This is a genomic window from Streptomyces sp. KL109B (assembly GCF_030766935.1).
In the GTDB taxonomy this organism is placed as follows: Bacteria; Actinomycetota; Actinomycetes; order Streptomycetales; family Streptomycetaceae; genus Streptomyces.
In genome coordinates this window covers 676,345-732,266 of sequence record NZ_JASERL010000001.1, presented here as the reverse complement: position 1 = coordinate 732,266, position 55,922 = coordinate 676,345, and the positions used below count along the sequence as shown (strand labels likewise).

Below are 55,922 nucleotides of genomic sequence, written 5' to 3'. Positions count from 1 at the left end.
TGGCAGGGCGCGACGGCGTACAACCGCGGTCAGGTGCTGTACCGCGTCGCCGAGATGCTGGAGGGCCGCCGCGAGCAGTTCGTACGCGAGGTCTCCGAGGCGGAGGGCATCGGGAAGTCGAAGGCGACCGCCGTCGTGGACGCGGCGATCGACCGCTGGGTCTGGTACGCGGGCTGGACCGACAAGGTCGCCCAGGTCGCCGGCGGGGCGAACCCCGTCGCGGGCCCCTTCTTCAACCTCTCGACCCCCGAACCGACCGGCGTCGTCGCGGTCCTGGCCCCCCAGGACTCGTCCTTCCTCGGCCTGATCTCGGTCGTCGCCCCCGTCGTCGCGACCGGCAACACGGTCGTCGTGATCGCGAGCGAGAAGTCCCCGCTGCCCGCCCTCTCCCTCGGCGAGGTCCTCGCGACCTCGGACGTTCCCGGCGGCGTCGTCAACATCCTGACCGGCAGGGCGGCGGAGATCGCGCCGTCCCTGGCCGCGCACCAGGACGTCAACGGCATCGACCTCACGGGCGCGGACGCCGAGCTGGCGAAGCAGTTGGAGATCGCCGCGGCCGACAACCTCAAGCGCGTCCGCCGTCCACACCCTGTGGACGACTTCGCCGCCACCCCCGACACCTCCCGCCTGACCCACTTCCTGGAAACGAAAACGGTCTGGCACCCCACGGGCTCCCTGGGCGCGTCCGGCTCCTCGTACTGACCCCAAACCCCCAAGAGCCCCGCTCCTCAGACCACTCGAGCCCCTCCGGCGCTTGAGGAGCGGGGTCCGGGGCAGGGCCCCGCGACGTAGGACTCAGCCCGGCAGCACACCTGTCGCGGGCCCCACCACCGGCAACTCCTCCAACGACGCCCCCGACGCCACAGGCCCGGTCACCGCCGCCGTACTCACCGGCGCGAAATCCGCCACCTGCGTCGCCACCGCGTTGTCCAACGGATCCGTCCCCGTCCCGGCCAACGGATCCAACTGCAACCGCTTCAGCGTCCCGACCCCGTTCGCCGTGGCCGAATGCAGCGCCGTGGACACGCCCCCGGCCGCCGCTTCCAGATTCGTGTCACCCGCCGACGACTGCGAGGGCGACGGATCCGGCGCCGCACTCGCCGCCGCACCCCCCGCCCCGACAGCCGCACCGGCCGCCGTCACAGTGAGCCCAACGCGCAGCAGGGCGCGCCGCACGGCGGTCGATGAGGTGGAGTCCGTGTGTCGTGCCATGACGTTCCGCCCGAGCCTTTCGTTTGCGTAATCACGTGTACGCACACGGTAGTTGCGGTGGTGCGCGCCACAACGGCACCACGCGGGGGACTCACCACGCCCGCCATGCCGCACACTGGTGTCTCGTGAGTTCGCATCCTCCGATACCGACACGGGTCGTCCTGCTCTCCGGCCCCTCGGGCTCCGGCAAATCGTCGTTCGCCGCCCGCTCCGGGCTGCCCGTCCTGTGCCTCGACGACTTCTACAAGGAGACGGGGGACCCCACGCTGCCGCTGGTGCCCGGTACTTCGGACATCGACTGGGACTCGCCGCTGTCCTGGGACGCCGAGGCCGCGCTCGCCGCGATCGGCGCGCTGTGCGCGAAGGGGCGGACGAGCGTTCCCGTGTACGACATCGCGTCCAGCTCGCGGGTGGGCGAGGAGACGTTGGACATCGAGCGGACGCCGCTGTTCGTCGCGGAGGGGATCTTCGCGGCGGACATCGTGGAGCGGTGCCGGGAGTTGGGGGTGCTGGCCGACGCGCTGTGCCTGCGCGGCCGGCCGTCCACGACGTTCCGGCGGCGGCTGCTCCGCGACCTCAAGGAGGGCCGCAAGTCGGTGCCGTTCCTGCTGCGGCGCGGCTGGCGTCTGATGCGTACGGAACGGTCGATCGTGGCGCGCCACGTGGCGCTCGGCGCGCACGCCTGCGGCAAGGAGGAAGCGCTGGGCCGCGTCGCGGCTGCGGCGGCGGGCCGCTGCGTGAAGGCTCGCGCCGCGTAACGGGAATTCGTGCGCCGTAACGGGGTTGACGTCTCGGGGCTCCGCCCCGGACCCCGCTGCTCAATCGCCGCAGGGGCTTGATGTGCGGACCTCGCTGCTCAAAACGCCGCAAGGGATTGATGTGCCGAGCCCGCGGCTCAAGCGCCGCAAGAGATTGATGTGCCGAGCCCGCGCATGCGGAACGGGACCGGAAAGACCCCCCGGCCTTCCGATCCCGCCCACTCCCCCGTACTCGTTCCCCCGTGACTTGCTCCCCCGTAACTTGCTCCCCCTGTACTGATCCCCCGTACACAGAACCCCGCTCCCCCGAACAGGGCCCCGTTCCCCCCTGCCTTCAGGCGACGAGTTCGCCGAAGGACTCCTCCTGGTCACGGCCGAAGCTCAGCACCTCGTCGTCGCGCAGTCGCCGCAGCGAGCGCCAGATGCTGGACTTCACCGTGCCCACGCTGATGTCGAGGATCTCCGCGATCTCCGGGTCCGTACGGCCCTCGTAGTAACGAAGGACCAGCATGGTGCGCTGGAGTTCGGGGAGCCGGGCCAGGGCCTGCCACAGGACCGCGCGCAGCTCGGTGCCGCGCATCGCGTCCGTGTCGCCGACCGTCTCCGGCAGCTCCTCGGTCGGGTACTCGTTCAGCTTGCGGCGGCGCCACGCGCTGATGTGCAGATTCGTCATGGTGCGGCGCAGGTAACCACCCACGGCCGCCTTGTCGCTGATCCGGTCCCAGGCCCGGTACGTCGAGAAGAGGGCGCTCTGCAGCAGGTCCTCGGCCTCGAAACGGTCACCGGTGAGGTGGTAGGCGGTTGCGTACAGGGAGGCGCGGCGCTCCTGGACGTAGGCCGTGAACTCGGCCTCCGACAAGGACGTCCGACGCTGCTCCCCCGAGTCCTCCCTGTACGCGGCTCCCCCGTGACCCCCCTCGGCCACCGTCTCCCGCGCGTCAACCACCGTCATGAAACCGGTGTGCTGACGCCCGGCGCCGCGAGCGCACCCCCGCCCGCTCACGGCACCGGACTTCTCGTGACGCTCGGAAACCACTCGGCCCATGTCGTGCAGACGCGTGACAACCGCGCTTGAGGTGGTGCTGTGCAGCGTGTTCATCTCGCGCCCCCCGTCGTGGAGTACCGAATACTTCCTGCGTGTTTTCGTCGTCGCGGTCGTTCTTCGCGATGACCAAAAGCTTGCCTGGCCGACTTCATGGCGGTGTCCGTCGACTGTCACAGGCCTGTCACAGCGGTCGTCATCATGGGGAGCACATGTGGAGGAAGGCTCCCTGGACGCCGCTTCCGCGCACCTGACGCGCACACTCGGTCGAACTGAAGGCCCCTGATGGGCCAGAATGGCGCCTGTGCCTTCCCTGTTGCTGATCGAGGACGACGACGCCATCCGTACGGCCCTGGAGCTGTCTCTTACGCGCCAGGGCCATCGGGTTGCCACCGCTGCCACCGGAGAGGACGGTCTGAAGCTGCTGCGCGAGCAGCGGCCCGATCTGATCGTGCTCGATGTGATGCTGCCCGGCATCGACGGTTTCGAGGTCTGCCGCCGCATCCGGCGCACCGACCAACTGCCGATCATCCTGCTGACCGCGCGCAGCGACGACATCGACGTCGTGGTGGGCCTCGAATCCGGTGCGGACGACTACGTCGTGAAGCCGGTGCAGGGGCGCGTCCTCGACGCGCGGATCCGCGCGGTGCTGCGACGCGGCGAGCGGGAGGCCAACGACGCCGCCGCGTTCGGCTCGTTGGTGATCGACCGGGCCGCGATGACCGTGACGAAGAACGGCGAGGACCTGCAACTGACGCCCACCGAGCTGCGCCTGCTGCTCGAACTGAGCCGGCGGCCCGGACAGGCCCTGTCCCGGCAGCAGTTGCTGCGCCTCGTCTGGGAGCACGACTACCTGGGCGACTCGCGGCTCGTCGACGCGTGCGTACAGCGGCTGCGCGCGAAGGTCGAGGACGTACCGTCGTCACCGACCCTGATCCGTACGGTGCGTGGCGTGGGCTACCGGCTGGACACGCCTCAGTGACGAAACCGCACGACAAGCTCCGGGCCGCGGGTGCGGCGAAGAAGGCGCTCCTCGCCGGCCTGCGCTTCACCAGCCTGCGCCTGCGCCTGGTCGTCGTGTTCGCGCTCGTGGCCCTGACGGCCGCGGTGTCCGCGTCGGGGATCGCGTACTGGCTGAATCGTGAGGCCGTCCTTACGCGCACGCAGGACGCGGCGCTCAGCGACTTCAAGCAGGAGATGCAGAACCGGGCGGCGGTGCTGCCCGAGGAGCCCACGCAGGGCGAGTTGCAGCACGCGGCGAACCTGATGGCGGGCAGCAGCCAGCACTTCAGTGTGCTGCTGATGGCGGAGGACGAGAACGGCCGCGAGGTCGTGGGCAATTCGGATCTCGACGCCTTCACCATCGGTGATGTGCCGAAGTCGCTGCGGGACGCGGTGACCAAGAAGCAGCCCGTCGACGACGGCAACAAGCACGCGTACCACCTGTACTGGCAGCGGATCACGCAGGACGACACCCCGTACCTGGTCGGCGGCGCCACCGTGGACGACGGCCCGACCGGCTACATGCTCAAGTCCCTCGAACCGGAGGCCAAGGATCTGAGTTCCCTCGCCTGGTCGCTCGGCATCGCGACCGCTCTCGCGCTCGTCGGCTCCGCGCTGCTCGCGCAGGCCGCGGCCACGACCGTGCTCAAGCCGGTGCACCGGCTCGGGGTCGCGGCGCGCCGCCTCGGCGAGGGCAAGCTGAACACGCGGCTGCGCGTGTCCGGCACGGACGAACTCGCCGAGCTCTCCCGTACGTTCAACAAGACGGCGGAGAACCTGGAGAAGCAGGTCGCGGACATGCGCGCCCGCGACGAGTCCTCGCGCCGCTTCGTCGCCGACATGTCGCACGAGCTGCGTACGCCGCTGACCGCGATCACGGCGGTGACGGAGGTCCTGGAGGAGGAACTGGACGCCGAGACCGGCTCCGTCGACCCCATGATCGAACCGGCCGTACGTCTCGTCGTCAGCGAGACCCGCCGCCTCAACGACCTCGTAGAGAACCTCATGGAGGTCACCCGCTTCGACGCGGGCAGCGCGAAACTCGTCCTCGACGATGTCGACCTCGCCGACCAGATCACCGCCTGCATCGACGCGCGTGCCTGGCTGGACGCCGTGGAGTTGGACGCCGAACGCGGCATCACGGCCCGCCTCGACCCGCGCCGCCTCGACGTGATCCTCGCGAACCTGATCGGCAACGCGCTGAAGCACGGCGGCTCCCCGGTGCGGGTCTCGGTGCGTGTGGAGGGCGAGGACATCGTCATCTCCGTACGCGACCACGGCCCCGGCATCCCGGAGGAGGTCCTGCCGCACGTCTTCGACCGCTTCTACAAGGCGAGCGCCTCGCGGCCCCGCTCGGAGGGCAGCGGCCTCGGCCTGTCCATCGCCATGGAGAACGCGCGGATCCACGGAGGCAGGATCGGCGCCGCGAACTCCCCCGAAGGGGGCGCCGTGTTCACGCTGCACCTGCCGCGCGACGCGAGCCCGCTCACCTCCGCGACGGACGAGGACACCACGGACACGGACTCCGACACGGATTCGGAGTCGGAGTCGGGCACGGACTCGGGCACGGACTCGGGCACCGGTGCGCGGGAAGGCGGTGCCACCAAGTGAGGCGGAACGTACGCCTGCTGGGCCTGCTCGGTCTCCTGGCCATGTCCTCGCCCCTGCTCGCCGGGTGCGGGATCCGGCCCACGGAGGTACCGACCGACTTCGGTGCCGCGCCCACGCGCGTGGGGTGCGCCCTCTCGGGGTCGGACGAGGTGGGGGCGCAGGCCGGCGGCGAGTTCCCGGTGCAGGTGTATCTGGTCTGTACGTCGCAGCTGGTGACGGTCGACCGGACCATCACGCTGGAGCGCGGCCAGTCCTCCGACCGGGTCGTGGTCGCGCGGGAGCTCCTGGACCAGCTGGAGGCGGCTCCCTCGGGCGAGGAGAAGTCGGCGGGCTACACGACGGACGTCCGCTCCGGGCTCAAGGTCTCGGGCCCACTGACGGACGACCCCACGGACGCACTCCGCCTGAGCACCGCGCCCGACGACCTCTCCCCTTACGCCCTGGCTCAGATCGTCTGCACCTTCGCCAACAGCGAGGCCACGGCCGAGGACGACGACCACGTCGTCCTCGGCGGCCCCACCGCCGCCGCCCCACTCCGCGAATACACCTGCACCGACGCCCTGAAGGCCCGCCCCGGCCTCCTCCCCGCCCCTTCCAAAACCCTCCCCTGACAGCGGGACCCGGTCACCGTGCGGGGGCGGCCTCGATGACGTCGTCGAGCGCGGACCGGGAGATCTCCAGGTCGGTGATGGCCTTGTCGATCCGCTCGCGCTCCTTGAGCAGATCGGCGAGGAGGTCGGAGCAGGTCGGCACCAGACGCTCGCCCTCGTCGCGCAGGCAGGGCAGGATCGTGGCGATGGTGGCGGTGTTCAGACCGGCGGCGAGCAGACTGCGGACGCGGCGCACGGTGTCCACGTCCGCCTCCTCGTACTCGCGGTAGCCGCTGGGACGCCGCGCGGGCCGCAGCAGTTGCTGCTCCTCGTAGTAGCGCAGCAGCCGTTCGTGTACGCCGGTCCTGCGGGACAGCTCCCCGATCCGCACGCGACCCTCCCCAATGCCACTTGACTCTCACACCGATGTGAGACTTTACCTTTCCCGGCATGACAACCGGCATGACAAAGAGTGTTGCTTCGCTCGCGGCCTTGTGCGCGAGCGTCTTCGTTATCGGTACGTCGGAGTACCTGGTCGCGGGCGTGCTGCCCGAAGTGGGCGCGGACCTTCAGGTCTCGCAGGGCACCGCGGGGCAGGCGGTGACCGCCTACGCGCTCGGCGTGGTCATCGGCGGCCCCGTGGTGACCGTGGCGACCGCGCGGCTGCCGCGCAAGGGCCTGGCGATCGGGCTGATGCTGCTGTTTGCCGTGGGCAGCGCGCTGAGCGCGCTGGCACCCTCGTTCGGACTGCTGCTGGCCGGGCGGCTGGTTTCCTCGCTCAGCCACGCCGCGTTCCTGGCGCTGGCGCTGGTGATGGCCACCGGCGTGGTTCCCGAGAACAGGACCGGATCGGCGATTGCCACCGTGGCCTCCGGGTTCACCGTGGCCACTTTGCTCGGCGTGCCACTGGGTTCGCTGCTGGGGCATGCCGCTGGTTGGCGTGCGCCCTTCGCGGTGCTCACCGCGCTCACCCTGGCCGCCGTCGCGTTGCTGGCGCTGGTGCTGCCCAGGCAGCAGGCTCCCGCCACGAGCTTGCGCGACGAGTTGCGGGTGGTGACCCGCAGGCCGGTGCTGTTGGCCATCGCCACCACCGCGGTCGGCTTCTCCGGGGTCTCCGTCGTGTTCACCTACATCGCGCCGCTGCTCACCCGCGTCGCCGGTTTCTCCCCGGCCGCCGTCTCCGCCCTGCTGCTCGCCTACGGCGCCGGCAGCTTCCTGGGCAACCTGGCCGCGGGCAAGCTGACCGACAAGTCCATGTCCGCGACCGTACGCGGTGTGTTCGGCGGCCTGACCGGTGTGCTGGCGACCATGCCGTTCGCCGCCGCCTGGCAGCCCACCGCCGTCCTCGCCGTCCTCGTCCTGGGCCTGCTCGCCACCGCCACCATCGCTCCCCTGCAGGGCCTGATCCTGCACCATGCCGGGGCGGCCCCGAACCTGGCGACGTCCGTCAACGTCGGCGCGTTCAACCTTGGCGCAGCCACCGGATCCGCCCTCGGCGGACTCCTCGTGGCCGCGGGTGCGCTCCGCTGGACCGGACTGGCCGGGGCCACGCTGAGCCTGACCGGCCTGACCCTGACCTACCTCCTCCTGCCCCGCACCGACAACACCACGGTCTCCTCTGCCGCTTGAACCTACCGGGCGCACCCAGACAGCCGGGCCCCTCGGGGGGGGGCACGAGGACGACATGACACACCTGCCTCCGAACCACCCCAACTCCCCGACGAAGAACCCCCGCCCGCCCCCTGCAAGACGGCCACCTCTCGACGACACACGCCCCCCATTTCGACCACCATGCCGCCCCCAACGCCCTGCCCTCCGACAACTGACGTCCAACGCGACTCACTTGCCCCCCCCCTCCGCCACCACCCCGACTCCCCACCCGAGACGCCCCCTCGGGCAATCTGCCACCAGCCCGGCTCCCCACCCGAAACGGCCAACCCCACCCGCCCTGGGCAACCTGCCGCCGCCCCGACTCCCCACCCGAGGCGATCAACCCCACACGCCTGCGCCAACCCACCGCAGCCCGGCTCCCCACCCGAGACGGTCAACGCCACACGCCTTGGGCAATCTGCCGCCTGGGGCGGCAGGGTGGGCAAGGCGGCCCCGGTACGGGCTGCACGGACGACGGGCGCCGACCCCGAGGAGACGGCTGAACGGGGGCCGAAGCCCCCGGAGGGGGCGGGCGGGTGGGAGATGACCGGGAAGCGGGGCAGGCCCAACACTCCGGCGCCGGGCGACGAAACCACGGGCGCGGGGGCGGCACCGGCCCGCAGCCCCAGCACCGGGCAACAGAGACCACGGGCACCGAGCGCGGCGCCGGCCCGAAGCCACAGTGCCGTACACCGGAAACGACAGGCGTCAGCCACGAGAAGGCGCCAAGACGGGGGCCGAAGCCCCCGGAGGGGGCGGGCGGGTGGGAGATGACCGGGGAGCGGCGCAGGCCGAAGACCCCGGTGCCGGGCAGCGGAGACGGAGGGCGCCCGGGTCGGTACCGGGCCGAAGCCACGGTGCCGGGCGCCCGGGCGGTGCCGGTAGGAAGTCACGGTGCCGGGCCGCGGAGGCGGAGGGCGGAAAATCCGGTCACCCCGGGCACGGGAGTCGCGGAACCGATCCTCCCGCGCCCTGCGTCTAGGGGGGCGTGCAGCGCCATCGCTCGGGCGGCCACAGGGCCGCCGTCCGTTTCCGTGCGGCAGGGTTCATCCTTCTCGCCGCGCATCTCCTTTTCGTCGGTTGGTTCACGCTGCGCCCCCTGGACGTCCCCTGGGTGAGCGCCGCGAACCTGCACCCCTTTGCCGGCATCCGCTCCGACCTCGCCCTCGGCTGGCGCGAGGCGACCCTGCGGATCGGCGAGGGCCTGGCGCTGCTCGCCCCGCTGGGCGTTCTGCTGCCCGTCGCCGACGGCCGCGTCTACGTATCGCTGTGGGGTTCACTACTGCGTACGGTCGCCGTGGCCGCCCTGATCTCGCTCGGCATCGAACTGCTGCAGACCGGCGTGCCGGGCCAGGTCGTGGACATCGACTCGCTGTTCCTGAACACGGCCGGCGTCGCCCTCGCCCACCTCCTCGTGGTGCCCGCCCTGCGGTCCCGGCTCCGCCACCGGGCCGAGCGCCCGCCCCTGCCCCCGAAGGAACCGGCTCAGGGTCCGACCCCGACGATTTCCAGGGTCGGCATCGCCCCGTGAGCTGACGCTTTGCCCCGTTCGTCGCCGTACCTTCGAAGACGTAAGCAAGAAGCACCGCCAAGAAGCACCACGACGAAGCACCCACATCGAAGACCTACGGTTCGCGAAGGAGCCCACCATGACCGCCCTTGCCCGCCCCACCAACGGCCGGATGATCGGCGGAGTGTGCGCAGCCCTCGCCCGGCGCTTCGGCACCTCCGCGACCACGATGCGCGTGATCTTCGTGCTGTCCTGCCTGCTGCCGGGGCCGCAGTTCCTGCTCTACATCGCGCTGTGGATCCTGTTCCCGAGCGAGAACAAGACCCGTCAGGCCTGGTGACGGCCTCCGTCCCAGAAGCCAGTACTCCACACGTCGAAGGGGCGCACCCGCGATATCGCGGGTGCGCCCCTTCGACGTAAGCCCGGGCCGTAGCCCGTAAGCCGTGGATCAGCCGCCGAGCCCACCGGCGACCGGCAGGCCGCCGAGCAGCCCGGAGACGGGGTCGCCGCCGTCGTCACCGGGCAGGGCGCCCTGCGTGACCTGGTCGACGACGGGCGAGGCCGTGGTCAGGCCGTTGGCCACCGCGTTCTGCCCGGCGGCCAGGGACTCGGCGCCACCCGCGGGCAGCGTCGACGCCACATCCTGGAGCGGCAGGGCGGAGGTCACGGAACCTACGGTGTCGGCGGCGTCGGGGACGGCCGGGGCAGCGTTCGCGGCGCCGGCACCGGCGGCGGCGAAAGCGGCTCCGAGAGCGGCGACACCGAGGGTCTTGGCAGCAGACTGCTTCATTGTGAAATGCGTCCTCTTGACGATGACGGGGGGATGAGCGGTCCACGACCGTAAACATTCCTGAGCTGCGCCCGCAAACAGCGAACCGCCGAGAAAAGCGGCCGGGAACAAACGTTCCCGACCGCCCCAACCTCCCCCCAAAAGGCCCTACTCGGCGGCAGAACCGCTGGTGGAAGCGGTCTGCCGGAACAGCCATTCGGATTTCAACTCGGCATATCCGGGCTTGATGACGTCATTGATCATTGCGAGTCGTTCGTCGAAAAGAATGAAAGCTGACTTCATCGCATTGACGGAAAACCATTGCATGTCGTCGAGCGTGTAACCGAAGGCGTCGACCAGGTGATCGAACTCCCGGCTCATCGAAGTGCCCGACATGAGACGGTTGTCCGTATTGACAGTGGCGCGGAAGTGCAGCTTGCGCAGCAGGCCGATGGGGTGCTCCCCGTAGGAGCTCGCGGCGCCGGTCTGCAGGTTGGACGAGGGGCACAGCTCCAGCGGGATCCGCTTGTCCCGAACGTAGGAGGCGAGGCGACCCAGTTGGACGCCGCCGTCGGCCTCCACCTTGATGTCGTCGATGATGCGCACGCCGTGCCCGAGCCGGTCCGCGCCGCACCACTGGAGGGCCTGCCAGATCGACGGGAGCCCGAAGGCCTCGCCCGCGTGGATCGTGAAGTGGTTGTTCTCGCGCTTGAGGTACTCGAAGGCGTCGAGGTGCCGGGTGGGCGGGAAGCCGGCCTCCGCGCCCGCGATGTCGAAGCCGACAACGCCCAGATCCCGGTAGGAATTGGCGAGTTCGGCGATCTCCAGGGCGCGGGCCGCGTGCCGCATCGCGGTGAGCAGGGCGCCGACGCGGATGCGGTGGCCGTTCGCCCTCGCGCGGCGCTCGCCCTCCCGGAAGCCCTCGTTGACCGCCTCGACGACCTGCTCGAGGGTGAGCCCCTGCTCCAGGTGCTGCTCGGGGGCGTAGCGGACCTCCGCGTAGACGACGCCGTCCTCGGCGAGGTCCTCGGCGCACTCGGCGGCGACCCGGAACAGCGCCTCGCGGGTCTGCATGACGGCGCAGGTGTGACTGAACGTCTCCAAGTACCGCTCCAGCGAACCGGAGTCGGCCGCCTCGCGGAACCAGACGCCGAGCTTGTCGGGGTCGGTCTCCGGCAGATTCTCGTACCCCTGCTCGCGGGCGAGGTCGACGATCGTGCCGGGACGCAGGCCGCCGTCGAGGTGGTCGTGCAGGAGGACCTTCGGAGCGCGGCGGATCTGCTCCGAGGTAGGCACCTGGGGGCTGTTGGGGTTCGCGGTGATCGGGCTCGTCATTTCCGCACTCTAACGCCTACGCGCGTAGATCGCTGCGGTTCGTTGTCTGTTCGTTGTCGTTGTCCATACGGCGACGTGGAGCCTTCTGACACTGTGCTGTCATGCAGCAGCGAGCGACGCAGGGCCGCGAGGCGCGGCTTGCCAGGGCGGCCGGGCCGGTGCCGGGAGCGGTGGGCGGTGTGGTGCTGCTGCTCCCCGCGGGCGAGGAGACGTCGACCCGCAGAGCGTCACCCCTGTCACAGGCCGCCGTGCGGCCGCTCGCCCGTCGCCTCACGCGCGCGGGGCGGGAAGCGGGGCTCGTCACGCATGTCGTGCAGTACCGGTGCCGCGGCTGGAACGGGACGCAGGCCGAGCTCGCGCGCGACGCCCGGTGGGCCGCCGACGAGGTCGTGCGCCGCTACGGCGACGTACCGATCTGCCTCGCCGGCATCGACATGGGTGGGCGCGCGGCGCTGCGCGCGGGCGACCACGAAGCGGTCAACTCCGTTCTGGCGCTTGCCCCTTGGCTGCCGGAGGACGATGTCGCCGCGCCGCTCGAACCGGTGAAACAGCTCGCGGGGCGGCGCGTCCTCATCGTGCACGGCACCGATGACCGGCGTACGGACCCGGAGCTGTCGTTCCGGCTCGCGGGACGGGCGAAGAAGGCGAATCGTGATGTGTGCCGGTTCGAGGTGCACTCGGACGGGCACGGGTTCGCGCAGCATCGGTACGAAGTGGCTTCGCTGGCCGTGGACTTCGCGCTGGGGGCGTTGTTCGGGCGGCCGTTTTCGCGGCCGCTTCAGGATGCGCTTGCGGCGCCGCCGCCGTTGGGGTTGCGGATGCCGTTGGCGACCGGGTTCGGGCGCACACTCTGAATGTGTCACCGGCGCCGGTGTTGCGGTCGCGGGGCTCTGCCCCGGACCCCGCGGGCTATCGTCCGACGGCGGGGCTTGATTTGACCCCGCCTGGTGTGTTCTGCCTCAAGCGCCCGCAGGGCTTGAGGTGGTGTGTTCTGGGAGGAGGTGTCCTCGGCGGGACAGCAGGAATTTCTTGAAGGCGGCTACGGGGGGTGTGTCCGGGTGGCCGTCGAGCCAGGCGACGCCGATCTCGCGCACCGCTCGCTGCCCGGTCACCGTCAGCTCCACGACTCCGGGGCGCGGCACGGTCGGTGGCGGGAGCAGGGCGACGCCGAGGCCCGCCGCGACGAAGCCGCGCAGCGTCTCCGCCTCTTCGCCCTCGAAGGCGATACGCGGCGTGAACCCGGCCTCGGCGCACAGGTCGTCGCAGATGCGGCGCAGTCCGTAGCCGGGTTCGAGGGTGACGAAGGTTTCCTCGGCGGCCTCCGTGAGGCGGATGCGCTTGCGGGCGGCGAGGCGGTGCTGCTCCGGGACGACGAGGCGCAGCCGCTGCTCGTCGAGGCGGCGGGCGACGAGGCCGGGGGCGTCGGGGATCGGTGAGGTGAGGCAGAGGTCGAGTTCGCCCGCGCGCAGCCGCTCCAGCATCGCCTCTCCGTAGTTCTGGACGAGGCTGAAGCGGATGCGGGGGTGTTCGGCGCGGAAGGCGCGGATCAGGCCGGGCACCGTTTCCGTACCCATGGTGTGCAGAAAGCCGAAGGCGACCTTGCCGGACTCGGGGTCGGCGTCGGCGCGCACCGACTCGACCGCCTTCTCGACCTCGCCGAGCGCGCGCTCCACCGAGCCCAGGAACGTACGGCCCGCCGGGGTCAGCGAGACCGTACGGCCGTGGCGGGCGAACAGGTCGACGCCCAGGTCGCGTTCGAGGCGGGCGAGGGCGCGGGAGAGCGTGGACTGCGGCACGTTCATCTCCTGCGCCGCGCGCGTGACGTGTTCGGCGCGGGCGGCCCCGGCGAAGTGGGCGAGGCGCGGGGCGAGCAGGGTGACGATGTCTTCCGCGTCACTGTTCGGTGACTGGTGCGCCTGTGACCTCTGCTCATGCTCCATGGGATCGATTATGGGGTGTTCATGCATTGGACGCATGAGTGCGGGTGGTTCTACGTTCGTGGGCATGTCACCTGCCAGTAGCCGGGCGGCCGCCTCCACCGACGCGGTCGCCATCCCTGCCGCCCCCTCCCCTTCTGATGCCGACGACACTCGGATGACGCCAGGCGGGCCCGGCTACCGCCGCATGAGCTTCGCCCTGTTCCTGGCCGGAGTCGCCACCTTCGCGCTCCTCTACTCGACGCAGGCCCTGCTCCCCCTCATCTCCGACGACTACGGCGCGAGCGCGAGCGCGGCGGCGTGGACGGTGTCCGCGTCGACCTTCGCGCTCGCGGTGTGCGTGCTGCCGCTGAGCGCGCTGTCCGAGCGGTTCGGGCGGCGCACGGTGATGACCGCCTCGCTGACGGTGGCGGTGCTCCTCGGGCTCCTTGTTCCGTTCGCGCCGAACCTGGGGGTGCTGATCGCGCTGCGTGCCCTTCAGGGCGCGGCGCTCGCCGGTCTGCCGGCCTCCGCGATGGCGTATCTCGCGGAGGAGGTACGGCCGAAGGCGCTGGTCGCGGCCATCGGACTGTTCGTCGCAGGAAACTCCATCGGCGGCATGAGCGGCCGGATCATCGGCGGCTGGCTCGCGCAGGCCTGGGGCTGGCGGGTGGCCGTCGGCGTGATCGGGGTGATCGCGGTGGCGTGCGCCGTCGCGTTCCGGATGCTGCTGCCGACACCGCGCAACTTCACGCCGGGGTCGCTGCGCCCGCGCGCCCTCGCCGCCACGGTGGGCAGCCACCTCGCGAACCCGCTGCTGCGCCGCCTGTATCTGATCGGCGCGCTGTTCATGATGGTCTTCGGCGGCGTCTACACGGTGATCGGCTACCGGCTGTCGGCCGCGCCGTTCTCCCTCCCGCAGGGCATCGTCGGCTCGATCTTCATCGTCTACCTGGTGGGGACCGTCTCCTCGGCCGCGGCGGGACGCCTCGTCACGCGGCTGGGGCGGCGCGGCACGCTGTACCTCGCGGCGGGCACGACCATGGCGGGCCTGCTGCTGGCCCTCGTCCCGAACATCGTCCTCGTACTGCTGGGCCTCGTGCTGATCACGGCGGGCTTCTTCGCGGGGCACGCGACGGCGTCCTCGTCCGTCAGCCACACCGCCACGCACGGTCGGGCGCAGGCGTCCGCGCTCTACCAGTCCATGTACTACATCGGCTCCAGCGTCGGCTCGGCCGTCGGCGCCGTCGCCTTCCACGCGGCGGGCTGGCCGGGGACGGTGGGCCTCGGCTTCCTCGCGGTGCTCGGCGTCGTGTCGATCACGGCGTGGGGGACGTACGCGGCGCGGGCTGCGCGGCACCGGACGGGTGGGGGCGGCACGGTCGCGGCGCACTGAGTCGCCGGGCGGCTCTCAGTAACGGGGGAACGACTGCCTCTCAGTAACGGGGAACGACTGTCTCTCCTGTTACCACTTCGGCCTTCCGACCTGGGCGTTTTCCCGGTCGGGAGGCCGTTGTCAGTGGGCTGCTGTAGCTTTCGGAGTGCTGGGGACGGCTTGCCGGTCATTCCTGGAACTCACAGCGGCAATGGGGGCGTTGGAATGAGTGACACCGCGACGAAGGCAGATCTCGACGACCTGGAGAAGCACCGGGTCGAGCTGACCGGGTACTGCTACCGGATGCTGGGCTCGGCCTTCGAGGCCGAGGACGCCGTGCAGGACACGATGGTGCGGGCCTGGCGCAGCTTCGACAAGTTCGAGGGCCGTTCCTCACTGCGCTCCTGGCTGTACCGCATCGCGACGAACGTATGCCTGGACTCGCTGAACGCGGGGAACAAGCGGGCCCGCCCGATGGACCTGACGGCGGCGGCCCCGCTCGCCCAGGCCGCGCTCAACCCCCGCCCGGACAATGTGTGGCTGGAGCCCGTCCCGGACGCCCGCGTGCTGCCGACGGTGCACGATCCGGCGGAGGCGGCGGTGGCGCGGGAGTCGGTGCGGCTCGCGTTCGTCGCGGCGCTGCAGCAACTGCCGCCGAAGCAGCGCGCGGTGCTGATCCTGCGCGAGGTCCTGGCGTGGAAGGCGCAGGAGGTCGCGGACCTGCTCGACACGTCGGTGGCGTCGGTGAACAGCGCGCTCCAGCGGGCGCGCGCGACGCTGGCCGAAGCCCCGCCCGCCGCCTCCGCGACGGCCGACCCCCTCGACGAGGAGCAGCGGAGACTCCTTGAGCGCTACGTCGCGGCGTTCGAGGGCTACGACATGAAGGCCCTCATCGAACTGCTCGCCGAGGACGCCATCATGACGATGCCGCCGTTCGACCTGTGGCTGCGCGGCCCGGAGGACATCACGGGCTTCATGACCACGATCGGCGCGTCCTGCGCCGGTTCGCGGCTGCTGCCGCTGGTGTCGAACGGGACGCCGGCGTTCGCCCACTACAAGCCGGATCCGGACAAGGGAGGCTTCGCGCCCTGGGCGATCCAGGTCATCGAGTTCTCGTCAGAGGGGAGGATCGCGGGGTTCCACTGCTTCCTGGACACGCAGCGCTGGTTCCCGCTGTTCGGCGTCCCGGACCACCTCGACGCCTGAGTCCTTCCGCTCCCGGCCCGGTGCGCCCAACACACCGTCAAGGCCGGCGAGTTCGAGGAGCACGGCGAGACCGGCGGGCGGGTCGCGGAGCACCATCCGTGACCCGGCGCGGCGGGCGGCGAGCTGCATTCGGGCGAGCGCGTCGAGGGTCGCGAGATCGGCGGTGGTCACGCCGGACACGTCGCAGGTCACGGTCTCGGCGCAGGTCACGGTCTCCGCGTCGGCGAGGGCGGCGCGCAGGCGCTCGCACAGCCGGGGCGCGTCACCGGGGCGGACCGGCCCGGCGAGCACCACGACGGGCGAGGAGTCGGGAGGGAGCGAGGAAGCAGCCACGTACGAATGACCGGGCGCCCGGCCGGAATTCATCGGTCCCGTCCCCATAGCGACACGCGATCGCGGCACGTGGGGTGGGTCACGTTGATGTGGATCAACGTTGACCTGCGCTTCGGCGGCGGCCGAGAGTGGAACCCGTGCAGGGGGTACTCAACGGTTTCGCGGTCATCGCGATCGTCATCGCGGTCGGCTACGTCATCGGCAGGCGCGGCTACTTGGGCGCCGAGGGCCGCGAGGTCCTCACGAAGCTGACCTTCCACGTGGCGACGCCCGCGCTGCTGTTCACGATGCTGGCCAAGGCGGACCTGGCGCTGATCCTCTCGCCGAGCCTGCTCGTCACGGCGCTCTCCACGGCGGCGATGGCCGGCCTCTTCATCGCGGCGGGTGTCGTACGCGGGTGGGGTGCGGGCCGCACGACGATCGGCGCGCTCTGCTCCTCGTACGTGAACTCGGGGAACCTGGGCATCCCGATCGCGGTGTACGTCCTCGGGGACGCCTCGCTGGTCGCGCCGGTGCTCCTCTTCCAGCAACTCGTGGTGACACCGGTGGCGTTGACGGTGCTCGACCTGACGGGGGCCTCGGCGCCCGGGGAGGGGCGGCTCTCGTGGGCGCAGCGCCTGCTGACGCCGTTCCGGAACCCGATCGCGATCGGTTCGCTGTGCGGAGTCCTGGTCTCGGCGACGGGCTGGACGGTGCCCTCGCCCGTCTTCGACCCGCTGGAACTCATCGCGAACATGTCGGTCCCGGCGATCCTCATCGCGTTCGGCATCTCGCTGTGCGGGAGTTCCTGGCCGGGCGGCCGGGGCGCGGACCGGGCGCCGGTGCTGCTGTCGACGGCGTTGAAGGCGGCGGGCCAGCCGCTGGCGGCGTGGGCCCTGGCCTCCTTCGCGTTCGGCCTGCACGGGGCGCGGCTCCTCGACGTGGTGGTGACGTCGGCCCTCCCGGCGGCCCAGAACATCTTCACGTACGCGAGCCACTACCGGGTGGGCGAGCGGCTGGCGCGGGAGTCGATCCTGCTGTCGACGATGGCGTCGGTGCCGGCGTTGGTGGTGGTGGCGGCGTTGCTGGGGTGACGTCGGTCGCGGGGCAGGGGGCCCGTGTCAGCCGATGCGTTCCAGCACGATCGGGCGCGCCGTGAAGTCCGTGCCCGCCGGGGCGATGTCGTACGAACCCTCCAGGGCCTGGACCGCGTACGGGATGCGCTCGGGGGTGTCCGTGTGGAGGGTCATGAGGACCTGGCCGGCGAAGACGGAGTCGCCGGGCTTGGCGTGCAGTTCGACGCCCGCCGCGGCCTGCACCGGGTCCTCCTTGCGGGAGCGGCCCGCGCCGAGGCGCCAGGCGGCGAGGCCCACGCCCATCGCGTCGAGGCGGGTGAGGACGCCGGACCCGGTAGCGGTCACGACGTGGGTCTCGCGGGCCGTGGGCAGCGCCGCGTCCGGGTCGCCGCCCTGGGCCGCGATCATGCGCCGCCAGGCGTCCATGGCGCGGCCGTCGGCGAGGGCCTTCGCCGGGTCGACGTCGCGCAGGCCCGCCGCGTCGAGCATCTCGCGGGCGAGGGCGAGGGTGAGTTCGACGACGTCGGAGGGGCCGCCGCCCGCCAACACCTCGACGGATTCCCGGACTTCGAGGGCGTTGCCCGCGGTGAGGCCGAGCGGGGTGTTCATGTCGGTGACGAGGGCGACGGTCGGCAGGCCGTGGTCGGCGCCCAACCCGACCATGGTGCGGGCGAGTTCGCGGGCCGGCCCGATCTCCTTCATGAAGGCGCCGGAGCCGACCTTGACGTCGAGGACGAGTGAACCCGTACCCTCCGCGATCTTCTTCGACATGATCGAGGACGCGATGAGCGGGATGCACTCGACGGTGGCCGTGACGTCGCGGAGCGCGTAGAGCTTCTTGTCGGCGGGGGCGAGGCCGCTGCCGGGCGCGCAGACGACCGCGCCGACGTCCTCCAGGGTGCGCATCATCTCGTCGTTGGTGATGTTCGCGCGCCAGCCGGGGATCGCCTCCAGCTTGTCGAGCGTGCCGCCGGTGTGGCCCAGGCCGCGCCCCGACAGCTGCGGGACGGCGGCGCCGCAGGCCGCGACGAGGGGCGCGAGCGGCAGCGTGATCTTGTCGCCGACGCCGCCCGTGGAGTGCTTGTCGGCGGCGGGCCGCGGCAGCACCGAGAAGTCCATCCGCTCCCCGGAGTTGATCATCGCGGCGGTCCAGCGGGCGATCTCGGAGCGGTCCATGCCGTTCAGGAAGATCGCCATGGCCAGGGCCGACATCTGCTCGTCCGCGACCTCGCCGCGCGTGTACGCGTCGACGACCCAGTCGATCTGCGCGTCCGTGAGGCGTCCGCGATCCCGCTTCGTACGGATGACGGAGATGACGTCCATGGCAAATCCTCCAACGTTTTCGGCGCAGCGCGGCGTCCCCCGCCACGCTCCCACGGCACGGCGACTCTACGCGCATAGACGGCTCGCGTGAAGTGCCTCGGCGAACCCTCCGGACGTACGGTGAGGGCTCACCCGTGACGACCTCACCAGGCAGATCAGGAGACCGCCGTGCCCGAGACGAAGCCGAAGCCGGCCTCGATGCCGACCGAGCCGACGGTCGCCGAACTGCTCGCCGAGTTGGCGGACCTGGAGGACCCCAAGGCCCGCGCCGTCAACGAGAGGCACGGCGACGACCACGGCGTGAACCTCGGCAAGCTGCGCGCCATCGCCAAGCGCCTCAAGACCCGGCAGGACCTCGCGGTCGGCCTGTGGGCGAGCGACGACACGGCGGCCCGCCTCCTCGCGCTCCTCGTCTGCCGCCCGAAGGCGTTCGAGGGGGCCGAGTTGGACACGATGCTGCGTGAGGCCCGCGCGCCGAAGGTGCGGGACTGGCTGATCGCCAACGTGGTGAAGAAGAGCCCGCACGCGGAGGCCCTCCGTGTCTCCTGGCTGACGGACGAGGACCCGGTCGTCGCGGCCGCCGGCTGGTCCCTGACGGCGGACCGCGTGACGAAGAAGCCGGCGGGCCTGGACCTGCCGGGGCTGCTCGACGTGGTGGAGGCGGAGATGAAGGACGCCCCCGAACCGTTGCAGTGGTCCATGAACACCTGCCTCGCCCACATCGGCATCACCCACCCCGCCCACCGCTCCCGCGCCCTCGCCATCGGCGAACGCCTCGGCGTCCTCAAGGACTACCCGACGTCACCGGGGTGCACATCCCCGTACGCGCCGACGTGGATCGCGGAGATGGTGCGCCGTCAGGAGGAGAAGCCGGACTGAGGGTTCGGTCCGGCAGTCGGTCGGGGCGGCGGCCCGAAGGCTCAACGTCCCGGGCTGACCACGGGCAGCCGCAGCGCCTCGGCGCACTCGACCAGCCTCTTGTCGTATGCGACGAAGTACCGCACCGCCTGGCCGAGGCTCAGCGCCGCCGCGCAGTGCAAGGCTTCGAGCGACCGCAGCCGGCCCGTGTACGGGAGTCGGCCCGCCCGGTCGAACACGGCGGGGCGCAGACGTACGAGGGCGCAGTCGTCGAGCCACTCGTCGGCCTCCCGCCTGATGTCCTCCGCCACCTCACAGGCCGCCAGCGCGCGGCGGAGTTCGGTGCGGGTGAGGTCGCTGGTGAGGACGGCGAACGAGCCCTGCCGTGTCAGCCAGTCCTCCAGGGCCGCGGTCTCGGCCTCGGCCTTGAAGAGCTTGATCACCGCCGACGTGTCCAGGTAGATCAGCGCCACTACCGGTCGCCCTCCAGCTCGCGCAAGGACCGCAGCGCCTCGCTCGCCACGTCGCCGTCGGGCGAGGCCGGAGCGCGGCGCACCCGGGCGGTCTGCCGCGCCGTACGGGCACGGCCGAGCTCGGCCGGGTCGATGATCCCTTCCGCCGCCGCCTGGTTGATGGCCTCCTCGGCGGGATCGGGAGGCAGTATCCGGGCCACGGTCTTCCCGTGCCGCGTCACGACGATGGTCTCGCCGTGCTCGAGGCGCTTGAGTACGGCGGCCGCGTTGCGCTGCAGATCGCGGACGGTGATGGTGATGGTGGTGGTGGTGTGCGGCACCTCATCGCTCATGACGTACATCGTAGGATGTATGTCGCACAATGGGCCACAGCGTGCGCCGCCGAGGTCTGTGGAGGACGGGGAGTCAGCCCCCGGCGGCGAGTCCCACGAGGCACCGGGCCGTGCCCGCGGGGTCGACGGTCTGGTGGAGGTGGGCGCCTGGGAGCTGTGCCACGCGCCAGCCGCGAGCGCGGGCCTCGGTGGCGAGGTCCTCGTACGGAGGGCCGAACAGCAGGTAGGAGCAGGGGTGGTCGTCCCAGCCCGCGGGAACCGGGATGTGCTGCTCGTAGTAGGACAGGGGCAGGCTGGGCTGTTCCTCGGTGATCGTCCGCCGGACGCGCGGGTCCGGGAGCATGGGCGCGAGGTCGGCCTCGTCCCACCAGTCGGTCCAGCGCGGAAGCCGGCCGTCCACAGCCATCGGGCGGAGCGTCTCCAGCAGCTCCGCCGGAACGACGGGGGTCCGACCGGACTCGGCCGGCAGGGCGGCGTCGACGAAGACCGAGCCGGTCACCCGGTGATCGAGGCCCGCGCGGATCACCGGGAGGAACAGCCCCGCGTTGCTGTGCGCCACCAACACGACGGGCCGGTCCCGCGGAACCTGCCGCAGATCGTCCCGGACGACGTCCACCACGCGGGGCCAGAACGGCGGCGCGCCGTCTCCTACATGCAACAGGGACGGCACCCGTACCTGGTACCCCGCCGCCGTCAGGTGCTCGGCCACGGGGTGCCAGGTCGAGGGCCCCACGGATGGGCTGTGGACGAGAACGAACGTCGGCCTCATGCGTCGATCGTGCCCCAACTCCCCGCGCCGCGCGCCGTCTTGGCCGACAGCAGAACACTCCCCCGCTGCCTCCCCGCTACCGCCCCAACTCCGCCTCCTCGTCGATCCGCGTCAGCTTGACCGGGTTGCGGACCACGTAGATGTGCGTGATCCGGGCGTCCGACCCCGCGTCCGACACCACGACGCTCACGGCCGACGGTTCGCCGTCGAATTCGAGGCGGGCCGCGGGGGCCGCGTTGAACCACACGGGCGTGGCGGCCAGTTCGGTCACCCTGGTCCGCGCGCCCGCCAGCAGGTTCGCCACCAGGTCCACGCCGTGCAGCGGGACCAGCGCCGCCGCCACGTGGCCGCCGCCGTCCGCGATCATCACCACGTCCGGGGACATGACTTCCATCAGGGCCTGGAGGTCGCCCGTGCGCAGTGCCGACAGGAAGCGGTCCACGACGGTCTGTTGTTCCGTGCGCGTCACCGTCACGCGCGGCTGCCGCGCCGCCACGTGGTCGCGGGAGCGGCGGGCGATCTGGCGGACCGTGGCCGGGGTCTTGCCGACGGCCTCGGCGATCTCCCCGTACGGGACGTCGAAGACCTCGCGCAGGACGAAGACCGCGCGCTCCGTGGGGCCGAGGGTTTCCAGGACGGTGAGGAGGGCGATGGAGACGCTCTCCGCAAGTTCCACGTCGTCCGCGACATCGGGGCTCGTCAGGAGGGGTTCCGGGAGCCATTGGCCGACGTAGTCCTCGCGGCGGCGGGACAGCGTGCGCAGCCGGTTCAGGGACTGGCGCGTGACGATCCGGACGAGGTAAGCGCGCGGGTCGCGCACCTCCGTCCGGTCCGCCTCGGCCCACCGCAGCCAGGACTCCTGCAGCACGTCCTCCGCGTCGGCCGCCGAGCCGAGCATCTCGTAGGCGACCGTGAAGAGCAGGCTGCGGTGGGTGAGGAAGGGGTCCGACGGCGCTGCCATCACGCGCGGGCCGCCAACGGGATCTCGCACGCCTCCGAGAAGCCCTGCGAGCTGATGCCGTGGGCCGTGTTGCCGCGCGTCGAGAAGTTCACGAAGGCTATGTACGTGGTGAGTTCGACCATCGCCGCCGGGCCGAGGCTGTTCAGCAGGCTCGCGTACAGGTCGTCCGTGACCGTCGGCGGGGTGTTCGTCATGGCCTCGGCGTACTCCATGACGTCCCGCTCCAGCGGCGCGAAGGCGTCGGACTCGCGCCAGCGCGGGACCTGGCTGGCCTTGGCGAGGTCGAGCTTCTCGTTGTTCGCCTGGAAGTAGCCGATGTCGAGGCACCAGCTGCACCCGACCTGCGCCGCCACCGCCATATGCGCGAAGGACTTCAGGGTCGCGTCCGCCGCGTCCCACTGCGCGACCTGGCGGCCGAGACCGAGGCCGTCCTGGGCGACCTTCGGGTTGTGCCAGAGCACTTCGGCGGGCTCCATGACCGCGCCGAGCTGGTGGACCATGCCCTGCTTCAGTTCCTCGGGGAGTGCTGCCTTCTCGATGCGGAGTGCCATGGTGGCCACCTTCCTTCAGTCCCTGGCCGGGCGCTTCCCGGCCGTTCGACATGAAGACACCGCAGGGCCCGCGCGTGTGACATCCGCACGGACCCTCAGGTCAGTGCAGGTCCTCGGGACCGAACGCCTCGGGCAGCATCTCCCCCAGCGTCCGCACCCCCGCCGCCGTCTCCATCCGCAGCTCCCTGCCCCCGAACTCGTACAGCAGCTGCCGGCAGCGACCGCACGGCATGAGCAGTTCGCCCTTGCCGTCCACGCACGTGAAGTGGGTGAGCCGGCCGCCGCCCGTCGCCACCAGCTGCGACACCAGTCCGCACTCCGCGCACAGGCCGAGGCCGTACGAGGCGTTCTCGACGTTGCAGCCGGTGACCGTGCGGCCGTCGTCGGCGAGGGCCGCCGCGCCGACCGGGAAGCCGGAGTACGGGGCGTAGGCGCGGGACATCGCGTCGCGTGCCGCCTGCCGCAGGGCCTCCCAGTCGACTGTCGGAGACGTAGACGTAGACGTCACGCGCCCTGGCCCTTCCGGTACGGCTGGCCGTTCGCCCTCGGCATCCGCAGGCGCTGTGCCGAGAAGGAGAGGACCAGCAGCGTGGCGATGTACGGGACAGCGGTCACGAGCTGCTGCGGGACATCGTCGGTGGTCGCGTACCAGGCTGCCGCACCGGCCGCCGCGACGGCGCAGACGACACCGGCGACGTACTTCTTCTTGACCAGCGTCCAGATCGCGGCGATCAGGAGCAGCATCGCGACCAGGAGGAGCAGCGCGTGCACGTTCTCCGTGCCGCCGCGCAGCCGGAGGCTGTCGGTGTAGCCGAACAGGCCCGCGCCGAGGGCGAGTCCGCCCGGCATCCAGTTGCCGAAGATCATCGCGGCGAGGCCGATGTAGCCCTTACCCGCGGTCTGGCCCTCCAGGTAGAAGGGGTTCGCGACGATCGACAGGAACGCGCCGCCGAGGCCCGCGAGGCCGCCGGAGACGATGACCGCGAGGTACTTGTACTTGAGGACGTTGACGCCGAGGGACTCGGCCGCGACCGGGTTCTCGCCGCAGGAGCGAAGCCGCAGGCCGAACGGCGTGCGCCACAGCACCCACCAGGTGAGGGGGATGAGGGCCACCGCGATGATCGTGAGCGGGGAGAGGTCCGTGACCAGGCCGCCGAGCAGGCCCGCCACGTCCGAGATCAGGAACCAGTGCTTCCCGTTCAGCGTCGACAGCCAGTCGGCCAGGCCGGGGACGGTGAACGTGCCGAGCGAGTCGACCGGCGGGGACTGCTTGGTGGTGCCGCCCTCGACGCCCTCGAACGTGAAGTTGGAGAGGTAGCGGGTGGCGCCGAGCGCGAGGATGTTGATGGCCACACCGGACACGATGTGGTTCACGTTGAAGGTGACCGTGACGGCCGCGTGCAGCAGCCCGCCGAGCGCGCCGCCGATGATGCCGGCGCACACGCCGACCCACGGGCCCCACTGGTAACCGGCCCAGGCGCCGAACCACGTGCCGAGGATCAGCATGCCTTCGAGGCCGATGTTGACCACGCCCGCCCGCTCGGACCACAGGCCGCCGAGGCCCGCGAGGCCGATGGGGACGGCGAGTTGGAGGGCGGTGGACATCTGGCTGACGTTCGTGATGCCGTCGGCGTCCGTGATCAGGCGGACCACGGAGGTCAGGATCAGGACGCCCGCGACGGCGAGCATCAAGGCGGGCAGGGAGAGCTTGCGGCGGCCGCCCGGTGCGGGCTGCGACGCGGCCTTCTTGTCGACGAGGACCGTGCTCATCGGGCAGCCACCTCCTTCTTCAGTTCGTTGGGGTTCTCGCCCGCTGCGACGGCGAGTTCGATGCCGACCCTGCGCTGCTGGCGCCGCTGGCCCCAGACGCGTACGGCCTCGTAGGAGACCACCACGGCGATCGTGATGATGCCCTGCATGATGACCGCGATCTCCTTGTCGTAGCCCTGGAGGTCGAGTTCCTGGGACGCCTTCTCCAGCCAGGAGATGAGGAGGGCCGCGAAGGCGATGCCGACGGGCGAGTTGCGGCCGAGCAGGGCGATCGTGATGCCCTGGAAGCCGATCGTCGTCGGGAAGGTCAGCGAGTACGTGTGGGTGTCGCCGAGGAGGAGCGGGAGGCCCGCCAGGCCCGCGAGCGCGCCGGACACCAGCATCGCCGTCAGGACCATGCGCTTGGCGTCCACGCCGCTCGCCGCGGCGGCCGACTCGGAGGCGCCGGTCGCGCGCAGGTCGAAGCCGAAGCGGGTGCGGCCGAGGACGAACCAGTACGCGACACCGAGCAGCGCGGCGATGACGACGAAACCGTAGATCTCGCCCGCCGCCCCCATGTCGATGCCGGGGAACCAGCCGGACTCGTGCATCACGCCGGTCGTCTTGTTGTTGCCGACCTGCACGCCGAAGACGCTGGGCAGGTAGAGGTAGCCGATGAGGCTGGACGCGATGGAGTTCAGCATGATCGTGGCGACCACTTCGCTGACGCCGCGCGTCACCTTCAACAGGCCCGCGATGCCCGCCCACATGGCGCCGGTGAGCATCGCGATCAGGATCAGCATCGGGACCTGTACGAAGCCGGGGAGCGCCACCTTCGCGCCGACGATCGCGGCGACCACGGCGGCGAGCCGGTACTGGCCGTCCACACCGATGTTGAAGAGGTTCATGCGGAAGCCGATGGCGACCGCGAGCGCGGCGAGGTAGTACATGCCGGCCTGGTTGATGATCAGGACCTGCACGTCCGAGAACGTCGCCTGCTCGAACATGATGCTGTACGGCTCGATCGGGGACTTGCCCGAGGCCAGCAGCACGACCGAGGTCAGGACGACGGCGGTCACCAGGGCGATGACCGGGCCCGCGACACCGAGGAGCAGCCGCTCCCTGTCGAACTTCTTGGTTACGGACTTGGTCATCGGGACTCGTCCTCCGGCTCGCGCGCTGCGGGGACCGCAGGCTGTTCTACGTGTTCCAGGTGACCGGATGCCGCGCCCGTCATGGCCGAACCGAGCTCCTCCGGCGTGATCGTCGCCGGGTCGGCGTCGGCGACGAGCCGTCCCCGGTACATCACGCGGAGGGTGTCGGAGAGGCCGATCAGCTCGTCGAGGTCGGCGGAGATCAGCAGCACCGCGAGGCCCTCGCGGCGGGCCTCGCGGATCTGGTCCCAGATCTGGGCCTGCGCGCCGACGTCGACGCCGCGCGTGGGGTGCGCGGCGATGAGGAAGCGCGGCTTGTGGCTCATCTCCCGTCCCACGATGAGCTTTTGCTGGTTGCCGCCGGACAGGGACGCCGCGGTGACGTCGATGCCGGGGGTGCGGACGTCGTACTCCTCGACGATGCGGCGGGTGTCGGCCTGCGCCGCCTTGATGTCGAGGAGGACACCCCTTTCAGAGCGAGTGTTCGGCTTCTCGGTGACGTGGCCGAGGATGCGGTTCTCCCAGAGCGGCGACTCCAGGAGCAGGCCGTGCCGGTGGCGGTCCTCGGGGATGTAGCCGATTCCCTGTTCGCGGCGCTTGCGGGTGGGCCAGGCCGTGATCTCGTCGGAATCCATGCGGATGGTGCCGGAGTCGGCGTGCTTGAGGCCGATGAGCGCGTCGATCAGCTCGGTCTGCCCGTTGCCCTCGACGCCCGCGAGGCCGAGGACCTCACCGGCGTGGATGGTGAACGAGATGTCGTCGAGCAGCGGACGGCCGCCCTCGGCGTCGAGCCGCAGGCCCTCGACGGTCAGCACGGCGCGGTCGGTGACCGTCGACTCGGCGGTCTCCGGCGTGGGCAGTTCGGAGCCCACCATCAGCTCGGCGAGCTGCTTCGACGTGGTCTCGGCGGGGACGGCGGTGCCGACCGTCGTGCCGCGCCGGATGACGGTGATCTCGTCGGCCACGGACAGGACTTCGCCGAGCTTGTGCGAGATGAAGATGACGGACAGGCCCTCGGCCTTGAGCTCGCGCAGGTTGTCGAAGAGCGCGTCGACCTCCTGCGGCACGAGCACGGCGGTCGGCTCGTCGAGGATCAGGGTGGTGGCGCCGCGGTAGAGGACCTTGAGGATCTCCACGCGCTGCCGGTCGGCGACGCCGAGGTCCTCGACGAGGACGTCCGGGCGCACGTTGAGGTGGTAACGCTCGGATATCTCAAGGATCTTGCGGCGGGCCCTGGCCCCGATCCCGTACAGCCCCTCGCTGCCGAGGACGACGTTCTCCAGGACCGTCAGGTTGTCGGCGAGCATGAAGTGCTGGTGCACCATGCCGATGCCGCGCGCGATGGCGTCGGCGGGCGAGGAGTACGTGACGGCGGTGCCGTCGATGGCGATGGTGCCCTCGTCCGGCTTCTGCATGCCGTAGAGGATCTTCATCAGCGTCGACTTGCCCGCACCGTTCTCACCGACGAGGGCGTGCACGGTGCCCTTGTGGACGGTGAGGTGGATGTCGTGGTTGGCGACGACGCCGGGGAAGCGTTTGGTGATGCCGGTCAGTTCGACGGCCGGCGGGCTCTGTGACGCGTTGATGGCGCACTCTCCTGGGACGAAGAAGGGGGCCGGGCGCCGCTGGCTGCGCTGGAGCCCCTACGTCTGCGAACGGGGCGCGGTGGGAACCCTCGTGTCCGCGGCCTCCCGGCCGTCGACACAGGTTCCCCGCGCCCCGTTCCGCACTCATGTCGCCGCGGTTACGGCGCGGTGCTGTGCGTGCTTACGGCTTGCTCTTGACCTTGATCTTGCCGCTGGTGATGCCCGACTCCGCGGTCTTCAGCGCCTTCTGGATCTCCTCGTCGCCGGAGAACTTCGGGTTCGAGTCCGCGAGGCCGACCTCTCCCGACTTCAGGTCACCGGTGACGATGCCGGTCTCGGGCTTGCCATCCTGGACCGACTTGGCCAGGTTGTACACGGCCTCCGACACGTTCTTCGTCGCCGAAGTCAGAATGCTGTCCCGGTACTTGGCGAGGGCCTTCTGCTCGTACTGGTCCGAGTCCACGCCGATCGCCCAGACCTTCTTCGCGGCGGCGGCCTGGATGACGCCCTGACCGGACAGGCCGGCCGCGTGGTAGACCACGTCGGCGCCCTTCTCGATCTGCGCCGCGGCGGCGGTCTTGCCCTTGTCGGGGCTGGAGAAGCCGCCCTCGTCGGCGGTCTCGGTCAGGTACTGCCGGACGACCTTGGCCTTCGGGTTGGTGTCCTTGACGCCCTGCGTGAAGCCGGCCTCGAACTTGTGGATGAGCGGTACGTCGACGCCGCCGACGAAACCGACGGTGTCGGTCTTCGTCGCCTTCGCCGCGGCGACACCGGCGAGGTAGGAGGCCTCCTGCTCGCTGAAGACGAGGTCGGCGACGTTCTTCGCCTTGACGGTGGAGTCGTCGACGATGCCGAAGGTGGTGTCAGGGAAGTCCTTGGCGGCGGCCTTCACGGCGGGCGCGTAGGCGAAGCCCACGCCGATCACCGGGTTGTAGCCGTCCTTGGCGAGCGACTTGAGCCGCGCGATCTTGTCCGCGTCGGTCTCACCGTCGGTCGGCTCCTGGTCCTCGCCCTTGTAGCCGAACTCCTTCTTGGCCTTGACCATTCCGGCGTACGCGGCGTCGTTGAACGACTGGTCGCCGCGGCCACCGACGTCGTAGGAGATGGCGATGCCCGCGGACTTGCCACCGTTCTTGTCCTTGGCTGCCTCGCTCGACGTGCCGCCGCAGGCGGCGAGGGAGGCGGCGAGGGCGAGGGTCGCAGTGCCTGCGAGCGCTGTACGGGAAACCCGGCGCATGGAATGAGCTCCTAGAGGTACAGAGATACGTACGTACGAGCACCGACGACGGAGACGACGGACCGGACGGCGCTGGCTTCGCCGCAGATTAACGCGCGTAGAACGCGCGTTGAAGACCCTCGGGGAGACCGTTATCGCTCCGTTCCACAAAACCGCGCTCCGGATTCCCGCGGAATCCGGAGCGCGACGAGGGCCGTGACCACGGCCAGGACCACGGCGGGGGCTACGGCTTGGTGGCGACCTTCACCTTGCCGTCGACGATGTCCTTCTTGGCCTTCTCCACCGCGTCGGCCAGGCCCGGGATCTCCTTGTACTTCGGGTTGGTGTCGGTGACTCCGACGCCGCCCGCCTTCAGGTCGAACCGGGTCACACCGGACAGCGGCTTCTTGTCGTGCACGGACTTGGCGAGCTCGTACACGGCCCGCCCGACGTCCTTGGTCGCGGACGTCAGGATGTAGTCCTTGTACTTGGCGAGGGCCTCCTGCTTGTACTGGTCGGAGTCGACGCCGATCGCGTACTTCTTCTTCGCGGCGGCGGCCTCGATGACGCCCTGCCCGGACAGGCCCGCCGCGTGGTAGATCACGTCGGCGCCCTTCTCCAACTGCGCCGCGGCGGCCGTCTTCCCCTTGTCGGGGCTGCTGAACCCGCCCTCCTGAGCGGTCTCGGTCAGGTACTGCGTCAGCACCTTCACCTTCGGGTTGGTGTCCTTGACGCCCTGCACGAAGCCGGCCTCGAACTTGTGGATGAGCGGTACGTCGACGCCGCCCACGTATCCGACGGTGTCGGTCTTCGTCGCCTTCGCCGCGGCGACACCCGCGAGGTACGAGCCCTGCTCCTCGCTGAAGACGAGGTCGGCGACGTTCTTCGCCGTGATCGTCGAGTCGTCGATGATGCCGAAGGTGACCTTCGGGTAGTCCTTGGCGGCGGCCTTCACGGCGGGCGCGTAGGCGAAGCCGACGCCGATCACCGGGTTGTAGCCCTTCTTCGCGAGCGACTTGAGCCGCGCGATCTTGTCCGCGTCGTTCTCGCCCTCGCTGGGCTCCTGGTCGTCGCTCTTGTATCCGAACTCCTTGTCGGCCTTCACCATGCCCGAGTACGCGGCGTCGTTGAAGGACTGGTCGCCCCGGCCACCGACGTCGTAGGAGATGGCGAGCCCGAGATTCTTGTCCTTGGCGTTTTCGCTCGCCTTGTCCGCGCTGGTGCCGCCGCAGGCGGTGGCGGTGAGAGCGAGACCGATGACGGCGGCCGACAGGCATGTGAGCCGGGACGTACGAGATGCGCGCATGGTGGACTGCTCCTTCGTCAACACGCCGTACTGGGCGCTGAGTTCGGCGGAGCGTAACGCGCGTAGAGATGGCGGGTAAGTGGGTTGCGCGGCGCCGTTATGCATTTGTGCCGGGGGCGGTTACGCGACGGTTAAGGACCTCACCGGGTGCGTTCGGGGTCGACGGCGTCCGCGACCCGCGCGGGACGGCCGGTGGCCGGGTCCACGGGCTTGAGGACCACCTTGAGGCGCTGACTCGCCGCCGTCGACCGGCCGCCGCCGACGCCCGCGCCGAGCACCCACACCTTGATGCTCCCGTCGGCCTTCCTGTCCCGCCCGACCGTGACGCTGAACTCGACCTCGACATCGCCCAGTTCGAACTGGAGCGGCGCCGCGCGCCCCCGGTTCACGGCCTCGACCAGCTGGGCCCGGACGGCGTCCACCACATCGGCGAGCTCCATCGGGGCCGCCACGTCACCCGCCTGCCCGGACGGGAGCGGGGACGCAGCGGGGTCGGTGCGATTCCGCATGGGGCCTCCTGGAAACGGGGCTGCCGGCGCGCGCGTCCCCATGACAGCACGGGGCGTCGGCGGCGTACAGACAACGGTTCCCGTGACCCGGCCACGAACCCCGTGGCCCGGCCACGAGCCTTGCCGGGGGTGGTGCCGTGCCCGAGAATGGCGGCAGGTGACGGCCCTTCAGGATCGGGAGCGCCCGTGCCCCAGCCTCCGATCGGAGTTCATCCGCGCATCGACCAGGTGGTCGAGGTCCTGAGCGGTGGTGCGTACGGAACCGGCTACCGCATCTCCAAGCGCTTGGTCGTCACCGCACGCCATGTGGTGCCGGAGGGGAGCGCGATTACGGTCCGGTCGCACACGGGCGACGTCACCACGGACCTGACGGCCGAGGTCGCCTGGCGGGCCGAGGCCGCGGAGGTCGACATCGTCCTGCTGCGCCTCTCGGGGGCCGTGCCCCGCACCGTTCTCGCGCCCGTGGCCTTCGGCGACCTCACGCTCGCGCCCACCACGCAGGTGGACTTCGAGGCCATCGGCTTCCCGGCGCACAAGGCCGTGCGGCTGCTGGACGACGTCACGCTGCGCGACACCGACCACGTGCTCGGGACCATTCCGGCGGGCGCCAACGCGAAGGCCGGGGTGCTCGACCTGCTGCATCCGGGCCGTGTCCACACCATGGGCGACGCGTGGAAGGGGATGAGCGGCGCCGCGGTCTTCGCGCGGGACCATCTGGTCGGTGTGGTGACCGAGGCGGAGCGGGCGGACGTTCCGCTGCGGGCCCTGCCCGTGACGCTCGCCGTCGGCTGGCGGGAGGGCCGAAAGCGGGTGCCCGAACCCGCGAGGAGCGTGCGCGCCCTGCGGTCGGTCCTCGCCGCCGACGGGGTCCCCGCGCGCCCCGAGCCGGTGCGGCTGCGCACCGCGTACGGGAGCCACATCCGCAACATCGTCGGGGAAGCGGGCGACTTGCTCGCGAGGCGGAACTCGCGCGCCTGGCCGAGTTCGCCCGGTCGGACCGGGGCTACGAGTGGTGGACCGGGGACGCCGTGGCGGGCAAGACGGCCCTGGCGGCGCACTTCACCGTCGACCCGCCCGACGGAGTGGACGTCGTCGCCTACTTCGCACCCCCACCGCACCAGCACCCAGGCATGTCGTTCACCAAGGCCGTCTGCGATCAGCTGGCCGCGCTCACCGGCACCCCGGCACCCGTGTTCGCCCAGACGGAGGACCTGTGGGCGCTCTGGGACCGGGCCCGCGACGCGGCCCGGCTGCGGGACCGCCGCCTGATCCTCGCCGTGGACGGACCCGCCGGGTCCGACGATCACGCGTCCCCCGTACGCCTGTTGCCGTCCCAGGTGGACCGGTACGCCAAGGTCCTGGTGCTGACCCGCCCGGTGCCGCGCTCGGCGCTCGGGGCCCCGCGGGGACACCCGCTGCTCTCCCAGAAGCGGTGCCCTCAGGTGGAACTGGCGACGAGCCCGCACGCCCGGCTCTTCCCCCTGAACCGCACGGGCGACCTGGACACGGCGAAGCAGACGGCCTTCCAGAGCCGGCCGGAGGACATCGACGCGATCCTGGGCGCGATCGACGAGATCCTCGAAGCCGACCCCGAGGAGTTCATCCACAACTACGTCCAGCGCAACGGCAATGGAGGCGGGCAGTACCTCGCGCTGCTTCAAGCAGCGGTGGAACTGCACGGCGCGCCGTCCGTGGCGCTCGTCATGCAGTACCTGACCCGCGAGTACCAGGCATTGGGCGTGTACGACGAGGTGGACCTCGGCGCACTGCGCGACGCCGTCCGCAACCAGTTCGGCGTGGAACTGGCCCGGACCTTCTCGGGCGCGCTCACCAGCACATCGGACTTCTTCTCGCTGTGCGAGATGGCGATCGACGGCGGCTTCCACCTCTGGGCCGAACTCGACGCGGGCCGCATGACCCCGCAGGCGGACGCCCGCGAGGACGCCCTGCGCGCCAACGTCCTCGCCGGCGACTACCTTCTCGCGCAGCGGGATCTCGACGCGGCCGTCGACCTCGACCCCGGTCGCGAGCAGCGGCTCCGGGAGGAGTTCGGCTTCCTGTCCCTGGCGCACGAGGACGACCGTGAACTGGTCGCGGGGCTCTGGGCCCAGCTGGCCGAGGGCAACGACTTCCCGCTGAACGCGGGCCCTGTCCGGGACGTGGAGGACGTGGTCCTGCGGGTCAAGCCCACCGGCACAGCGCCTTCGGACACCGCCGGATCCGCCCCCGCGGCCGTCACCCCGCCCAGACAGCCCCAAGTCCTGCGCAAGAGCGAGGAGATGGAGCCCGCGGACGCGCTGCGCGAGCTGCTCGACTCGATCTTCGCTCTCGACGACGCGCACCGTGAGGTCCTGCTGGGCTGGCCGGGCTGGCGCGCGGCGGCCCCCGCCCCCGCCCCTGGCCGCACCGCGACCGTCGACTGCCTCGCCAATGGCCCCCGGCGCGCCCGCTGCCGCGTCGGCCTGATCGACCCCGGGCGTCCGCTGACCCTCGCGGACCTGGCGGAGTCGCTGGTCACGACCGGCGACATGGAGCTGGAGCAGCAGCCGGACCACCTCGTCTTCATCTCCCCGAGGAACGACCCGGATCCCGGACTCGCGGACCGGCTCGGCTCCTCGGCGCTGAAGGAGAAGTACCCGTTCACGGTGCAGGTGTGGAGCCCCGCGAGCGGGTTCGCGGACCTGATCGGGCAGCGTCCCCGGCTGTACGCGTACGTGTACGGCGACAGGCCACCACGGCGGGCGCCGGGGCAGACGCGCGTACCGCTGTCGGTGTGGGGCGAGCGGCTCGCGCCTCGGCTGCGCGTGGGGCCCGCCTGGCGGCGCTATGTCGAGGACCCGTTCCTGCACTGCCTGACCAGCGAGGACCCGGACCACTTCGACGAGGTGTTCAGGCAGCGGGTGGAGCTGCGCGCGATGGACGGGCGGGGCCGACTCCTCGACGGCACGCTCACGGAGCAGATCATGGACTGGCTCAGGACCGACGAGCCCAGCCTCCTCGTCCTCGGAGAGTTCGGGGAGGGCAAGAGCTTCTCCACGTACAGCCTGAGCCGGCGCCTGTGCCAGCTGCTGAAGGAGGCGCCCGGCAGCGGCGTCTTCCCGCTCCGGCTGCCGCTGCGCGAACTGCACAAGGCGGGCGACGCCCGCCGGCTGCTCGACCGGCGCCTCGCGGAGATCGGCGGGGACCTGCACGGCTGGCGCGAACTCACCCGCAGGTTCCGGACGCTGTTCATCCTGGACGGGTTCGACGAGATGTCGGTGCAGCTGACCCCGCGGGCGATCAGCCGGAACATCATCGCGCTGAGCGAGTGCTACCGCACGATCCGCGAACTCAAGGGCTCCAAGGTCATCATCACCTCGCGCGGCCGGTTCTTCGACGGAGGACGGGACGAGGAGCGGCTGCTCGACCGCATCGGGCGGCCCCGCGCCCTGCACATCGCCCCGATCTCCCGCGCGCACCGCATCGGCTACCTCCAGAAGGTCGCCTCGAAGACGCAGTCGACGCGGAAGCTGGACAACCTCCAGCGCCTGTACGACCCGATCGGCCTCGCGGCGAAGCCGCTCTTCCTCCACATGATCGCGGAGACCCTCGACAAGCTGCCGACCGACGAGTTCAGCGAACTGATCCTCTACCGCACCTACGTGAACGAGAGCCTCAACCGCAAGATCGACCTCCTTGAGGACACCCAGCTCCACACCTCGCGCGACGACTTGGTGGAGAAGTTGCAGGACGTGCTCTCCGAGGTCGCCATGCGGCTGCACCGCTCCCCGCTCAAGCCGGTGTTCCTCAACGACCTGGACGACGAGCAGGACGGCGGACTCGCCGGGATGCTGTGGAACATGCGGGCCGACGCGGCGCCGGAGGGCCCGTCCGCCGAGGTGACGGCGGACGCGACGGCGCGCATCGGTATCCGCTCCCTGCTGAAGGCGGTTCCGGTGGGGCCGATGGACCGCTGGCCGGTGGACTTCTTCCACCGGTCGATGCGCGAGTACTTCGTGGCACGCGGCATCGTCACCGCGCTGCGCGGCGACGAGGAGAAGGCGCGCGACGTACTCGGCTCACTGCCGCCCCAGCCCGAGATCACCCGGTTCGTGGCCGAGCTCCTCGCCGACTCGGACGACGCGGAGCTGACGGAGCGGCTGCACGACCTGGCCCGTTCCACCCGCCCCGGCAGGTCCGACGACTACCTCGGCGGACACGCGCTGACGCTGCTCAACGCGCACTGCGCCCGCCTGCCGGACGACATCTGGTCGGGCCTCTGCTTCGACTACGCCTGGTTGCCCGACGCCGACCTCAGCGGCATGGCCTTCCGGGGCTCCTCACTGCGGCACGCCAACCTCGACAACGCGAACCTGGAGAACAGCGACTTCACCGACGCGGACCTGACGGGCGTACGCCTGGAGGAGACGTCCCGCGTCTTCGGCCTGACCACGACGGGTTCGCAGCGCATCTTCGCCGGTTACGAGGACCGGTCGATCCGCGAGTGGGTGCTCAAGGCGGGCGAGCAGCTCGAAGTCCGTACCGTGGCGACGCTCGCACACCGTGCGGAGCGGCTCCACTGCACCGCGTCGGACACGCTGATAGCGCTGGGCGGGAGCCGGCTGACGGTGCTCACGTACGCCTCGCCGGAGAGCCGGGTGCTGGCGACGTTCAAGGTCAAGTCGATGTTCCGGCCACCCGCCTTCCACGGCGACTCCACGCTGCTGGTACAGGAGGACAACTCCGGTTTGGCGCAGGCCATTTGGTACGTCCCGGCCAAGCGCCGCGGGTACGGCGCGCAACGCCTGGGGGACTATGTCGACTCGGCCCAGGTGCACGGCGCCGTCGGCCTGGTGGCCACCACCGAGGGGGTGCTGGTGTTCGGCCCGCCGGGCCAGGAGAACCGGCCGGTGAACCTCCATGAGCTGCCGGGGCTCAGCTCCGTCGCGGTGACCGGCACGGCCGACACCGGGTTGACGCTGGCCACGGGGCACGACGACGGAACCGTACGGCTCTCGCGGCTGTCTCCCGACGGATCGGGTTTCTCGCGCGAGGAGCTGTGGACCCGCGCCCTCCACGACGGCGCCGTGTCCTCACTGGCCTTCTTCGACGACGGCAACCTGGTCAGCGGCGGCCTCGACAAAGCGGTGTGCGTCACCCCGCTCGCGGCCGACGACCACCACCACTCCAGGCGTCTCTTCCTGAGCATCCGCTGCCAGGGCATGCGTCTGGAGGGGGTCTGCGGCGACACCGAACAGGCACGTCTCAGGGAGATCGTCGCCAGGTACCAGTAGCACTCGCCGCCCCGGAGCAATCAAGCCCCTGCGGCGATTGAGCAGCGGGGTCCGGGGCGGAGCCCCGGCTCTTCAGCCCGCCGCGGCGGTATCCATCAGCGCCGCCGCCGTGAACAACTCCACGCCCACCGTGATCGCGGACTCGTCCACGTCGAAGTCGCCCTGGTGGAGGTCGCGGGAGCCCCGGTCGCCCGGGGGCTTCACGCCGAGGCGGGCCATCGCGCCCGGGACGTGCTCCAGGTACCAGGAGAAGTCCTCGCCCCCCAGGCTCTGTTGGGTGTCCTCGACGGAGTCGACACCCCGGCGGGCGACCATCGCATCCCGCAACAGGTCCGCCACCCCCGGCTCGTTGACCACCGGAGGTACCCCGCGGATGTAGTTGACGACCGGCTTGGCGCGGTACAGGTCGGCGATCTCCTGGATGGCGCCGTGCACGAGGTCGGGGGCCTGACGCCACGCGTCGAGGTCGAGGCAGCGCACCGTGCCGGACAGCTCGGCGTGCTGCGGGATCACGTTGCACGCGTGCCCGGTCTCCAGGCGGCCCCACGTGACGGCGAGCCCCGAGCGGGCGTCGACTCGGCGGGCGACCAGCGCCGGCACCTCTGTCGCGACCTTGGCCGCGGCCGTGACCAGGTCCGTGGTGAGGTGCGGGCGCGCGGTGTGCCCGCCGGGGCCGTCGAGCGTGACCTCAAGACGGTCGCAGGCGGACGTGATGGGGCCCGGGCGGATACCGAGGCGGCCCGCGTCGACCTTCGGGTCGCAGTGCACACCGATGATCTTCCGTACGCCGTCGAGCACCCCGCACTCGATCGCGTCCGGGGCGCCGCCCGGCAGCACCTCCTCCGCGGGCTGGAAGATCAGCCGTACGGGATACGGCAGTTGACCCTTGCGGTGCAGCTCCGCGAGGACGAGCCCGGCGCCGAGCACGACCGTGGTGTGCACGTCGTGACCGCAGGCGTGCGCCCGGTCCGGCAGCGTCGACCGGTACGTACAGTCCGACTTGGTGTCGGGGATGGGCAGCGCGTCGATGTCCGCGCGCAGCGCGAGCATGCCGCGACCGCCCCGCCACTCACCGTCCTGCGTGCCGATGTCACAGATGAGGCCGGTGCCGATACTGAGCACGCGCGGCGCGAGCCCGGCCTTTTCGAGGCGGGTCTTGAGCGCGGCGGTGGTACGGAACTCCTGATTGCCCAGCTCTGGGTGCATGTGCATGTCGCGCCGGAACGCGACGAGTTCGGCGCGGAGCGCCTCGGGCAGCGCACCCGGAAGTGCGGTGCCCGGCACGGATTCCCCGGGCTTGTCGGCCTCTGACTCACGGGACTTCAACTGGTTCACCCTGTGAAGGGTAGGGCGATGCAGCGGCCAACTAACCCGCGATCAACAAAAGTTCAGCCCAAATGACGTAAGAAATATGGCCGCGATGCGCATGTGGATCGCGCAGGGAGGGTATGACCACTCTTTCCCCCAGCGCCTCTCACGCGCCTGACCTGCGCCGAGTCCTACCAGTTTCCGTACGTACCGGCATCCGTCCGCTCCTCTTCCGCGAAGAGGTACGCAAGACAGCAGACGGAAGAAGGTCATCATGCGCAAGCGAACACGCCCTCGGTCCCGCGCCTCCTTCGGCGCCGCCCTCGCGTCCTTCGCCCTCGCCGTAGCGGCCGCGGGGACCGCTGCGGCCGTGCCCGGCGCCGCGCCCGCCCCGGCCGCCGACCCCGTGTACTGCATGGGTCAGCAGGCGACCGTCGTCGGCACGGAGGGCCAGGACTTCGAGACGGGCACGGCGGGCAACGACGTCGTCGCGCTGCTCGGCGGCAGCGACACCTACGCCGACGCGGGCGGCGACGACCTGGTCTGCCTCGGATCCGGCAACGACCAGATGGGCGCCGACTTCGCGTTCGTGACCGGGGCCGACACGGTGGACGCGGGCCCCGGCGACGACGAGGTGTTCGGCTTCGACGGGGCGGACACCGTGTTCGGCGGCGACGGCGTCGACCGCCTCATGGGCGGCAACGGCCAGGACGACCTGCGCGGCAACGCGGGCGACGACACCCTCAAGGGCGAGGGCGCCAACGACTCGCTGATCGGCAACACGGGCAACGACAACGCGGACGGCGGGGCCGGGACGGCCAACAAGTGCGCGGCGGAGAGCGAGGTCAACTGCCAGCTCGACCCGTGAGCCCGTAAGGGTCAGTCGTCGCACACGGGGGACGGGACCCGCGCCCGCACCGCGCCCCGTCCCCCACCGACGGCCGCCACCAGGAACGCCACCGCCACCAGCAGCGCGCTCACCCCCATCACGCCCCGGTATCCGCCCCCGCCCCCGATCGCGAGCCCGCCGGCCCAAGGGCCCAGCGCCGCGCCGACGTTGAGCGCCGCCGTCGCGAGGCCGCCCGCGAGGGTGGGCGCGCCGGACGCCGCGTACAGGGCGCGTGCGATGAGGGTGGAGCCGACCGCGAAGGACAGGGCGCCCTGGACGAAGGCGAGGACGAGGGTCGCCGCGACGCTGCCCGCGGCGAGCGCGAACAGCACCCAGCCGAGCAGCAGCGCCGCCCCGCCGACCACCAGGACCGGCACCGGCCGCGCGTCCGAGAGGCGGCCCGCCGCGCTCACCCCGACGAACGAGCCGAGCCCGAAGAGGGCGAGAAGCGCGGGTACCCAGGCCGGGTCGACCCCGGTCACCTCGGTGGCGACCGGCGCCAGGTACGTGAACGTACAGAACGTGGCGCCATTGACCAGCGCGCCGAGCAGCAGCACCGTCAGGAGGCGCGGGCCGCGCAGGGCCCGGAGTTCGGCGCGCAGGGCGCCGCGCGGCGCCGCGGGACCGGCATCCGCTGCCGGGACCGACCGCAACACCGCGATCAGCGCCGGTACGCAGATCAGCGCGACGGCCCAGAACGCGGCACGCCAGCCGAGCAGCCCGCCGAGCAGCGCGCCTCCGGGCACGCCCGCGACGCAGGCGAGGGTGGTGCCGCCGAGCAGGATCGACGTGGCCCGGCCCTTGGCGTCGGGCGCGACCATGGTCACCGCCGTGGCGAGGGCGACCGCGAGGAATCCGGCGTTGGCGAGCGCCGCGACGACGCGGGTCGCGAGCAGCACGGCGAAGCTGGTGGTGAGCGCGCCGATCACGTGGACGACGGCGAAGGTGAGCAGAAAGCCGAAGAGGGCCGGGCGGCGGCGCCAGCGCACCGCGAGGACGGCCGTGAGCGGCGCCCCGACGACCATGCCGATCGCGAACGCGGACGTCAGCGAACCGGCGGCGGGGATGGATACGCCCAGGTCGTGGGCGATGTCGGGGCCGAGCCCCGAGAGCATGAACTCGGATGTTCCCTGCGCGAAGACGGCGAGGGCGAGGAGGTGGAGAGCGAAAGGCACGACGGACTCCGGGACCGTGGAACGGGGTGGTGGTCGCGGTGCGGCGGGCCGTGCGGTGGCTACGCGGAAGTTGGCCACCGGACGGGGGCCGGTGGCCGGAGTCTGTCGGATTCGGGGGTGGTCACAAGGGGTGAGGGTATGTGGTGCGCCCGCACCGTCGCCACCGGGTTTCCCGCGCCCACGCCACGGGGCTCCGCCCCGGACCCCGCGCCTCAAACGCCGGCGGGGCTGGATTGGCCCGCGGGGCTGGATTGGCCGGCGGGGCTGGATTGGCCGGCGGGCTGGATTGGCCGGCGGGCTGGATTTGGCTCACACCGCCCGCACCGCTCCCCTCGCCGACCCCGAGATCCCCGCCAGGAATCCCTGCGCGTGGTCGGACACGCCCTGGCGCAGCCACGCGGGGTCGATCTCGCAGACGGCGACCCGGACGCCCGTGCCGGCGAGGGCGATCGGGAGGGTGTGGACGACGGTCGACGGGAAGCTGAGGATCGTACGGCCTATGGGGCCGCGGCGGGCGATCAGTTCCAGGGGGAGGTCGGGGCGGACGATCTCCAGGCCGGTCTCGGTGGCGAGGCGGTGGAGTTTGTCGGCGCTCTCGCGGCGGTGCGCGAAGTAGCGGGTGGCGCCGTGGGCGCGGGCCAGTTCGCGGACGGCCTGCACATAGCGGTCGAGGTCGACGACCCCCGTCTCCACGAGGGACGTTCCGACCAGGTCGGCGCCGCGCGTGACGCGGGGCGGGCCGAAGCGGGCGCGGGTCCAGGCGTAGTCGTTGGAGCCGACGGTGACGCCTTCGGGGACGTCCTCCACCGGCATCGACGTGAACACCGACACGGACGCGCGCCGCGCGTGCCCGGCGAGCCTGCGCCGCGCCGCCGCCGCGACGGGGCCGAAGACGAGGTCGCGCGGGCCCGCCTTGCCGCCGCGCCTGTGCCAGCGCACGAGCCGTTCGCCGCGCGCCAGTTGGGCGACGAACTCCATGGTGGCGGTGCCGTCGTCGACGACGACGAGTTCGCGGGCCCGGGTGATCGTGAGGAGGAGTTGTACGTAGCGGGAGAACGGGTCGCCGAGGACTATCCGGTCGGCCCTGCGCAGCGCTGGGGCGAGCCCGCCGATGGTCTGGAAGGGCGCGCTCGCGCCGCCGCGGGCCTCTTCCCAGCGCACCATATGGCCTTCGGTACGCGCCAGTTGGGCCATGCGGCGCAGTTGCCCCCGGGTCATGGGGTCGGTGGGCGAGAGCACCACGACGGTCGCGGCGACCGCCTCGTGGTGTGCCCACTCCAGGACGTTGAGGAGCTGCACGGGGCTCTCGACGAAGCACAACGTGCTGCCACTGCTACGGCCACTGCTACGGCCACTGCCGGACATGCGGGCCCTCCCGAGGGCGCCGGGGCGGCCCGGCGCGCGGTCAACCGCGCCGGACCGCCCAGGGGTTGAGGTCACACACCCACCGGCTCACCGGCGGCGACGGCGATCTCCGCCTCGGCGACGACGCCCGGCACGCGGCGCAGCTTCTTCATCGGGCCGAGCTCGGACTCGTACACCTTCTTGACGCCGTCGCCGAGCGCCGTCTCGATGACGCGGATGTCGCGCACCAGGCGCTCCAGGCCCTGCGGCTCGACGGAGGCGGCCTGGTCGGAGCCCCACATGGTGCGGTCGAGGGTGATGTGGCGCTCGACGAAGGTGGCGCCGAGGGCGACGGCGGCGAGCGTGGTCTGGAGGCCGGGCTCGTGGCCCGAGTAGCCGATCGGGACGTTCGGGAACTCGTCCTGGAGCGTGTTGATGACGCGCAGGTTGAGCTCCTCTGCGACCGCCGGGTACGTCGACGTGGCGTGGCACATCAGGATGTTGTCGGAGCCGAGGACCTCGACGGCGTGCCGGATCTGCTTCGGCGTCGACATGCCGGTGGAGAGGATGATCGTGCGGCCGGTCGCCCGGAGGGCGCGGAGGAGTTCGTCGTCCGTGAGGGACGCGGAGGCGACCTTGTGGGCGGGGACGTCGAACTTCTCCAGGAAGGCGACGGCCTCGGTGTCCCACGGGGACGCGAACCAGTCGATGCCGCGCTTCTTGCAGTACTCGTCGATGGCCCGGTACTCGTCCTCGCCGAACTCGACGCGGTGTCGGTAGTCGATGTACGTCATGCGGCCCCAGGGGGTGTCGCGCTCGATGTCCCACTGGTCGCGCGGCGTGCAGATCTCCGGGGTGCGCTTCTGGAACTTGACGGCGTCGCAGCCGGCGTCGGCGGCGACGTCGATCAGCCGGAACGCGTTCTCCAGGTCGCCGTTGTGGTTGATGCCGATCTCGCCGGTGACGTAGACGGGGCGGCCGGGGCCCGCCTCGCGCGAACCGAAGGAGCGGATACGGGAGTTGGCGGCGTTCTGAGCAGACATGTTTCTTGCGTTCCTTACTTGTCGAGGGAGTCGAGAGAAGGGCCGAGGATCCAGCTGGCGATCTCTCGGATCGCGCCTTCGCCACCGGGGACGGTGGTGACGGCGCGTGCGGCGCCGCGCACGACGTCATGAGCGCTCGCGACCGCCACGGGCCAGCCCGCGAAGGCGAAGCACGGGAGGTCGTTGACGTCGTTGCCGACGTAGAGCACGCGCTCCGGCGCGATGCCCTGCTCCTCGCACCACTGCTTGAGTGCGAGGTCCTTGCGGTCGATGCCGTGCAGGACCGGGATCTTGAGCTTCCGGGCCCTGGCGGCGACGACCGGGTTCTGTTCCGTGGACAGGATCAGCAGGTTCAGGCCGCTCTTGCGGAGGGCCGCGATGCCGAGGCCGTCACCGCGGTGCACGGTGACGAACTCCCGTCCGTCGGAGTCGATCAGCACCTTGTCGTCGGTCTGGGTGCCGTCGAAGTCGAGGACGACCGCGTCGACGTCTTCCTTGGAGGGGAGGACGGATTGCTGGTCGAAGAGGGGGGCCAGCGCGCGGGCGCGCGCGAGGTCGTGCGGGTCGTCGATCTCGAGTACGCGCGCGGGGTCGGTGCGCACCAGTTCGGTGCGGCCGAAGAAGCGGTGCTCGTGGCGGCGGAACCCGGTGGTCTCCATGCCGTAGACGGCGCCGGTCTCCAGGAGGTCCTGGGGGCGGTCCTGGCGCATTTGGCGCTGCGACTTGTCGTGGTTGACGCCGTAGCCGCCGCCGGTCGCCGTCTTCCGGTCGGCGAGGACGGCGACGCCGCCCTCGACCGCCACCTTCTGCACGGCGGTCGCCTGCGGTTCGTCGTCGGCGTCGCGCCATACGAAGCCGTGGAAGGGCGCCACCGTGAGCGCGCTGTCGGCGCCGCCGTCGAGGATCGCGCGGACCACCGCGTCGATGTCCTCCCGTACGAGGAAGGGGCTGGTGCACTGGACGAGCAGCACCACGTCGACGGCCGCGCCGTGCAGCGCCTCGTGGGCGTCCATGGCGTGCAGCACGGCCGCCTCGGAGCTGGACTTGTCGCCCGCGATGGCGACGGGCCGGGTGACGACCTCGGCGCCCGCGTCCCGCGCGGCGGCGGCGATCGCGGTGTCGTCGGTGGAGACGACGACGTCGGTGACGTGCCGGGTGGCGAGGCACTCGCGCACGGCGCGGGCCACGAGGGGCACGCCGCCGACCGGTGCGAGGTTCTTGGCCGGCACTCCCTTGGAGCCGCCGCGTGCGGGGATCACGGCGAGGACGCGGCGTACGGGCACGGGAGCGGGGGCGGCCGGGACCGTCTCAAGGTCGGTCATGTGCGCTTCTCCTTCAGGGAGTCGGTCATTCCTCAGAGGCGGGTCCACAGGCGGGGTCACAGCTCCCCCATCCGCCGGATCACGGGGGCGACCCGCTGCACGCCGTGCCGGTAGGCGCCGCGGGCGGCCCGGCGCACGACCTGCCGCACGGGGCCCGGCGCCCGGTCGGCGGCGGGCGCTCCGGGCAGCGGGCTGCCGTCGGGCGCGAGGTGGTGGCGGGCGAGGACGCGCGGCAGATAGCCGGGGGCGGTGGTGCGGCTGTAGTAGGGCGCGAGCGGCGGCCGGTCGCGGTCGAGCAGGGCGGCGACCTTGGCGCGCGCCCCGTCGAAGGCGTTCTCGTACGTGCCGTCGGCGGCGACCCCCTGCCGGGCCAGCCATCCGGGGTCGGGCTCGGGCAGCGCGCCGTCGTCCAACTGGTCCCAGGACACGAGGCAGTCGGACCCGGTGAAGTGGTGGTTGCCGAGCGCTTCGCGCACCCCGAGGTCGGTGAGCAGCGCGGTCGGGACGCGCCGGTGCAGGGATTCGAGTGCGGCGGTGGAGCTGACCGTGACGAGCAGGTCGGTGCGGTCGAGGACCTCGCCCATGTTCCCGTACACGAGGCGGAGGTTGGGCGGGAGTTCGCGGCGCTGCGCGAGCTTCTGGTAGGGGATCTCCTCGATGTGCGTGGTGTGTTCGCCGGGCCTGCTGCGCAGCTTGAGCAGCACCTCGCGGCCGGGGTGCGTCCCGGCGTGCCGGATCAGCCGGTCGAGGAGGTACGCGCGGTCGGCCGCGGTGTCCGGCACGGACGGCTGGGCGGCGAAGGTGACCGTGTACGGGTCGCGTACGCCGTCGTAGGGCGCGCCGCCGAGGAACGGCAGCGCGCACTCGGTGACGGCGGCGGCGTCCGCGCCCACCCCCTCGTACACGGCGCGGAACCGCTCGGCGTCGTACGTGGAGTTGGCGAGCACCACGTCGGCGCCGTGCCGCAGCAGCAGTCCGTCGGCCAACTTCTCGTAGACGACGCCGACATAGCCGGTGACGACGACGGGGCGGCGGGCCGCGGTGCGCCAGGTGTGGGCGAGGCCGTGGAGCATGGCCTGCACTCCCCCGCCGACGAGGGCGAGGACCACGACGTCGTAGGCTTCTGGCCGCATGTCGCGCAGGAACTCGACGGCCGTGACCTCGCGCAGGCTGTCGGCGCGGACGCCGACCTCGCGGAGCTGACGGGGCGTCGGGGTGGCGCGGCCGCGCAGCAGGTAGCCGTCGAGGGCGACACGGTCGGGGGCGATGCGGGAGGCGGTCAGCGACCCCCATTTCCACCGGGTGTCGGAGTCCGCGAGCACGGCGACCCTGAGCTGCTTTTCGTTCCTTACTGGCACATCGAAGAAGTTAGGAAGCAATTCCGAGGGGCGGCCCAACCGGAGTGCAACAAACGGTTAACAGCACACCGACGAATGGCGAATCGGCCCGGGAAATGCCCTGCGCCAGGGCCGGTTCACGGTCCCGCCACGCTTCGTTCACCTGACATCAAGCCATCGGTCAAGACGAATGCCGGGCCGCCGCCTAACGTCACCGACGTGGTCAAGCTCTCCGTCATCGTGCCGTTCTACAACGTGCAGCAATACGCGCCCGACACTCTCAGAAGTCTGCGTGCGAACGCACGCGACGACTTCGAATTCATTCTCGTCGACGACTGCTCGAAGGACGAGACACCGGACATTCTCGCGCGCGCCGAACGCGAACTGCCCGGCGCCGTCGTCGTCAGACACGAACGGAACGGAGGACTCGCGACCGCCCGCAACACCGGACTCGACCGGGCCAGGGGCGAATACCTCGCCTTCCTGGACGGCGACGACTGGCTCGCCCCCGGCTACTACGGTCAACTCCTCGCCGCGATAGAGGGCTTGGGCTGCGACTTCGTGCGCACGGACCACGTCCAGTGCACGGCCAGGGCCCGCTCTGTGCACCGCTTTCCGCACGGCCTGCGCAACGTCGTGATGGACCCGCGCGCGGCGATCCTCCCTGCCGACCGCTCGACGGCCGTCGACTACGCGTTCGCGTGGGCCGGCATGTATCACCGGCGGCTCGCCGACGAAGGGCTGCTGCACTTCACCGACGGGCTGCGCACGGCGGAGGACCGGCCGTGGATCTGGCGCCTGCACCGGGAGGCGAAATCCTTCGCGGCGGTCAGCACTTTGGGCGTTTTCTATCGGCGCGGCGTATCGTCCTCGCTCACTCAGATCGGTGACGTACGGCAGCTCGATTTCATTCGCGCATTCGACCAGGTCGTACGGGAAACAGCCGAGGACCGGGACGCCGACCTGCTCCTCCCCAAGGCCGTCCGCACCTACTGCGCCATCATTTCCCACCACTTGGGATCCATCGAAAGGTTCGAACCTCCCGTGGCCCGCAAATTGAAGTCGCTCAGCGCGGCCGCGCTCAAGCGCATGCCGCAGCGGGTGCTCGACGACGCGCTCGACTCGATGGACGCCCAGCGGGCGACCCGGCTGCGCCGCCTGCGCCGCCGTCCGGTGGGCGCCGCCGAGGGGGTCACGGCATGACGACCCGGATCCTGGTGGCTTCCACCCTGTACGGCGCCGCGACGCTGGCCGCCGCCCTCGACGCGGACCGCTTCGCCCCGGCCGACCGCACGCTGCTGCTGGTCGCCAACAACGCGGCGACGCCCGAGACGACGCCCGCCGTCGACGAGATGCCCGGCTTCGAGCGGCTCCGCGACCGCTTCGACGGCATCCTGTCGTGGAACGAGGCCATCTCCCCTTTCCACCCCGGCAGTTGGGGTCCGCGCACGGACGACATCCCCCTGTGGGAACGCTACTTGCGCCTCACGTGGGACCTCGGCGACGACAACGTAGAGCTGGCCGTGGAGTCCATCCAGGTCAACCCGGCGATGGCCATCACGCAGATCTTCGCGGGCGCGCCCGTCGACGTGTACGCGGACGGCCTGATGAGCTACGGCCCGACCCGCAACAAGATCGACCCGCTGATCGGCACGCGCGTGCGCCGCCTCCTCCACCTGGACCTCGTACCTGGCCTGAAGCCCTTGCTGCTCACGGAGTTCGACGTCGAGCCGGAGATCGTACCGACCGAGGTCTTCCTCAAGGTCCTCGCCGAACTCTGCGACGCGACAGGCGAATTGCCGACCCTCCCCGGCGAACCCGCCCTGCTCCTCGGCCAGTACCTGTCCGCCCTCGGCATCCTCAGCACGGCCGAGGAGGAGGAACTGCACGTCCGCATGATGCGCGGCGCCGCCCAACTCGGCCACCGTCACGTGGTGTTCAAACCGCACCCCACGGCCCCCGCCCACTGGTCGCGCACGCTGGAGCGGGAGGCGGACCGCCTGGGCATCGAACTGACCGTCCTGTCGACGCCCGTCCTCGCCGAGGTCCTCTACCAGCGGATGCGCCCGGTCCTCGTCGTCGGCTGCTTCTCCACGGCACTGCTCACGGCGAGCGCCCTGTACGGCATCCCGGTGGCCCGCATCGGCACGGCCACCCTCCTCGAACGCCTCACGCCGTACCAGAACAGCAACCGCGTCCCGGTCACCATCGTCGACGCGCTGCTGCCGGACGTGACGGACCGCACGGCGGTGGAGGCACAGGAACAGCCGCTCCCAGTGGGCGAGTTGAACGAACTGCTGCGCGCGGTCGGCTACGCCATGCAGTCCAAGATCTACCCGGACCTGCGCCGCCCCGCCGAGCGCTATCTGACCACGCGCCTCGACGACCGCACCTGGCGCTACTTCAAGCGCCGCCGCCTGACCTCGCTCGGCCTGCCCGGCGCGATCCCGTCCCAGTTCGCCTTCATCCCGCGCAACGCGACGGTACGCAGGGTGGCCAGGCGGGCCCGCTCCCTCAAGCGGGCGGCGCTCAAGCGGACGGCCATCGGATGACGTCTCCCGGCACCACGCTGCCCCCACTGCCCGCACCGCAGCCGGGACCGCGGGCGAAAGCGGTACTCGCGCGCCCCGCGTCCCGCCTGTACGCCCTCGACGGGCTGCGCCTGATCGCGGCGCTGATGGTGGCGGCGTACCACTACGGAGGCCGCGACGGCGAGGTCTCGCAAGCCTGGGGAACATCACCGAGCAGCCAATTCCCCTCCCTGCACGGCTGGTTCGCATACGGCTGCCTCGGCGTGCAGATCTTCTTCGTCATCAGCGGCTTCGTGATCTGCATGAGCGGCTGGGGCCGACCGCTGCGCTCCTTCTTCGCGTCGCGCGTCGCACGCCTCTTCCCGTCCTACTGGGTGGCGATCGTGCTCGTCACGGCCGTCTTCGCGCTGCCGGCCGTGGCGTACGAGGCGGTGTCGCCGAGCGACGCGCTGGTGAACCTGACGATGCTGCAACAACCGCTGGGCGTGGACCGGGTGTTGGGCGTGTGCTGGACACTCTGGGCGGAGCTGCGCTTCTACGCCCTGTTCGCGCTGTGCGTGGTCCTGCCGGGGGCGACGCGGCACCGGGTGGTGCTGTTCTGCGCGGTGTGGACGCTGGCGGCGGTACTGGCGGAGGGCGCGGGCGGCGACTCCTTGGCCACCCTCGTCCTGATGCCGGAGTACGCCCCGTTCTTCATCGGCGGCATCGGCCTGTACCTGGTCCACCGGGACCGGCGGGACATCACGGCGTGGGGCATCGTCGCGGTGAGCTGGCTGCTCGGCCAGCACTTCGCGGTCGACCGCACGTGGCACGCCCCGAACCCGGACTTCTTCTCCTACCGCTCCTCGTTCGGCATCATCGCCGTCGTCACGCTCGGCTTCGCGGCGGTGGCGGCGATCGCGGTGGGCTGGACGCGCTGGGCGAACTGGCGCTGGCTGACGGTCGCCGGCGCCCTCACGTACCCGTTCTACCTGGTCCACGAGCACCTGGGCTGGGTGACGATCGCGGCCCTGCACCGCCGACTCGGACTGCCGTCCTCGGTCACGTTCGCGGCGACGGTGGGCGTGATGCTGACGCTGGCGTGGGTGCTGAACCGCTACGTCGAGGAATGGGCGACACCGCTGCTACGCAGAGCGCTGAACCGCCGACCGACCAGTTCAACCCCCGCCGACGGCTGAGGCGCCGGCCGACCACTTCAAGCCCCACCGACAATTCAGGCGGCGGCCGACCACATCAAGCCCCGCCGGCGATTGAGGCGGCGGCCGACCAAATCAAGCCCCGCCGGCGATTGAGGCGCGGGGTCCGGGGCAGAGCCCCGAGGCCGCAACGCCGACTCAGCGCACCCCATAGCGCGCCTCGATGCCCGCAACAACGATGCGCAACCCCTCCTCGAACCGCTCGTCGTACGCCGCGAACAACTGATGACCCGCGGCAGCGGCGAGCGGATAGTCGACGAGCTTCTCGGCACGCTCGCCGAGGTCGACAACGGGCTCGGCACTGTTGCCGACGGGGCGCATGCCCTGCTCCTCGGTAACGAACCCGAGCGTGAACATGTACGCGGTGCTGCCCGCCCAGGCGGCCCGCTCCGCGGTGAACCCGGCGTCGACCAACAGCCGCAGACTCGCCTCCATCTCCGGACCGTGGTCCGTACCCGTGAACCGTGACCCGCTGAAGACCTTCGCGCCGTCGCGGTAGCGCAGGAGCGTGCGGCGCAAGTGCCGATTGCTGTCGATCAGGTGGTCCTGCCAGGCGGGCGGCGTGGCGGCGCGGCCAGGCTCGTACCGCAAGTCCGGCGCGGCCTCCGCCATCCGCCGGAACATCACGGTCGCCATCTCGTCGAGCAGCGCCTGCTTGTTCTTGAAGTGCCAGTACAGGGCGGGCGCCTGCACGTTCAGCTGCTTGGCGATGGCGCGCAGCGTCAGCCCTTCGAGCCCCACGTCGTTCAGCAGGTCGAGGGCGGTGTCGGCGACGTGCGCCTTGTCGAGCCCGGGCTTCCCGCCCTGCCTCGCGCCCTGCTTCTCGTTCTGCTTCTTCTTCTCGGCCACGCTTGACAGTTTAACGGCGTTAAGGTCATGCTCGAAACGAGCGAACTTAACGCCGTTAAGGATGGTGGCGGAGATGCCGACGACGACTGCGCCGCAGACGACGAACGAACTGGACGCACTGGACACACTCGACGTACTCGACGTACTCGACGTACTGATCGTGGGCGCGGGGCCGACGGGCCTGGCGCTCGCCGTGGACCTGGCCCGACGCGGGACGCGGACGCTGCTGGTGGAGCGGGCGGACGGCCTGTTCCCCGGCTCGCGCGGCAAGGGCCTGCAGCCGCGCACGCAGGAGGTGCTGTACGACCTCGGGGCCCTGGCCGCGATCCACGCGGAGGGCGGCCGGTATCCGAGGATGCGGGTCTGGGAGGGCGACGAACCGGGCCAGGAGTGGGACATGCTGGAGCGCTCCGAGCCGTCGGAGCAGGTCCCGTACGCGGAGGGCTGGCTGATACCGCAGTCCCGCACGCAGGAGGTGCTGTACGCACGCCTGCGGGAGCTGGGCGGCGACATCCGCTTCGGGGCTCCGGTGAGCGCCATCGAGCAGGACGCGGACGGGGTGACGGCGACGTTCGAGGACGGTTCGTCGGTGCGGGCGCGGTACGCGGTGGCGGCGGACGGCGGCCGCTCCACGGTCCGCAGGGCGCTGGGGATCGGCATGACCGGGGAGACGGTGGACCCGAAACCGATGCTGGTGGCAGACGTACGCCTCACGCCCGAGGCACCGCTTCCCGACACGCACTGGCACGTGTGGCCGCAGGCCCCGGAGGGCGGAGTGGCGTTCTGCCCCCTGCCGCCACAGCCCGACCGGATCTTCCAACTGGCGGCACAGTACGCAGACGAGTCGACGCTCCCGGACACGTCCCCGGAGGGCGTACGCAAACTCCTCGCGACCCGCACGCCTCTGTCGCCGGAGCACATCGCCGAGGTGCTGTGGGCCTCGGACTTCCGGGCGCGGGCGGTGCTGGCGGACCGCTTCCGGTCGGGCCGGGTCTTCCTCGCGGGCGACGCGGCACACATCCACTCCCCGGCGGGCGGCCAGGGCCTGAACACGAGCGTGCAGGACGCGTACAACCTGGGCTGGAAACTCGCGGCGGTCCTGTCCGGCGCCCCACCCCGTCTCCTGGACACCTACGAGGAGGAGCGCATACCGGTCGCGGCGAACATCCTCGGCCTCAGCACCAGGATCCACCGCGCGAGCAACGAGGACAGGCCCGTGCAACGCGGCCGCGAGGTGCAACAACTGGACATCGGCTACCGGGAGTCGACGCTGACGCGGGAAACCCGCCGGGACCTGCCGGACGACGCACTACGCGCGGGCGACCGGGCTCCGGACGGCCGGCGGGGCGGAGTGCGCCTGTTCGACGCGTTCCGGGGCCCGCACTGGACACTGCTGACGGTGGGCACAGGAGACACAGGAGACACAGGGGACACAGGAGACACAGGGGACACCGCAACCCCCGAACTCCCAACCCACCTCACCGAGTTCATACACCGGACCCACATCCCGCCCTACGAGACGTACGGCACGGGCGTGTTCCTGGTACGGCCGGACGGCTATGTGGCGTGGGCCGGGGAGAGTGCGGAGGGGGTGGCGGAGTATCTGGCGGAGGCCGGGATACCAGTGGCGTGAGATCAGTCGCCGTCGAGAAGGGTGTCGACGGACAGCTCGGGGGTGACGCCGACCTCATCAGGCAGGGGAAGGCGGGTGCCACGCTTGTACCGTGAGCACGTTCCGTACCCCTCGCCGTCCGGCCTCGTGTACACGAGCACTTCGTCGTGCTTTCGATCCACGACCACGTACACGGGAACCCGCGCCCCCGCGTACGTCTCCACCTTGGTCACCAGGTCATTCGCCCAGTTGGACGAGGTCACTTCCATGACCAGCCGGAAGACGTGGGGGTCGTAGCAGTTCCTCTCGACGAGGTGGTCCTTGTAGTCGGCGTCGACCACCGAGAAGTCCGGCACCGCGTAGTCGTCGGGCCCCGTCAGCAGCCAGATACCGATGCCTTGCAGGTAACGGAGCCCCGCTTCTTTCGCCCCGGCGTCGTGGAACTCCACGGTGAGCCACGACAGTGTCTCCTGGTGGGGCCCGTCCGGCGGTGGGGTCACGACGATGCTCCCGTTGAGGATCTCCACCCGGTGCCCGGGCAGTTCGTCCCAGAGGCGGTCGGCAGCATCGGCCAGCGACGTCTCGTGCAGTATCACTGCCATGGCACCCTCCTTGTCACGGGCCACACTCCACGAGCGTAACCGGCCCCACAGCGAGTTCGCCCGGCATCACCCGATCGAGACGGCCCCCGCCGGAGGCGCCAGGCGCTACACGCTGGCCAGCGACAGCTTCACGGCGAAGCCGAGGAACAGCACGCCGGCCGCCGAGGTCGCGCCGGCCGAGAGGCGCTTGCGGCGGCGGAAGGCGGAGGACAGCTTCATGCCGCTGAAGATCAGAACCGACAGGTACAGCACGCTGGCCGCCTGCGCGAAGGCACCGAGGACCACGAAGGAGAGGGCGGGATACGCGTAGGACGGGTCGACGAACTGCACGAAGAAGGCGATGAAGAACAGGATCGCCTTGGGGTTGAGGAGGCTGATCACGAAGGCGCGGCGGAAGGGCCGCTCCTGGGCCTGCTGCTCCTCGCCGTCACCGCTCTCGGCGGCGAGCCGCTCCCGGCGCGTGCGCCACATGCTCCACGCGGTCCGCATCATGCCGATGGCGAGCCAGGTCAGATAGCCGGCGCCCGCGTACTTCACGATCCCGAAGATCACGGCGTTGGCCTGGAGCAGGGAGGCGACACCGGCGGCGGACAACGTCATCAGGACGGTGTCCCCGCACCACACACCGGCCGCGGCCTTGTACCCGGTGCGTATCCCGCGGCGGGCGCCGACGGAGAGCACGTACAGCGAGTTCGGCCCCGGCAGAAGGATGATGAGGGCGAGGCCCGCGAGATAAGTCGGAAGATCGATGACACCCAGCATGGCCGGAGTCTCGCACGCCGCTCCGCTCCGCCGCCCCCAAATTCCGAATACCGGACACGCGGGGCTCCGCCCGGGACCAGGACACGCGGCACCGGCGTCACGGCCACGGGGCTCCGCCCCGGCCCCCGCTGCTCAATCGCCGCAGGGGCTTAATGGACCCCCACCACCTCGGGCAATCCACCGCCACCACCTTGGGCAATCTGCCGCCTGGGGCGGCAGGGTGGGCAAGGCGGCCCCCGGTGCCGCGCACCGGGGACGACGGGGCATAGCCCCGCTACAGGCAACCCCGGTGCGGCGCACCCAAGGGCCACGGGGGCCCAGCCCCGCTACAGGCACCCCGGTGCCGCGCGCCCAAGGGCCGCGGGGCCCAACCCCGCTACCCGCGACCGGTCAGAACGCGTCCGTGGGGACGTACTGCCCCCACACCTCGCGGAGCGCGTCACACACTTCACCGACCGTGGCCCGCGCCCGCAGCGCGTCCTTCATGGGGTACAACACGTTGTCGTCGCCCTCGGCCGCCTTCTTCAGCACCGCGAGCGCCGCGTCCACCGCCCCCTGATCCCGCTCGGCCCGCAGCTTCGCGAGCCGCTCCGCCTGCTGCGCCTCGATCGCCGGGTCGACGCGGTGCGGCTCGTAGGGCTCCTCGCCGTCGAGCTGGTACCGGTTGACCCCGACCACCACCCGCTCGCCGGAGTCCGTCTCCTGCGCGATCCGATACGCGGACCGCTCGATCTCGCTCTTCTGGAAGCCGTGCTCGATCGCGTTGACCGCGCCGCCCAACTCCTCGACCTTCCCCATGAGTTCGAGGGCGGCGGCCTCCACGTCGTCCGTCATCTTCTCGACGACGTACGACCCGGCGAACGGATCCACCGTCGCCGTCACATCGGTCTCGTACGCGAGCACCTGCTGCGTACGCAGCGCAAGCCGCGCCGACTTGTCGGTCGGCAGCGCGATGGCCTCGTCGAAGGAGTTCGTGTGCAGCGACTGCGTACCGCCCAGCACGGCGCCAAGGCCCTGCACGGCGACCCGCACCAGGTTCACCTCCGGCTGCTGGGCGGTGAGCTGCACGCCCGCCGTCTGCGTGTGGAAGCGCAGCATCAGCGACTTGGGGTTCTTGGCGCCGAACTCCTCCTTCATCACCTTCGCCCAAATCCTGCGCGCCGCCCGGAACTTGGCGACCTCCTCCAGGATCGTCGTACGGGCGACGAAGAAGAACGAAAGGCGCGGCGCGAAGTCGTCGACGTCCATCCCGGCCGCGACCGCCGTGCGTACGTACTCGATGCCGTCCGCGAGCGTGAACGCGATCTCCTGCGCGGGCGAGGCCCCCGCCTCCGCCATGTGGTACCCGGAGATCGAGATCGTGTTCCACTTCGGGATCTCGGCCTTGCAGTACTTGAAGATGTCGGCGATCAGCCGCAGCGAGGGCTTCGGCGGGAAGATGTACGTGCCGCGCGCGATGTACTCCTTGAGCACATCGTTCTGGATGGTCCCCGTGAGCTTGTCGGCGCTCACGCCCTGCTCCTCGGCGACGAGTTGGTAGAGCAGCAGAAGCAGCGAAGCGGGCGCGTTGATCGTCATCGACGTGGAGACCTTCTCCAGCGGAATCCCGTCGAAGAGCACCCGCATGTCGTCGATCGAGTCGATCGCGACACCCACCTTGCCGACCTCACCGGACGCGATCGGGGCGTCGGAGTCGTGCCCCATCTGGGTCGGCAGGTCGAAGGCGACGGACAGGCCCATCGTGCCGTTCTCGATGAGCTGCTTGTACCGGGCGTTGGACTCGGTGGCGGTACCGAAACCGGCGTACTGACGCATCGTCCACGGCCGGCCGGTGTACATCGTCGGGTACACACCACGCGTGAACGGATATCCGCCCGGCTCGCCCAACTTCTGCTCCGGGTCCCAGCCCTCCAGAGCCGTCGGGCCGTAGACCGGCTCGATGGGCAGTCCGGACTCGGATTCGCGCGCCATGGTTGTGCCTCCAGCGATGACTTGCCGATGAGTTGTTTCGCACTTGCTGCGTACTGGCTTGGTACTTACCGCTTACTTGCTGCGAACTTGCTGCGAACTTGCTGACTGCTTACCGAATACTTGGCGGCAGTGAACGACCCTCGCGACGGACTGTAGCGGCGGGCGTGCGGCCAGTGGAGAGCCCCGCGCTGGGACCTTGCTCACAGGCTTTCCCTGGTTTCGGCGCGGGCAGTATTCGCGGGACGGATGAGAACGGCTCGGCAGGCGGGGGATGTCATGCGGACAGCTGTCCTACGTTCATCGATCGCGGTCACCGGGGTGCTGGCCCTGGTCGCGGGGTGCAAGGCACAGGCGGTGGAGGGCGGTCGCGCCGCACCGCCCCTGACCTCGTCCCCCTCCACCCCCGCGTCCGACGACGACAAGCCCGCCACGCCCCCGCCCGCCCCCACCACTCGTCCACCCGCCCCCAAGGCCCTCCTCTCCCCCGGCGCCCGGACCGGGAACGTACGGGAGCTCCAGGCCCGGCTCCACCAGGTGGCCTGGCTCTACGAGGGACCCACGGGCACGTACGACGCCTCAACGACCAAGGCGGTCAAGGGATTTCAGGCCAAGCGCGGGCTGCCGAGCACCGGCGTGACGGACACCGTGACCTGGCAGCGGCTGCTGCGGATGACCCACGAGCCGACGAAGTGGGAGCTGTACGCGGCGGGCGGCCAGACCCCGGCGAAGCCGGACCCGCGCTGCATGACGGGCCGGGTGCTGTGCGTCAGCAAGACGAGCCGCACGCTGTCGTGGATGGTGGACGGCAGGCGCGTACTGACGACGGAGGTCCGCTTCGGCTCGCAGTACACGCCGACCCGCGAGGGCGTCTTCCACGTGTCCTTCAAGTCCCGGCACCACGTCTCGACGCTCTACGACACCCCCATGCCGTACGCGATGTTCTTCAGCGGCGGCCAGGCGGTGCACTACTCGTCGGACTTCGCAGCACGCGGCTACGCGGGCGCCTCGCACGGCTGCGTGAACGTCAAGGACGAGGAGAAGATCGCGAAGCTGTTCGCCCAGGTCAAGAACGGCGACAAGGTCGTCATCTACTGGTGAGGACGTACGGGTGAGGCTTGAGCGGCGCGGGTGGGACCGGGGGAACGTGTCCCACCCGCGCCAGTGGCACTGAGCCGAAGGTACGGGGGGAACCCCGGCTCGTGCACGGCCGATGACCAGTCGGCTCACTTACTACTGCGCCGAACCGGCCAGAAACGTCACACCCAGGCGCAACCTTTTTCGCCGCTTACGTTTCCGCAGGTCAGCGACTCGGGGTCGAGGTTGGGCTCGGGCTCGGGCTCGGGCTCGCCGTAGCGCTGGGGTCGGTGGCATCGGCTCCGTCCGCGTCGCCCCCGGAGCCGTCCTCGCTCCCGCTCTTGCCCTTGCCGCCGCTCCGGCCGCCCGAACCGTCGCCGTCGCTGTCGCCGTCGCCCTTGCCGTTCCCGCTGCCGCCGCCGTTGCCGCCGCCGCTGTCGCTCGCGAAGCTCTCGCTTCCCGCTCCCGAGGAGTCGCTCTTGTTGTCCGTGCGCTGCGAGGCGGTCTTGTCGGCGGGGGCCTCGGAGGATCCGGCGCGCGCGATGACGCGGTCGCAGAAACGGCCGAGGGTGCGCGGGCTCTGGCCGAGGGACTTCGCGGTCGCCTGCAACCGCCGCACGTCCGCGCCGCCGAGTTGCCCGCCCCGGTACTTGCGGCAGGCGTCGACGAGCCTGCGCCCCTGCGCCTTCAGCGCCGCGTCGCCGGTCGCGCCCGACTTGGGGCCCTGCCCCTGGGACGTACGCCCGTCGTGCCGTTCGTCCGTGCCATCGCCTTCACCGTCACCGTGGGAAGCGGAGCCCGAGGCGGACCCTTCGCCGGACGCCGCACCGGGCGACTTCGTCGGCTCCGGCGTCACGTGGCCGTCCTCGGTGACGCCCGCCGAGGCGGAGGAGAGCGGCCGGTCGGGGCTCGCGGCGGCGGACACGGACGCGGCCGGCGCCGGATCGTCCGCCTCGCGGAACGGCGAGGGCAGCACCCCGGTCCCCGCGGCGACGGCGACCCCGCCGAGCATGCAGGCGGCGACCGCGGCGGCGAGCCCGAACCGTGCGGGCCGCCCCCAGCGCGTACGACGCTCACCGCGCCCCGCAGCCGAAGCCGAAGCCGAAGCTGTAGCCGTCACGCCGCTCACCGCACTGTTCACAGCCGTGACGGCGCTCGCGTCACGCGCGTCACGGAACGCCTTCAACGCGGCGTCCTCGCCCGGGAGTTCCCCCTTGGGCCCGACCGTCCGCGCCTCCTGCACCTCGCTCAGCGCGTGCAGCGCGGCGGCCAGCCGTTCGGCCTGCCTGGCGGCGTCTCCGGAGACGGCCGGGGGCTCTCCGCGCAGCAGGCGGTCCGCCGCGTCGCGGCTCAGCCACTTGTTGTGCTCGTCGGCCATCACATGTCCTTCTGCGCCCGCGAACGCGAATGCGTCACACCTGCGGACGTCGCCGTACGGGAGCGGGCGCGCCGTGGAGCCGGTACCGCTCCGAGGGAGTCGGCG

At 71.0% G+C, this 55,922-nt stretch carries 53 protein-coding genes (2 of these 53 only partly in view); 21 read left to right on the top strand and 32 right to left on the bottom strand.

Going from position 1 to position 55,922, the window contains the following annotated elements; all coding sequences use genetic code 11:
- On the top strand, positions 1 to 702 hold the 3' portion of the coding sequence (locus tag RBJ65_RS03525; RefSeq protein ID WP_306317736.1) for an aldehyde dehydrogenase. The gene continues 198 nt to the left of window position 1, outside the view; only the last 702 of its 900 coding nucleotides appear in the window; its start codon lies beyond the left edge, outside the window; it ends in the stop codon at positions 700 to 702.
- Positions 703 to 795: 93 nt separating this feature from the next.
- Here RBJ65_RS03525 and RBJ65_RS03520 read toward each other — a convergent pair whose 3' ends face one another.
- Positions 796 to 1,212 (bottom strand): hypothetical protein, encoded by a 417-nt coding sequence (locus tag RBJ65_RS03520; RefSeq protein WP_306317735.1) that lies wholly within the window; start codon positions 1,210 to 1,212, stop codon positions 796 to 798.
- Positions 1,213 to 1,337: 125 nt separating this feature from the next.
- Between RBJ65_RS03520 and RBJ65_RS03515 the strand changes: the two genes are divergently transcribed.
- Positions 1,338 to 1,970 (top strand): ATP-binding protein, encoded by a 633-nt coding sequence (locus RBJ65_RS03515; protein ID WP_306317734.1) that lies wholly within the window; start codon positions 1,338 to 1,340, stop codon positions 1,968 to 1,970.
- Positions 1,971 to 2,304: 334 nt separating this feature from the next.
- Here RBJ65_RS03515 and RBJ65_RS03510 read toward each other — a convergent pair whose 3' ends face one another.
- Positions 2,305 to 3,069 carry a SigE family RNA polymerase sigma factor gene (locus tag RBJ65_RS03510; protein WP_306317733.1) on the bottom strand — a complete coding sequence of 255 codons (765 nt, stop codon included), beginning with the start codon at positions 3,067 to 3,069 and terminating at the stop codon, positions 2,305 to 2,307.
- Positions 3,070 to 3,316: 247 nt separating this feature from the next.
- On the opposite strand from RBJ65_RS03510, the gene afsQ1 reads away from it, so the two are divergent.
- Genes afsQ1 through RBJ65_RS03495 form a run of 3 tightly spaced genes read left to right on the top strand, consistent with a single transcriptional unit; the run spans position 3,317 to position 6,236 of the window.
- Positions 3,317 to 3,994 (top strand): two-component system response regulator AfsQ1, encoded by a 678-nt coding sequence (gene afsQ1 / locus RBJ65_RS03505; RefSeq protein ID WP_179200974.1) that lies wholly within the window; start codon positions 3,317 to 3,319, stop codon positions 3,992 to 3,994.
- Positions 3,991 to 5,625 carry a HAMP domain-containing sensor histidine kinase gene (locus tag RBJ65_RS03500; RefSeq protein WP_306317732.1) on the top strand — a complete coding sequence of 545 codons (1,635 nt, stop codon included), beginning with the start codon at positions 3,991 to 3,993 and terminating at the stop codon, positions 5,623 to 5,625. The genes afsQ1 and RBJ65_RS03500 overlap by 4 nt, the downstream gene beginning before the upstream one ends.
- Positions 5,626 to 5,666: 41 nt before the next feature.
- A complete protein-coding gene (locus tag RBJ65_RS03495; protein WP_372341223.1) occupies positions 5,667 to 6,236 on the top strand; it encodes a hypothetical protein in 570 nt (189 codons plus the stop codon).
- Positions 6,237 to 6,249: 13 nt separating this feature from the next.
- Here RBJ65_RS03495 and RBJ65_RS03490 read toward each other — a convergent pair whose 3' ends face one another.
- Positions 6,250 to 6,606, bottom strand: coding sequence for a MerR family transcriptional regulator (locus RBJ65_RS03490; protein WP_306317730.1), 357 nt, complete (start codon positions 6,604 to 6,606; stop codon positions 6,250 to 6,252).
- 59 nt (positions 6,607 to 6,665) lie between these two features.
- On the opposite strand from RBJ65_RS03490, the gene RBJ65_RS03485 reads away from it, so the two are divergent.
- The 3 genes from RBJ65_RS03485 (at position 6,666) to RBJ65_RS03475 (ending at position 9,715) form a co-directional block, all read left to right on the top strand.
- Entirely contained in the window at positions 6,666 to 7,844 is a 1,179-nt protein-coding gene (locus tag RBJ65_RS03485; protein WP_306317729.1) for an MFS transporter, read from the top strand.
- A 1,009-nt stretch (positions 7,845 to 8,853) separates the two neighbouring features.
- Positions 8,854 to 9,396, top strand: coding sequence for a VanZ family protein (locus RBJ65_RS03480; protein ID WP_306317728.1), 543 nt, complete (start codon positions 8,854 to 8,856; stop codon positions 9,394 to 9,396).
- A 118-nt stretch (positions 9,397 to 9,514) separates the two neighbouring features.
- A complete protein-coding gene (locus RBJ65_RS03475; protein ID WP_306317727.1) occupies positions 9,515 to 9,715 on the top strand; it encodes a PspC domain-containing protein in 201 nt (66 codons plus the stop codon).
- Between the two features lie 108 nt (positions 9,716 to 9,823).
- Here RBJ65_RS03475 and RBJ65_RS03470 read toward each other — a convergent pair whose 3' ends face one another.
- The gene (locus RBJ65_RS03470) at positions 9,824 to 10,165 is read right to left on the bottom strand and encodes an ATP-binding protein (protein ID WP_306317726.1); all 342 of its coding nucleotides are present in this window, start codon (positions 10,163 to 10,165) and stop codon (positions 9,824 to 9,826) included.
- A 147-nt stretch (positions 10,166 to 10,312) separates the two neighbouring features.
- On the bottom strand, positions 10,313 to 11,479 hold the full coding sequence (locus tag RBJ65_RS03465; RefSeq protein WP_306317725.1) for an adenosine deaminase: 1,167 nt from the start codon (positions 11,477 to 11,479) through the stop codon (positions 10,313 to 10,315).
- Positions 11,480 to 11,580: 101 nt separating this feature from the next.
- Here RBJ65_RS03465 and RBJ65_RS03460 point away from each other — a divergent pair, with 101 nt between their 5' ends.
- Positions 11,581 to 12,333 (top strand): prolyl oligopeptidase family serine peptidase, encoded by a 753-nt coding sequence (locus tag RBJ65_RS03460; protein WP_306317724.1) that lies wholly within the window; start codon positions 11,581 to 11,583, stop codon positions 12,331 to 12,333.
- Between the two features lie 105 nt (positions 12,334 to 12,438).
- On the opposite strand, the gene RBJ65_RS03455 is transcribed toward RBJ65_RS03460, so the two are convergent.
- On the bottom strand, positions 12,439 to 13,419 hold the full coding sequence (locus tag RBJ65_RS03455) for a LysR family transcriptional regulator (protein WP_306317723.1): 981 nt from the start codon (positions 13,417 to 13,419) through the stop codon (positions 12,439 to 12,441).
- A gap of 64 nt (positions 13,420 to 13,483) precedes the next feature.
- Here RBJ65_RS03455 and RBJ65_RS03450 point away from each other — a divergent pair, with 64 nt between their 5' ends.
- Positions 13,484 to 14,791 carry an MFS transporter gene (locus RBJ65_RS03450; protein WP_306317722.1) on the top strand — a complete coding sequence of 436 codons (1,308 nt, stop codon included), beginning with the start codon at positions 13,484 to 13,486 and terminating at the stop codon, positions 14,789 to 14,791.
- 204 nt (positions 14,792 to 14,995) lie between these two features.
- Positions 14,996 to 15,976 (top strand): sigma-70 family RNA polymerase sigma factor, encoded by a 981-nt coding sequence (locus RBJ65_RS03445; RefSeq protein WP_306317721.1) that lies wholly within the window; start codon positions 14,996 to 14,998, stop codon positions 15,974 to 15,976.
- On the opposite strand, the gene RBJ65_RS03440 is transcribed toward RBJ65_RS03445, so the two are convergent.
- On the bottom strand, positions 15,887 to 16,309 hold the full coding sequence (locus tag RBJ65_RS03440) for a lipid asymmetry maintenance protein MlaB (protein ID WP_306317720.1): 423 nt from the start codon (positions 16,307 to 16,309) through the stop codon (positions 15,887 to 15,889). The two genes, RBJ65_RS03445 and RBJ65_RS03440, sit on opposite strands and share 90 nt — an antisense overlap.
- A 137-nt stretch (positions 16,310 to 16,446) precedes the next feature.
- Here RBJ65_RS03440 and RBJ65_RS03435 point away from each other — a divergent pair, with 137 nt between their 5' ends.
- The gene (locus RBJ65_RS03435; RefSeq protein WP_306317719.1) at positions 16,447 to 17,382 is read left to right on the top strand and encodes an AEC family transporter; all 936 of its coding nucleotides are present in this window, start codon (positions 16,447 to 16,449) and stop codon (positions 17,380 to 17,382) included.
- A gap of 27 nt (positions 17,383 to 17,409) precedes the next feature.
- On the opposite strand, the gene RBJ65_RS03430 is transcribed toward RBJ65_RS03435, so the two are convergent.
- The gene (locus RBJ65_RS03430; protein ID WP_306317718.1) at positions 17,410 to 18,687 is read right to left on the bottom strand and encodes a thymidine phosphorylase; all 1,278 of its coding nucleotides are present in this window, start codon (positions 18,685 to 18,687) and stop codon (positions 17,410 to 17,412) included.
- 198 nt (positions 18,688 to 18,885) lie between these two features.
- Between RBJ65_RS03430 and RBJ65_RS03425 the strand changes: the two genes are divergently transcribed.
- Positions 18,886 to 19,566, top strand: a complete 681-nt coding sequence (locus tag RBJ65_RS03425; RefSeq protein WP_306318009.1) for a DNA alkylation repair protein — start codon at positions 18,886 to 18,888, stop codon at positions 19,564 to 19,566.
- A 41-nt stretch (positions 19,567 to 19,607) separates the two neighbouring features.
- Here the strand turns inward: RBJ65_RS03425 and RBJ65_RS03420 are convergent, their stop codons facing one another.
- From RBJ65_RS03420 to RBJ65_RS03365, 12 genes are all read right to left on the bottom strand, one after another.
- Complete coding sequence (locus tag RBJ65_RS03420) at positions 19,608 to 20,018, bottom strand: type II toxin-antitoxin system VapC family toxin (RefSeq protein ID WP_306317717.1); 411 nt, start codon at positions 20,016 to 20,018, stop codon at positions 19,608 to 19,610.
- A complete protein-coding gene (locus RBJ65_RS03415; protein WP_306317716.1) occupies positions 20,018 to 20,350 on the bottom strand; it encodes a type II toxin-antitoxin system Phd/YefM family antitoxin in 333 nt (110 codons plus the stop codon). The genes RBJ65_RS03420 and RBJ65_RS03415 overlap by 1 nt, the downstream gene beginning before the upstream one ends.
- A gap of 73 nt (positions 20,351 to 20,423) precedes the next feature.
- Entirely contained in the window at positions 20,424 to 21,119 is a 696-nt protein-coding gene (locus RBJ65_RS03410; RefSeq protein ID WP_306317715.1) for an alpha/beta hydrolase, read from the bottom strand.
- Between the two features lie 76 nt (positions 21,120 to 21,195).
- A complete protein-coding gene (locus RBJ65_RS03405) occupies positions 21,196 to 22,080 on the bottom strand; it encodes an RNA polymerase sigma-70 factor (protein ID WP_306317714.1) in 885 nt (294 codons plus the stop codon).
- Positions 22,080 to 22,631: a carboxymuconolactone decarboxylase family protein gene (locus RBJ65_RS03400; protein ID WP_306317713.1), complete on the bottom strand. Its 552-nt coding sequence runs from the start codon at positions 22,629 to 22,631 to the stop codon at positions 22,080 to 22,082. Before RBJ65_RS03400 ends, RBJ65_RS03405 begins: the two co-directional genes overlap by 1 nt.
- A 100-nt stretch (positions 22,632 to 22,731) precedes the next feature.
- Complete coding sequence (locus RBJ65_RS03395) at positions 22,732 to 23,139, bottom strand: cytidine deaminase (protein ID WP_306317712.1); 408 nt, start codon at positions 23,137 to 23,139, stop codon at positions 22,732 to 22,734.
- A complete protein-coding gene (locus RBJ65_RS03390) occupies positions 23,136 to 24,401 on the bottom strand; it encodes an ABC transporter permease (protein ID WP_306317711.1) in 1,266 nt (421 codons plus the stop codon). The genes RBJ65_RS03395 and RBJ65_RS03390 overlap by 4 nt, the downstream gene beginning before the upstream one ends.
- Positions 24,398 to 25,534 carry an ABC transporter permease gene (locus tag RBJ65_RS03385; RefSeq protein WP_306317710.1) on the bottom strand — a complete coding sequence of 379 codons (1,137 nt, stop codon included), beginning with the start codon at positions 25,532 to 25,534 and terminating at the stop codon, positions 24,398 to 24,400. Before RBJ65_RS03385 ends, RBJ65_RS03390 begins: the two co-directional genes overlap by 4 nt.
- Positions 25,531 to 27,120 (bottom strand): ABC transporter ATP-binding protein, encoded by a 1,590-nt coding sequence (locus RBJ65_RS03380; RefSeq protein ID WP_306318008.1) that lies wholly within the window; start codon positions 27,118 to 27,120, stop codon positions 25,531 to 25,533. Before RBJ65_RS03380 ends, RBJ65_RS03385 begins: the two co-directional genes overlap by 4 nt.
- Before the next feature lie 181 nt (positions 27,121 to 27,301).
- A complete protein-coding gene (locus tag RBJ65_RS03375; protein ID WP_306317709.1) occupies positions 27,302 to 28,357 on the bottom strand; it encodes a BMP family protein in 1,056 nt (351 codons plus the stop codon).
- A gap of 223 nt (positions 28,358 to 28,580) precedes the next feature.
- Positions 28,581 to 29,642: a BMP family protein gene (locus RBJ65_RS03370; RefSeq protein ID WP_306317708.1), complete on the bottom strand. Its 1,062-nt coding sequence runs from the start codon at positions 29,640 to 29,642 to the stop codon at positions 28,581 to 28,583.
- 140 nt (positions 29,643 to 29,782) lie between these two features.
- Positions 29,783 to 30,151: a trypco2 family protein gene (locus tag RBJ65_RS03365; protein ID WP_306317707.1), complete on the bottom strand. Its 369-nt coding sequence runs from the start codon at positions 30,149 to 30,151 to the stop codon at positions 29,783 to 29,785.
- 186 nt (positions 30,152 to 30,337) lie between these two features.
- Here RBJ65_RS03365 and RBJ65_RS03360 point away from each other — a divergent pair, with 186 nt between their 5' ends.
- The gene (locus RBJ65_RS03360) at positions 30,338 to 31,420 is read left to right on the top strand and encodes a serine protease (protein ID WP_306317706.1); all 1,083 of its coding nucleotides are present in this window, start codon (positions 30,338 to 30,340) and stop codon (positions 31,418 to 31,420) included.
- Entirely contained in the window at positions 31,342 to 35,424 is a 4,083-nt protein-coding gene (locus tag RBJ65_RS03355; protein WP_306318007.1) for a ubiquitin-like protein Pup, read from the top strand. Before RBJ65_RS03360 ends, RBJ65_RS03355 begins: the two co-directional genes overlap by 79 nt.
- Before the next feature lie 72 nt (positions 35,425 to 35,496).
- On the opposite strand, the gene RBJ65_RS03350 is transcribed toward RBJ65_RS03355, so the two are convergent.
- Positions 35,497 to 36,759: an amidohydrolase gene (locus RBJ65_RS03350; protein WP_306317705.1), complete on the bottom strand. Its 1,263-nt coding sequence runs from the start codon at positions 36,757 to 36,759 to the stop codon at positions 35,497 to 35,499.
- Between the two features lie 247 nt (positions 36,760 to 37,006).
- On the opposite strand from RBJ65_RS03350, the gene RBJ65_RS03345 reads away from it, so the two are divergent.
- Complete coding sequence (locus RBJ65_RS03345) at positions 37,007 to 37,600, top strand: calcium-binding protein (RefSeq protein ID WP_306317704.1); 594 nt, start codon at positions 37,007 to 37,009, stop codon at positions 37,598 to 37,600.
- An 11-nt stretch (positions 37,601 to 37,611) separates the two neighbouring features.
- Here the strand turns inward: RBJ65_RS03345 and RBJ65_RS03340 are convergent, their stop codons facing one another.
- From RBJ65_RS03340 to RBJ65_RS03320, 5 genes are all read right to left on the bottom strand, one after another.
- Complete coding sequence (locus tag RBJ65_RS03340; protein ID WP_306317703.1) at positions 37,612 to 38,796, bottom strand: Cmx/CmrA family chloramphenicol efflux MFS transporter; 1,185 nt, start codon at positions 38,794 to 38,796, stop codon at positions 37,612 to 37,614.
- 309 nt (positions 38,797 to 39,105) lie between these two features.
- Positions 39,106 to 40,161, bottom strand: a complete 1,056-nt coding sequence (locus tag RBJ65_RS03335; protein ID WP_306317702.1) for a hypothetical protein — start codon at positions 40,159 to 40,161, stop codon at positions 39,106 to 39,108.
- 71 nt (positions 40,162 to 40,232) lie between these two features.
- The gene (locus RBJ65_RS03330) at positions 40,233 to 41,183 is read right to left on the bottom strand and encodes an N-acetylneuraminate synthase family protein (RefSeq protein WP_306317701.1); all 951 of its coding nucleotides are present in this window, start codon (positions 41,181 to 41,183) and stop codon (positions 40,233 to 40,235) included.
- 14 nt (positions 41,184 to 41,197) lie between these two features.
- Positions 41,198 to 42,505, bottom strand: a complete 1,308-nt coding sequence (locus RBJ65_RS03325) for an N-acylneuraminate cytidylyltransferase (RefSeq protein ID WP_306317700.1) — start codon at positions 42,503 to 42,505, stop codon at positions 41,198 to 41,200.
- Between the two features lie 56 nt (positions 42,506 to 42,561).
- Positions 42,562 to 43,863, bottom strand: coding sequence for a DUF6716 putative glycosyltransferase (locus tag RBJ65_RS03320; RefSeq protein ID WP_306317699.1), 1,302 nt, complete (start codon positions 43,861 to 43,863; stop codon positions 42,562 to 42,564).
- 198 nt (positions 43,864 to 44,061) lie between these two features.
- Here RBJ65_RS03320 and RBJ65_RS03315 point away from each other — a divergent pair, with 198 nt between their 5' ends.
- From RBJ65_RS03315 to RBJ65_RS03305, 3 genes are read left to right on the top strand one after another with little or no spacing between them, the layout of a single operon-like run.
- Positions 44,062 to 45,045 carry a glycosyltransferase family 2 protein gene (locus RBJ65_RS03315; protein ID WP_306317698.1) on the top strand — a complete coding sequence of 328 codons (984 nt, stop codon included), beginning with the start codon at positions 44,062 to 44,064 and terminating at the stop codon, positions 45,043 to 45,045.
- On the top strand, positions 45,042 to 46,394 hold the full coding sequence (locus tag RBJ65_RS03310; protein WP_306317697.1) for a polysialyltransferase family glycosyltransferase: 1,353 nt from the start codon (positions 45,042 to 45,044) through the stop codon (positions 46,392 to 46,394). Before RBJ65_RS03315 ends, RBJ65_RS03310 begins: the two co-directional genes overlap by 4 nt.
- Complete coding sequence (locus RBJ65_RS03305) at positions 46,391 to 47,551, top strand: acyltransferase (RefSeq protein WP_306317696.1); 1,161 nt, start codon at positions 46,391 to 46,393, stop codon at positions 47,549 to 47,551. The genes RBJ65_RS03310 and RBJ65_RS03305 overlap by 4 nt, the downstream gene beginning before the upstream one ends.
- A gap of 156 nt (positions 47,552 to 47,707) precedes the next feature.
- Here the strand turns inward: RBJ65_RS03305 and RBJ65_RS03300 are convergent, their stop codons facing one another.
- Positions 47,708 to 48,418 carry a TetR/AcrR family transcriptional regulator C-terminal domain-containing protein gene (locus tag RBJ65_RS03300; protein WP_306317695.1) on the bottom strand — a complete coding sequence of 237 codons (711 nt, stop codon included), beginning with the start codon at positions 48,416 to 48,418 and terminating at the stop codon, positions 47,708 to 47,710.
- Positions 48,419 to 48,491: 73 nt separating this feature from the next.
- Between RBJ65_RS03300 and RBJ65_RS03295 the strand changes: the two genes are divergently transcribed.
- Positions 48,492 to 50,051, top strand: coding sequence for an FAD-dependent oxidoreductase (locus RBJ65_RS03295; protein WP_306317694.1), 1,560 nt, complete (start codon positions 48,492 to 48,494; stop codon positions 50,049 to 50,051).
- 2 nt (positions 50,052 to 50,053) lie between these two features.
- Here RBJ65_RS03295 and RBJ65_RS03290 read toward each other — a convergent pair whose 3' ends face one another.
- The 3 genes from RBJ65_RS03290 to RBJ65_RS03280 form a co-directional block, all read right to left on the bottom strand.
- The gene (locus RBJ65_RS03290) at positions 50,054 to 50,632 is read right to left on the bottom strand and encodes a Uma2 family endonuclease (protein WP_306317693.1); all 579 of its coding nucleotides are present in this window, start codon (positions 50,630 to 50,632) and stop codon (positions 50,054 to 50,056) included.
- 105 nt (positions 50,633 to 50,737) lie between these two features.
- Complete coding sequence (gene leuE, locus RBJ65_RS03285; RefSeq protein ID WP_306317692.1) at positions 50,738 to 51,394, bottom strand: leucine efflux protein LeuE; 657 nt, start codon at positions 51,392 to 51,394, stop codon at positions 50,738 to 50,740.
- Between the two features lie 390 nt (positions 51,395 to 51,784).
- On the bottom strand, positions 51,785 to 53,365 hold the full coding sequence (locus RBJ65_RS03280) for a methylmalonyl-CoA mutase (protein WP_306317691.1): 1,581 nt from the start codon (positions 53,363 to 53,365) through the stop codon (positions 51,785 to 51,787).
- Positions 53,366 to 53,641: 276 nt separating this feature from the next.
- Between RBJ65_RS03280 and RBJ65_RS03275 the strand changes: the two genes are divergently transcribed.
- Positions 53,642 to 54,463: a L,D-transpeptidase family protein gene (locus tag RBJ65_RS03275; protein WP_306317690.1), complete on the top strand. Its 822-nt coding sequence runs from the start codon at positions 53,642 to 53,644 to the stop codon at positions 54,461 to 54,463.
- A gap of 202 nt (positions 54,464 to 54,665) precedes the next feature.
- Here RBJ65_RS03275 and RBJ65_RS03270 read toward each other — a convergent pair whose 3' ends face one another.
- Positions 54,666 to 55,817, bottom strand: coding sequence for a hypothetical protein (locus RBJ65_RS03270; RefSeq protein ID WP_306317689.1), 1,152 nt, complete (start codon positions 55,815 to 55,817; stop codon positions 54,666 to 54,668).
- On the bottom strand, positions 55,817 to 55,922 hold the final stretch of the coding sequence (locus tag RBJ65_RS03265) for an RNA polymerase sigma factor (RefSeq protein WP_306317688.1). Its footprint extends 590 nt past the window's final position; only the last 106 of its 696 coding nucleotides appear in the window; its start codon lies beyond the right edge, outside the window — the gene reads right to left on this strand; the stop codon is at positions 55,817 to 55,819. Before RBJ65_RS03265 ends, RBJ65_RS03270 begins: the two co-directional genes overlap by 1 nt.

Excerpts from the sequence above, each read along its gene's own strand:
- RBJ65_RS03520 (WP_306317735.1), bottom strand. The coding sequence starts at position 1,212 with ATGGCACGACACACGGACTCCACCTCATCGACCGCCGTGCGGCGCGCC.
- RBJ65_RS03510 (WP_306317733.1), bottom strand. The coding sequence starts at position 3,069 with ATGAACACGCTGCACAGCACCACCTCAAGCGCGGTTGTCACGCGTCTG.
- RBJ65_RS03495 (WP_372341223.1), top strand. The coding sequence starts at position 5,667 with ATGTCCTCGCCCCTGCTCGCCGGGTGCGGGATCCGGCCCACGGAGGTA.
- RBJ65_RS03485 (WP_306317729.1), top strand. The coding sequence starts at position 6,666 with ATGACAACCGGCATGACAAAGAGTGTTGCTTCGCTCGCGGCCTTGTGC.
- RBJ65_RS03475 (WP_306317727.1), top strand. The coding sequence starts at position 9,515 with ATGACCGCCCTTGCCCGCCCCACCAACGGCCGGATGATCGGCGGAGTG.
- RBJ65_RS03470 (WP_306317726.1), bottom strand. The coding sequence starts at position 10,165 with ATGAAGCAGTCTGCTGCCAAGACCCTCGGTGTCGCCGCTCTCGGAGCC.
- RBJ65_RS03465 (WP_306317725.1), bottom strand. The coding sequence starts at position 11,479 with ATGACGAGCCCGATCACCGCGAACCCCAACAGCCCCCAGGTGCCTACC.
- RBJ65_RS03460 (WP_306317724.1), top strand. The coding sequence starts at position 11,581 with ATGCAGCAGCGAGCGACGCAGGGCCGCGAGGCGCGGCTTGCCAGGGCG.
- RBJ65_RS03455 (WP_306317723.1), bottom strand. The coding sequence starts at position 13,419 with ATGGAGCATGAGCAGAGGTCACAGGCGCACCAGTCACCGAACAGTGAC.
- RBJ65_RS03450 (WP_306317722.1), top strand. The coding sequence starts at position 13,484 with ATGTCACCTGCCAGTAGCCGGGCGGCCGCCTCCACCGACGCGGTCGCC.
- RBJ65_RS03445 (WP_306317721.1), top strand. The coding sequence starts at position 14,996 with ATGAGTGACACCGCGACGAAGGCAGATCTCGACGACCTGGAGAAGCAC.
- RBJ65_RS03430 (WP_306317718.1), bottom strand. The coding sequence starts at position 18,687 with ATGGACGTCATCTCCGTCATCCGTACGAAGCGGGATCGCGGACGCCTC.
- RBJ65_RS03425 (WP_306318009.1), top strand. The coding sequence starts at position 18,886 with ATGCCGACCGAGCCGACGGTCGCCGAACTGCTCGCCGAGTTGGCGGAC.
- RBJ65_RS03415 (WP_306317716.1), bottom strand. The coding sequence starts at position 20,350 with ATGAGCGATGAGGTGCCGCACACCACCACCACCATCACCATCACCGTC.
- RBJ65_RS03410 (WP_306317715.1), bottom strand. The coding sequence starts at position 21,119 with ATGAGGCCGACGTTCGTTCTCGTCCACAGCCCATCCGTGGGGCCCTCG.
- RBJ65_RS03405 (WP_306317714.1), bottom strand. The coding sequence starts at position 22,080 with ATGGCAGCGCCGTCGGACCCCTTCCTCACCCACCGCAGCCTGCTCTTC.
- RBJ65_RS03400 (WP_306317713.1), bottom strand. The coding sequence starts at position 22,631 with ATGGCACTCCGCATCGAGAAGGCAGCACTCCCCGAGGAACTGAAGCAG.
- RBJ65_RS03390 (WP_306317711.1), bottom strand. The coding sequence starts at position 24,401 with ATGAGCACGGTCCTCGTCGACAAGAAGGCCGCGTCGCAGCCCGCACCG.
- RBJ65_RS03385 (WP_306317710.1), bottom strand. The coding sequence starts at position 25,534 with ATGACCAAGTCCGTAACCAAGAAGTTCGACAGGGAGCGGCTGCTCCTC.
- RBJ65_RS03375 (WP_306317709.1), bottom strand. The coding sequence starts at position 28,357 with ATGCGCCGGGTTTCCCGTACAGCGCTCGCAGGCACTGCGACCCTCGCC.
- RBJ65_RS03370 (WP_306317708.1), bottom strand. The coding sequence starts at position 29,642 with ATGCGCGCATCTCGTACGTCCCGGCTCACATGCCTGTCGGCCGCCGTC.
- RBJ65_RS03365 (WP_306317707.1), bottom strand. The coding sequence starts at position 30,151 with ATGCGGAATCGCACCGACCCCGCTGCGTCCCCGCTCCCGTCCGGGCAG.
- RBJ65_RS03345 (WP_306317704.1), top strand. The coding sequence starts at position 37,007 with ATGCGCAAGCGAACACGCCCTCGGTCCCGCGCCTCCTTCGGCGCCGCC.
- RBJ65_RS03335 (WP_306317702.1), bottom strand. The coding sequence starts at position 40,161 with ATGTCCGGCAGTGGCCGTAGCAGTGGCCGTAGCAGTGGCAGCACGTTG.
- RBJ65_RS03330 (WP_306317701.1), bottom strand. The coding sequence starts at position 41,183 with ATGTCTGCTCAGAACGCCGCCAACTCCCGTATCCGCTCCTTCGGTTCG.
- RBJ65_RS03325 (WP_306317700.1), bottom strand. The coding sequence starts at position 42,505 with ATGACCGACCTTGAGACGGTCCCGGCCGCCCCCGCTCCCGTGCCCGTA.
- RBJ65_RS03310 (WP_306317697.1), top strand. The coding sequence starts at position 45,042 with ATGACGACCCGGATCCTGGTGGCTTCCACCCTGTACGGCGCCGCGACG.
- RBJ65_RS03305 (WP_306317696.1), top strand. The coding sequence starts at position 46,391 with ATGACGTCTCCCGGCACCACGCTGCCCCCACTGCCCGCACCGCAGCCG.
- RBJ65_RS03295 (WP_306317694.1), top strand. The coding sequence starts at position 48,492 with ATGCCGACGACGACTGCGCCGCAGACGACGAACGAACTGGACGCACTG.
- RBJ65_RS03290 (WP_306317693.1), bottom strand. The coding sequence starts at position 50,632 with ATGGCAGTGATACTGCACGAGACGTCGCTGGCCGATGCTGCCGACCGC.
- leuE (WP_306317692.1), bottom strand. The coding sequence starts at position 51,394 with ATGCTGGGTGTCATCGATCTTCCGACTTATCTCGCGGGCCTCGCCCTC.
- RBJ65_RS03280 (WP_306317691.1), bottom strand. The coding sequence starts at position 53,365 with ATGGCGCGCGAATCCGAGTCCGGACTGCCCATCGAGCCGGTCTACGGC.
- RBJ65_RS03275 (WP_306317690.1), top strand. The coding sequence starts at position 53,642 with ATGCGGACAGCTGTCCTACGTTCATCGATCGCGGTCACCGGGGTGCTG.
- RBJ65_RS03270 (WP_306317689.1), bottom strand. The coding sequence starts at position 55,817 with ATGGCCGACGAGCACAACAAGTGGCTGAGCCGCGACGCGGCGGACCGC.